Below are 56,206 nucleotides of genomic sequence, written 5' to 3' on the forward strand. Positions count from 1 at the left end.
CGGGGGGTGGGGTCGGTCAGGGGGTGGGGGGTTCGCCGGCGTCCAGGACGGCCTGGGTCCAGCCGCCCTCGATGACACCGGTGCCGTCGAGCAGGGCCCAGTCGACGACGTCGGCCGCCTCCACCACCACCGGGCTGCCGATCCGGACGGTCGGGTCGGTGTTGGCGTCGCTGGCACTGGCGCCGACGATCCGCTCCGGGGACTCCCACGAGGTCACCCCGGCCCAGACGAACTCCGGGCCGTCGCCGCCGGGCAGGCCGTACTTGACCACCAACTGGGTCTCCGGCGGCAGCTGGCCGGTGACGAACCGGGCCCGGATGTCGCCGAGCCCGGCGCGGGCGGTCGCGATCGCCTTGCTCATCGCGTCGCCCGACCGGGCGTAGCGCACGTCCGGCTGGATGCCGGAGAAGAGGGTGGCGCAGGCGGCGGCGAAGTAGCGCCCCGGCGGGCCCGGGTGACCGGCGGGCGGGTGCAGGCTGAGGAACGAGTCGGCGTCCGGGTCGGTGGCCGGGTCCAGCTCCAGCCGGAGCAGCACCGGCGCGGTCGCCCCGTGCTGCTCCGGATTGCCGTACGCCACCGCGATGTCGTGCCCGGTCACCGTGGCCAGCACCGGCAGCTGCACGAACGCGGGCACCTCCTCGCCGGCCAGCCCGTCGGTCCAGTCCCGCAGCAGCCGCCGCGCGGCGCCGGTCATCACCGCGCCCCAGGCCCGGGTGAGGTGGTCGGGCACCCCTTGGGTCTGCAGTTCCAGCAGCCCGAACCGGCGCAGCCCCTTGGTGGTGAACCAGAGCCCCTCCGCGTCCGAGGAGTACGGCACCAGCACCCAGTCGACCAGCCGGATCCGCCCCTGCTCGTCGGGGAGCGAGCGCAGCGCCGTGGCCGGGTCGAGGAACTGGAGCCCGAAGACGTCCACCACGTCGGCGCCGACCGACTCGGCGACCGCGGCGGCCACCGCCCGCGCCGCCCACTCGTGCGCGGGCGGCCACCCCGGCCGGTACTCGGCCTGCACCACCACCAGGTGACTGGCCGCGGCCAGCCGGTCCAGCTGTTCCCGGCCGGCGCCGAAGGCGGTGAGCAGGTCCGGCGGCAGCTGCGGGAACTCGCTCACCGTCCGGGTGTCCACGCTCATCAGCGGGCTGTCCAGCATCTGCCGGGCCAGCCCGTACACCGGCTCGGCCAGCCGGCCGGCCAGCTTTGCCACCGCCGTCTTCGGACCGACCTTCGGCAAGCCGGTCATCGGCACCAGGTAGGTGGCGCTCAGCGACTCCGGCACCGGTACGGGCAGGAAGTCGTCGGTGATGAGCATGTCGTCCCCCGGTTGCCGCGCCCTGCTGTCGTGGGAAGACGCTACCCGGCGCGGCGCGCCGGACTCAGCCGGACAGCACGAGTCCCAGGTAGACCAGCGTGGTGACCAGTTCCACGGCCGCGCCGAGCACGTCGCCGGTGACGCCGCCGAGCCGGCGTACCACGTGCCGCAGCAGCGCCACCGCCACGGCCAGGGCCGCGGCGACGGCGAGCGGCCCCTGCCACGGACGGCCCGGCACCGCGGCGACCGACAGCAGCGCGACGGCGGCCGTCCCGACCACCAGCGCGACCGGCCCGACGGTGCCGGCGACCAGCGCGCCGAGCCCCTCCGGCCGGGCCGCCGGCACGCCCCGCCGGCAGGCCACGGCGACCCCGAGCCGGCCGGCCGCGGTGGCCGCCACCACCGCCGCGAGCGCCGCCGGCCACGACCGTCCGGCCAGCTCCGCCAGGGCCGCCGCCTGCACCAGGAGTACGACCACCAGCGCGACCACCCCGAACGGGCCCACGTCCGGCTTCTTCATGATCTCCAGGGCGGCCGCCCCGCGCCGGTACGACCCCAACGCGTCCACGGTGTCCGCCAGCCCGTCGAGGTGCAGTCCGCGGGTGAGCAGCGCGCCCGCGCCGACCGTCACCCCGGCGGCGATCAGCGGCGGCGCGACCGCGGCCAGGAGCAGCAGCACCCCGGCGAGGATCGCGCCGAGCAGCACGCCCACCGCCGGGGCCAGCGCCATCGCCGTGCCCGCCACCGCCCGGTCGATCCGGCCGGCGCGCACCGGCAGCGTGCTGAAGGTGGTCAGCGCCAGCCGCGCTCCGTCGGCGAGCCGCCGGTCAGCCGGCACGCCGGCCGGACGGGTCCACCGGCTGGCCGTCCGGCTCGGTGGTGGTCGGCCCGGGCCCGGCCGGCTCCGGCTCGACGAACTCGCGCTGCTCTTCCTCCTCCTCGTCCGCCGGCTCCGGCTCCTCGTGGTCGGAGCCGCCGCCGAGCGAGGGGCGGGTGGGCAGGGCGGCGGCCAGCGACAGCACCGAGCGCAGCAGCGGCAGCACGGCCAGCGCGTTCGCCCCCTCGCCGAGGTCGAGCCGCACGTCGAGCAGCGGGGTCAGGCCCAGCACGTCGGCGGCGAGCCGGGCCGCCGGGTCCCCGCCGTGGTCGGCCAGCAGGCACCAGTGCCGCGCCTGCCCGGCCAGGTCCCGGCTCACCATGCCGGCGGCCAGGCCGACCGGCCCGTCGAGCATCACCGGCAGCCGGCGGGCCGTCGCACCGAGCAGCACGCCGGTGGCGATCGCCACGTCCCCGCCGCCCAGTTCGGCCAGCACGTCCTTGGCCCCGCGGGGCGAGCGGCGGGTGCGGTGCAGCGCGTCGCGGACCGCCGCGCACCGCTTCATCCAGGCCGCGTCGTCGATCTCGCCCGCCTCGGTCACCACCCGGCCCAGCACAGCGGGCGGCTCGGCGCCGGCGGTCGCCGCCAGCACCGCCGCCGCGGCGGCCTCGGTGCCGGCGCCGCACGCCGCCAGCACCAGCAGCCGTACGCCGGCGTCGGCGGCCTCCTCGGCGAGCCGCCAGCCCTCGCGCAGGGCCGACTCGACCTGCTCGCCGGTGAGCGCCGGCTCGGTCTCCATCGGCCCCGCCGTCGGTGCCTCCACCACCTGCAGGCTCGCGCCGCACTCGGCCGCCAGCCGGGCCAGCGGGCCCTCGCCGGCGCGGGCCTGCCGGGCCCGGCGGGCCGACTCACCGGCCACCGTGCCGGCGGCCGCGCCGCCGGCGTGGTCGCCGTGCAGCAGCAGCACCCGCACCGAGCCCCAGGCGGCCGGCGTCGGGGTGCCCTGGGTGGCGGCCGCGAAACCGACCACCCGCTCCAGCACGCCCAGCCCGGTGCCGGGCACGTCCAGGGTGGCCAGCCGCTCGATCGCCTGCGGGCCGGCGTACTCGTCGGGCATGGGCAGTTCCATGCCGGGCTGGATGACCAGGCCGGTGGCGACCATCGGCAGCGCCATGGTGGGCGCGGCCCACGGCGTGGCCGGCTCGGCGGGCGGGGCGGCCGGTGGCGTCGGGGTCAGCACGTCCGGCCGGGTGACCGGTTCGGGGGCGACGGCCGCGCCGTTGACCGCCGGGGCCGCCGGCTCGGCCGGTGCGGGACCGGCCTGGGCCGGCACGGTCGCCGCGCGCGCCGGCCCGCCCGGCTTGAGCCAGGCCGGCTGGCCGGCGACCACCAGCACGACCGCGTCGCAGGCGTCGGCGACCGCCCGGTTGGCCGCGCCGAGCGCGTCGGTGAACGCCCGGCCGAGCGGCGTGGTCGGCACCAGGGAGAGCCCGACCTCGGGGCTGACCAGCACCAGTCGCGCCGCGCAGGAGCGCACCGCGGCGGCCAGTTCGGCGATGGTGACGGTGTCGTCGGCCGGCTGGTGGGCCGGGTCCAGCAGCACGGTCACCCAGCCGCCGAGGTCGTCGACGAGCAGCGTCTCGTTCGGCCGGGCGGCGGCGATCACGTCGGCCAGCCGGCGCGGGTCGGCCGCGGTCTCCTCGGTCTGCCAGGTCTCCGGGCGGCGGGCGCGGTGTGCGGCCAGCCGGGCGGCCCACTCGGCGTCGTCCGCGGGCGCGTCGGCGGCGGTGGCCACGTAGCGGACCGTGGGCGCGTCGGCGACCAGGGACTCGGCGAACTCCGACTTGCCGGACCGGATGCCCCCGAGCACCAGGACCGTGTTCCACCCGTCAACGGACATGCCCGTACCTTAAGGCCGCCCGGCGTCCGCCCGCCGGCCGGCCCGCGTGCCCGGCCCCGGCACCCGGTGGCCCGCTCCGCCCGGCCGGCGGAGCGGGCCGCCGACGCTCAGTCGCAGTGCTCGAACCCGCTGCCGTAGCTGGCGCCGCCGGTGGACCCGCCCCACTTCACGCACACCCCCGCGGCCTTGGCCCGCACCGGCCCGGCGTAGTAGTCGAACGAGCCGCTGTCGGTGCTGCGGGCGCCGCCCTGCACCTCCAGGTACGCCGAGACCGCGGTCTTCGTGCCGACGGCGGTCTCCTTCATGGTCACCACGCAGTTGTAGCCGGTGCCGGCGTGGTAGAGCAGGTACACCCGGCCCTTGCGGGTGCCCGAGACGGTCAGCGACGCCGAGTCGATCACCTGGTAGCCGCTGCCGCACGCCTGCGCCGGCGTGTACGGGTTGGGCTTCTCCGGCCGGCTGGTGGTCGGCGTGGGGCTCGGCCGGCCGGTGGCGCCGCCGGTCGGCGTCGGCCCGCCCGGCACGGGGGCGGTCGACCGGCCAGCCGCCCCGGACGGCGGCGCCGCCGCCGTGGCCGACGGGGTACGGCCCGGCGTCGGCTCGGTCCGCAGCCGGCCGTTGCCGTCGGTGGCCGCCGGTTGCGGCGCGCCGGAGACCGGAACGCCCGACCCGCCGGTGAGCGCCGCCGGGGTGTCCCCGGCGCCGGGATCCTCGCCGGCGAACAGCGTCGTCGCCGCCACCACGCCGACCAGGAGCAGCAGCACGGTGGCCGCCGCGCCGACCAGCGCCATCCGGCGCCGGCCCGGCCGCGGCCGGGCCGCGTCCTCCCGGGTGGGTGGCAGCCCCCAGGCGTCGGTGCCGGGCTGACCCGGCGCGGACGCCGGCCGGCCGGCGGTCGCCGGTGCCCGGCCGGGCGCGAAGCCACCGGACGGTGGGCCGCTCGGCGGCGACACCGGGGCGGGGTCGGACCCGGAGGGCGAGACCGGCGCGGCGGCCGGCCCGGGGGGCGGGGCCGGCGCGGCGGCCGGGCCGGGGGGCGGGACCGGCGCGGCGGCCGGGCCGGAGGACGGGAGCGGCGCGGCGGCCGATCCGGGGGGCGGGAGCGGCGCGGCGGCCGGGCCGAACGGCCACACCGGCGTGGTGGCCGGCGGCGGTGGGACCGGTCCGGGTGGCGCAGCCGGCGCGGCGGCGGCTCCCGTGGGCGGGCCCGCCGGGCCGGCGGGCGGCGGCCCTGCCGGAGCCTGGGTGGCCGACGGCTCGCCGATGCCGGACGTATCCCGGAACGAGCCCGAGCCGTCCGCGGCCGGTGGCGGCGTCGGGGTGGCCGCGCCCGCGGCGGCCGGACCGGCGCCGGAGACCGGCTCGGCGGCCGGGGGCGGCGCGGCGGCGGGGGTGGGCCCGGCCACCGCCCACGGCGGGCGGGCCGAGACCGGGATGCTCGCCAGCGTCGCGTCCCGGGTCTCGGCGGCGGCCTCGGCGAGCGCCGCCGCGCTCGGGTACCGGTCGCCCGGGCGCTTCGCCATCGCCCGCTCCACCAGCGCGACCACCGCCGGCGGGGTGCCCGCCGGTAGCGGGGCCGGCTCGTCGTGCTGGTGCCGCAGGGCCACCTGCAACGGGTTCTCACCCTCGAACGGCGGACGCCCGGCGAGGCAGAAGTAGGCCACGGCGCCGAGGGCGTAGACGTCGGTCACCGGCGAGACCGGCTGGCCGGTGGCCTGCTCGGGGGACATGTACGAGGCGGTGCCGAGCATCGTGTGGGCGGCGGTGATCCCGGCCGTGCTGCCCGAGCGGGCGATGCCGAAGTCGACCAGCACCACCCGGCCGTCGGGCTTCACCAACAGGTTGCCCGGCTTGACGTCGCGGTGCACGATGCCGGCCAGGTGGGCGGCGTGCAGCGCCTCGGCGGCCTGCGCCACCACCGACATGGTCGAGGCCGGGTCGAGCCGGCCGGCCCGCCGGATCCAGCTGCCCAGCGGCTCCCCGTCGACGTACTCCATCACCAGGTAGTCGACCTCGCTGCCGTCGGCGAGCGACGACCGGCCGACGTCGTGCACCGCCACCACGCCGGGGTGCCGCAGCGCCGCCAGCATCCGTGCCTCGGCCCGGAACCGGGTGGTGAACTCCGGATCGGCGGTCAGCCCCGGCAGCAGCACCTTCACCGCCACCTCGCGTTCGAGCAGGAGGTCGGTGCACCGCCAGACCGCCCCCATGCCGCCGGTCGCCACCCGTTCGCCCAGCCGGTACCGCTGGCTGAGCACCACCCCTTGAGTCAGCACCGGGCCACGGTACCGGCCGGGTACGTCCGCATCGATCAAGCCCCGGCCCGGTCCAGGAGGCGAGCGCCCGACCGTCGCGCGCCCGGCCGACTACGCTGGCGAGGGTTCGTCCCACGGGACATCAGCGGCGAGGGGAGACGCGGCATGGCGTGGAGCTGGCGGTACGAGGGCACGAACGGCGAGTCGGTCGAGGGGCCGGCGGAGTCGTTCGGCAGTCAGGCGGATGCCGAATCCTGGATCGGCCAGACCTGGCGCGAGCTCGCGGCGTCCGGCGTCACCTCGGTCGCGCTCGTCGAGGACGACCGGGTGGAGTACCGGATGAGCCTGCTGCCCACGGCGGAGTGATGGCCGGCGACCGTCCGGGGCCGCTGGTCCTCGGCATGCCCCGGGCGGCGTTCCGGCCCAGCCCGGTCTTCCTCGCCCTGGTGGCGCTCTTCGTCACCAGCGGGGTGCTGACCTGGCAGGGGTTCGGCAACGTCCGGTTCGACGTCTTCCTCTTCGTCGTCTCCGGCTGGCTGGTCTCGCTCTGTTTGCACGAGTACGCCCACGCGGTGGTCGCGTACCGGGCCGGCGACCGGGGGGTCGCGCACCGCGGCTACCTCACCCTGAACCCGCTGAAGTACAGCCATCCGCTGCTCTCCATCGCACTGCCGGTGCTGGTGGTGCTGCTCGGCGGGATCGGCCTGCCCGGCGGGGCGGTCTGGGTGGACCGGCACCACATCCCCGGACGGCTGCGGCACACCCTGGTCAGCCTGGCCGGGCCCGCCACCAACGTGCTGTTCACCCTGGTGCTGGTGGCGGTGCTGCGGCTGGGCGCCGACGGTGGCGGGCCGGTGGAGTTCTGGGCCGCCGTGGCGCTGCTGGCCTTCCTCCAGCTCACCGCGAGCGTGCTCAACCTGCTCCCGGTGCCCGGCCTGGACGGCGGCAACATGATCCAGCCCTGGCTGAACCCGCAGTGGCGCCGGATGTACGACCTGTTCGCCCCGTACGGCTTCATCCTGCTGTTCGCGCTGCTGTGGAACCCGCGGATCGGCGGCTGGTTCTTCGACCTGGTCTTCGCCGTCGGCGACCTGCTCGGTCTGCCGCCCTGGCTCTACGCCACCGGGCTGGACCTGATCCGCTTCTGGCAGGGCTGACCCGCCCGATCCCGGGCGCCGGCCCGGCCGCCGCCGGCCGGCCCGGTGCTCGCGGGAGCCGGCACCGACTGCCCGGCCCGGCCGGCTGGGGAGCCGGCCGGGCCGGAACGGGTCAGGGCCGCTGCGCGGGGCTCTCGGTCCGGGCCGGGTCGCGCTCGGTGACCGGCTCGACGATCTCGTCGATCGCCTTGAGCAGGTCGGCGTCCAGCTTCACGCCGGCCGCCTTGACGTTGTCGTGCACCTGCTCGGGGCGGGACGCCCCGACGATCGCCGAGGAGACGTTCGGGTTCTGCAGCACCCAGGCGACGGCGAGCTGGGCCATGCTCAGCCCGGCCTGCTCGGCCAGCGGCTTGAGCCGCTGCACCCGGGTGAGCACGTCGTCGGTCAGCCACTTGGCGATGAACCCGGCGCCGGACTTCTCGTCGGTGGCGCGGGAACCGGCCGGCGGCGGCTGGCCGGGCAGGTACTTGCCGGAGAGCACGCCCTGCGCCATCGGCGACCAGACGATCTGCCCGACGCCCAGCTCCTCGCTGGTCGGGACCACCTCGGACTCGATGACCCGCCAGAGCATCGAGTACTGCGGCTGGTTGGAGACCAGTGGGATGCGCAGCTCCCGGGCGAGCTGGTGGGCCTCGCGGATCTGCGACGCCTTCCACTCGGAGACGCCGATGTAGAGCGCCTTGCCGGAGTGCACGACGTCGGCGAAGGCCTCCATCGTCTCCTCCAGCGGGGTGCTGTAGTCGTACCGGTGGGCCTGGTAGAGGTCCACGTAGTCGGTGCGCAGCCGGCGCAGCGAGCCGTTGATCGACTCCATGATGTGCTTGCGGGACAGGCCCCGGTCGTTGCGGCCCGGCCCGGTGGGCCAGTACACCTTGGTGAAGATCTCCAGGCCCTCGCGCCGTTCGTTCTCCAGCGCCCGGCCGAGCACGTCCTCGGCGCGGGTGCCGGCGTAGACGTCGGCCGTGTCGAACGTGGTGATGCCGGCGTCCAGGGCGGCCCGGACGCAGGCGAACGCCGCGTCCTCCTCGACCTGCGAGCCGTGGGTGATCCAGTTGCCGTACGAGATCTCGCTGACCATCAGGCCGGAACGGCCCAGGTGTCGGAATTCCATGTCTCCGACCCTAGTCCCGGCCGACGGTCAGGCCGGCAGCAGGACGTCCCGCATCCGCGTGGCGAGCCACCGCCGGAAGGAGTCCTCGGCCCAGCCGCAGCGCAGCACCAGGGCCGCGTAGTGCGCCGGGTCGTTGTAGAACCACAGCTCGTCGACGGCCCGTTCGAGGTCGGCGCCCTGGCGCAGCGGGCCGAAGGTGCGCGCCCGCTCGACCACCATCCGCGCCCCGGCCCGCCGGTTGCGCAGCAGCGTCTCCCACACCTCGGCCACCTCGGGGGTCTCGTCGGCCGCGCGGCGGACGGTCTCGAAGACCCGGGCGGCGCGCCCGCCGATGAGGGTGCACACCCCGGCGTAGCCGTCGAGCACCTCGCCCTGGCCGCGCGCGTCCCAGACCGGCCGGAACCAGGGTCGCTGCGCCACCGGCACCGGCTCGTCGTCGCCGGCCAGCGCCTGGTCGAGCACCTGGCGCAGCAGGGCAGCCTTGGAGCCGAAGGCGGCGAAGACCGTGGGGCGGGCCACCCCGGCGGCGGCGGCCACGTCGGCCAGGGAGGTCGCCGCGTAACCGCGGGCGACGAAGAGCTCGGTGGCGGCGGCGACCACCGCCTGGCGGGTACGCCGCGCGCTCTCCTCCCGGACCCGGGACCGGTACGGCCGGGTCGGCTTTCCGTCCTTGACGTCATCCATGACGACGCGATACTAACAATGCATTCATTAGACTCCCGGCTATCCAATATTCCGTCGTCTGGTCAAGACGACGCCAACCGGAGGAGGCGGCATGTCCGTCGGCCCGTACCTGCGCCGCCCTGACGAGGGGGAGGCGTACTGGTTCCTCGGCAACCTGGTCACCATCAAGGCCGCGGGTGCGCAGACCCGGGACCGGCTGACCGTGGCCGAATTCGTCAACCCGCCGGGCTTCGCCCCGCCGCTGCACCGGCACCAGGTGGAGGACGAGATGTTCTACGTCCTCTCCGGCACGGCGCGGTTCCACTGCGCCGACCAGACGTTCCTCGCCGGCCCGGGCGACTTCGTGCTGCTGCCGGTCGGCCTGGCGCACACCTTCACGGTCGGGCCGGACGAGCCGCTGCGGGCCCTCCAGCTCACCACCCCCGGCGGGTTCGAGCGGTTCGCCGCGGAGGCGGGCCTGCCCGCGGCCGAGCGGCGGCTGCCGGATCCGCTGCCGATCGACCCGGCGGCCCTCGGGCACGCCGCCGCGCGCAACGGCATCGAGCTGCTGGGCCCCCCGCCGACCGCGTGACGGCGCGGGTGGACAAACGGCTCGCGAGGCACCACCCCGGTGGCGGGCGCCCGCCACCGGGCCGGGGCGGGCCGGCCTGGGCCGGCACGGTCGTCGCGGCCGGTCAGCCCATCGGCTGCGGCACGGCCTCGGGGGCGGTGGGTGGCCCGGCTGGTCCGGTCAGAGCACCGGGTTGGTGTCGGTGAGCAGCCGCTCGATCTCCGCGACCACCTCGCCGCGGTCGCGGTGCACCGGGTCGATCAGCGGCTGGCCGCGCCGGTCCAGCGCGCCCCAGCGTCCGGCGCCGGTGGCCACCAGGAACGCGACCGGGTGGATGACCACCGCCGGGTGGGCCGGCGGCACGATCACCCGCCCGGTCCGGTCGACCACGCCACGGCGGCCCGCCACGTCCACCACGGCCAGCCCCTCGTCGGTGAAGTCGTCCACCTGGCGGCCGTCGGACAGCGCCGTGGCGAACCCGTGGTAGCGGGTCGGCAGGACGATCTGGCCGTTCCGGTCCACCGCGCCCCAGCCGTCCCGGCGCACCGCCGCCACGCCGCGCCGGAACGGGCGTACGTCGGCGAAGCTGGGCGGGATCGCAACGTCGCCGTTGGGACGGATGGCCTGCCAGCCGGCGCTCCCGTCGCGCACCACCCAGGCCAGGCCGTCGGAGAAGGGACGGACCGCGAGATACGACGGTTCGATCACCGTCGTGCCGGTGAGGGCGATCAGTGACCAGCGGTCCGTCTCCGGCCGGCGAACCCAGGCGAGTCCCTCACGGAACGGCTGCGCCTCGGCGTACCGGGCCGGGATCACCAGGTCGCCCTCCTGGTCGGCGTACCCCCAGAGCATGCCGTCGCGGGCCGGCACCGGGGGCCGGACGCGGTCCAGCAGGTCGTCCCGGGTGCGAGGGTGCGGCCCGAAGCCGTGTTCGGCGGCCCGGTCGGCGACCGCGTCGAGCGAGGTCCGGATCCGGGCCAGCAGCTCGGCGTCCGCGGCGCCGCGCAGGTCCAGCGCGAGTTCGAAGTGCTGGCACGCCTCCAGCAACCGGCCCTGGTCGTAGGCGGACCGGCCGGCGTGCTCGTGCAGGGCCGCGCGCAGCCGGTCGGGCAGCTCGGCCGAGTTCGCCTCGGCGAAGAGCCGGTCCGCCTCCGCGTGGTCACCCCGCCAGCGCAGCACGTGCGCCAGCCGGGCCTGCGCCAGCGCGATGCGTCGCAGCTCGCCGGTGGCCTCCGCGTACGTCAGGGCGAGCCGGCCGTCGGCGAGCGCGTCGTCCAGCTCGCCGAGGATCCGCGACACCACCGCGCGCAGGCTGAGCAGCCGCGCCCGGGACCGGTTGTCGACGGTCGTGCCCAGCTTCTCGGTGAGACCCCGCCGGATGGCCCGCAGCTCGTCCGGATCCTCCGCCACCTCACGCAGCGCGGCCGGGTCGAGCCGCCAGCGGTAGCTGGCCAGCACCTGCTCGGGATCACGCTGCGGGCCGGGCGCCTGGTCGGCGACCGGGTCCGGCTCGCCGGACGGCGACCCGGGTGGCGCCGAAACGGGTGCGGCGGGTGCCGCCGAGACCGGTGCCGAGGGCGGGGCCGACACGGGTGCCTCGCGCGCTTCGGGCGCCGAGGGGATGGGCACGGCGGGCGGCGCCGAGACGGGTGCGGCCGGTGGTGTGGAGACGGGTGCGGCCGGCGGTGCGGAGACGGGTGCGGTTGGTGGGCCGGCGGCGGGCGGGGCCGAGACGGGGGCGACGGGTGCCGCAGCGGCGGGTGCCGGCGGCAGTGCGGCGTCCGCTGCGGCCGGGGGTGCGCTGGTGGGCGCGGCCGGTGGGCCGGAGACGGGCCGGGCCGAGATGGGGGCGACGGATGCCGCATCGGCGGGTGAGGGCGGTGCGGAGACCGGCGCGCTCGGTGGGCCGGAGACCGGCGTGGCCGGGGGTGCGGAGACGGATGAACCGGGTGGCGCGGACACGGGTGCGGTCGGCGGCGCGGAGGCGGGTGCGCTGGGCGGCCCGGACACGGGTGCCGCGGGCGGCGCGGACACGGGTGCGGCCGGTGGGCCGGACCCGGATGTGGTGGCCGGTGTGGACACCGGCCCGCCGGGCGGCGCGGATACCGGTGCCGTGGCCGGTCCGGCGGAGGGCGCCGGCACCGGCCTCGACGGCGCCGGGTCTGCGGGCACGGAGGCGGGATAGGCGGCGGCGGTCGTCTCGGCGGGTGGCGCCGACTCCGGGGGCACCGCGGGCTCCGGGTCGCTCGCGCCCTCGACGGCGGGCCGTACCGCCGCCGGGGAGACGGGTGCCGCCGGCGGGGCCGGGACCGGTGCGACCGGTAGGTCGCCGGTCGGCCCTCCGCCGGGTAGCGGTGGTTGCCGGTCGGCCGACGGGCCGGGCGTCACCAGCCCCGGGACCTCGTCCGCTGTCCCAATCGGCGGCATCGCGACCTCGGGCGTCGCCGGGTGGCCGGTCCCGGACGTGGTGGCCGGCTGCCCGGGGGCGGTCGTCGGCGCCGCGACGGCCGGGGGTGCGGACACCGGGTGGCCGGCCGCCGACGCCGACCGGGGCTCGCCCGGTGGAGGCTCGTCGTCGAACTGCGCCGAGGTGGTCGGGGCCGGACGGTCCGGGGAAGCGGGAAGGAGCGTCGCCGGTCCGGCCGAATCCGGCTGCGCCGGTGGCGCGGACACCGGTGGCGTCACTGCCGGAGCCGGGACGGGTGTGGTCGCGTCGGGGTCGACCGGTGGGGCCGAAACCGGTGTGACCGTGTCGTGGCCTGCGGCTGGCGCGGAGACCGGCGCGGCGTGGTCCGTGGGCGGCGGGAGGACCGGCTCGGCCGACGGGCGGCCGGCGGGGGCGACCGCCGCCTCGGCATCGTCGACGACCGGCGCGGGCGCACCGACCGACGGGTCGGCGCTCTCCGTCCCGTCGGTCGGTGCGGTGCCGTCCGCCTCCGCTTGAGCGGGCCCGAACCACGCGTCCGGTCCGCCCCGGGTGTTGCCGCTCGCCGGTGTCGGGGGCCCGGCGGGTGCGGGTGGTTCGCTCGGCGGCGGCGGGACGTAGACCTTCGGCCGGTCCGGGGTGATGGCCAGGGGCGGCGCCGGCTCCGCCGCCCGGGAGGACGGAGTGCCGGCGCCCGGCAGCGGACGGTCGACCGGCGCCGGCCCGGCCGGTTCGGCCGGTGACGCCGGCGGTGCGCTCGCCGGGGCGGTCGCGGCGGTCGACGGCGCGTCCGGGGTCGGCACGAACTCCACCCGCAGCCGGGCGGCGGGCGGCCCGGAGACGGGCGCGTCCGGTGTGGACGAAGGCCCGGTGGCCGGCGGTCGCTGCTCGGCGGCGGGCACCTCGGGCCGACCCGGCGTCGCGGGCACCGGGCCCCACGGCGGCGGGGGCGCGGCCGGCCCTCCCTGAGCACCGGGAGCCGGCCGGCCGAACGCGGGCGGCGCGGAGACCGGACGGTCCCCACGGCCGGTGCGCTCCGGCGCGGCCGGGTGCGGCGGTGGCACCGGGCGGCCGGAGCCCGGGGGCGGGGTGGCCGGACGCCCGGCGGCCGGCGAGACGGGTCGGTCGGCGGCTCCGGCCGGCGGACCGAAGGCGGGCGGCGGGGAGACCGGACGCGGTCCGGCGGCCGGCGCCGCCGGTCGCTGGCCGGGCGGAGCCGGCGAGACCGGCCGGTCGGTGTAGGGCGCGCGGGGATCGGGTCGGTCGCGTGTGGGCAGGTCGCGGTGGGCCGGGGCGGGGGAGACCGGCCGGTCGGTGTAGGGCGCGCGGGGATCGGGTCGGTCGCGTGTGGGCAGGTCGCGGTGGGCCGGGGCGGGGGAGACCGGCCGGTCGGTGTAGGGCGCGCGGGGATCGGGTCGGTCGCGTGTGGGCAGGTCGCGGTGGGCCGGGGCGGGGGAGATCGGCCGGTCGGTGTAGGGCGTGCGGGGGCCCGTTTCGGCGTGTCCGGGTCGGGCCCGGTCCGGCGGTGCCGGCGAGACCGGACGGTCGCCCGGTGGTGCCGGCGAGACCGGACGGTCGCCCGGCGGGGCGGGGGAGACGGGCCGGTCGGTGTAGGGCGTGCGGGTGTCGGGTCGGCCGCGTGCCGGCACGTCGCGGTCGGCCGGGGCGGGGGAGATCGGTCGGCCGGCGACCGGCAGGTCACGGGCCGGCGCGCCGGCGGCGGGCATCCTGCGCCGCTCGTCGACCGGCGGAGCGGCCTCCCGGCGGTCGCCCGAGCGGGGCGGGCCGGCGGGTTCGGCCGGCCGGCGGTGCTCCGGGCGCGGATCCGCGCGGTGCTCGGGGCTCCGGTCGTACCCGGGCCGCACCGGACCGGGCGCCGGCCAGGGCAGGCCGCCCTCGGGCCGCGACGGCGGGTACTCGCGCGGCTCCCGGTGGGACTCCGGCCGGGCCTCCTCCCGGGGGCGCCGGTCCGGGTACGTCTCGGCCCGGGCGGCCGCCTCGCGCGGCTGCCACCGCTCGTCCGGCTCCGGCCGGCGGCGCTCCCCGTCGTCGTACGGCCGCCCGCCGGTCACCCGGTCCGGGCGCTCCCACCGGCCGGCCTGCCCGGCGCGGTCACCGGGACCACGGTCCCGGCGCTCGGCGGGGAACCGGTCCGGGTGCTCGGCGGGGAACCGCTCGCGCTCGTCGGCGGGTCGGCGCTCGCCGGCGTACCGGTCGCGCTGCTCGGCCGGGGGCCGCTCGCGCGGGTCGGCGGCGCGGTCCCACTGGTAGCGGGGCCGGCGGGTGCCCTCGGCGGGTCGCTGGTCGTAGCCGTTGGCCGACCGGTCGTGGGCGGCCGGGCGGCGCGCCGGCGGTTCCTCGTCCGGCTCCGGCAGCCAGCCGGGTTCCGGGTGGCCGGCGGGGGAGACGGGCGCGACGCCGGACCGGCCCCGGCCGGGTGGCTCGTGCCGGGGCGCGCGGTCGTCGTACCGGTCGTGGCCGGGATCGCGGGGTGTGGTCCGGCGGGGGCCCTCGACGTCGTACGGGGCGTGGGCGCGGTCGCCCCGCCGGCCCGGGTCCGGGCGCTGCCGGTCGTCCGGTCGCCCGGGTTCTGCGCGCCCCGGGCGGTACGGCCCGTCGTCGTACCGCCGGCCGTCGTGGCCGTTGTGCCGGTCCCAGCCGTCCGGTTCGTCCTCCCAGGACCGGCCGAGGTACGTCCCGTCCGAACGGGTCGGTGCGAGTGGGGGCACCTCGGCGCGGCCGACCACGGCCGCCCGGCCACGGGGTGCCGGTGGCGGGGTGTGCTGGACGCCGATGTCGCCCGGGTAGCGCTGGCCGGGGAACTGGGGATGCCACTCCGTGGTCGGCTCGACGACCCAGGACGGCTCCGCCGGGTCGTGCCACCGGTCCGCGTAGCCGCGGCTCATCCGGGTGGCCCGTCGCCGGTGCGGGGCCGGGTGCGGGGGGCGGACGGAGCGGGGCGGGCGGCCGGTGGCTGGCCGAGCAGGCGTCCGTCCTCGCCGACGCGCGCGGCCGTGCCGGGGCGACCGCCGGTCGTCCGCTCGCTCACGGCCGCGTCCCGGTGGCCGGCTCGCGTCCGCTCGCTCACGGCGATGTCACCTCGTCGGAAATTGTCGCGCTGGGCACCCAGCCGGCCGGTAGAGTCGCCCGTTCCGGCACGGCGTGGCTGCGGAAGGAGGGTAGCGGCGTGGGCTCGCTCACCGCCACTGTGGCACCGCCCACCGCCTCAAACGTTATCCTATGGTTTCGGACAATTAGGGCAATAGCCGGATCGGGCTTCCGACGATACTCCACCTACCGGCAGGCGGCCGTGGCCGGCGTCGTCACCAACTGCGTCTTCGGTTTCCTACGCTGCTACGTCCTGCTCGCCGCGGTCGGCGTGACCGGCACGGTGGCCGGGTACGACCGGGCCCAGCTCGCCACCTTCGTCTGGGTCGGCCAAGGCCTGCTGGCCGTCATCCTCCTCTGGGGATGGACCGACCTGGCCGACCGGATCCGCACCGGCGAGGTCGCCGCCGACCTGCTCCGCCCGGTGCACCCGGTGACCAGCTACCTCGCCGCCGACCTGGGCCGGGCCGGTTACGCCGCGCTGGCCCGGCTGCTGCCGCCGGTGCTGGTCGGGCCGGTCTTCTTCGCTGTGCACCTGCCGGGCCGGTGGACCACCGGCCCGCTCTTCGTGCTCTCCGTGCTCGTCGCCGTCCTGCTCTGCTTCGGCTGCCGCTACCTGGTCAACGCCACCGCGTACTGGCTGCACGACGTGCGCGGCCCGGTGATCCTCTGGACGCTCGCCTCGGGCGTGCTCTCCGGGCTCTACTTCCCGCTGCGCTTCCTGCCGGAGTGGCTCCAACTGGCGCTCTGGCTCGGCACCCCGTTCCCGAGCCTGCTGCAGACCCCGCTGGACGTGCTGGTCGAGCGGGACCCGACCGGCACCCAGGCCGCGCTGGTCGGTGTGCAGGTGGGCTGGGCGGCGCTGGTGCTCGCGGCCTGCCGGCTGGTGCAGCGCCGGGCCGAACGCCGGTTGGTGGTGCAGGGTGGCTGAGCTGTCCGGCCTCCCGGGCCCGCGCCCGGCCGGCGGGTCGACCGTCCCGCCGCGGGCGGGTGGCGCGCCGGCGGCGTACCGGGCGCTGCTCGGGGCGCAGGCCCGGTCGCAGACCGCCTACCGGACGTCATTCGTGGTGGACCTGGTCGGCAACGTCGGGTCCACCGTCTTCGACGTGGTCACCGTGCTGGTCGTCTTCGGCGTGACCCGGGAGCTGGGCGGCTTCACGCTGCGCGAGACGTTGGTCATCGTCGGTATCTCCGCCGGCGCGTTCGCCCTCGCGGACCTGCTGGTCGGCAACATCGAGCGGCTGCCCCGCTACGTGCGCACCGGCCTCTTCGACACCGTGCTGCTGCGCCCGCTGGGCGCCCTGCCGCAACTGCTGCTGATGGACCTGCCGCTGCGCAAGGTGGCCCGGGCGGCGTTCGGGCTCGCCGTGCTGGTCGTGGCGGTCGGCTCCGCCGGGATCGAGTGGACCCCGGCCCGGGCGCTGCTGGTCGTCCTCGCCCCGCTGGCCGCGGTGGTCTTCTTCGGCTCGGTCTTCGTGGCCACCGCCACCGTCTCGTTCTTCTGGGTCGACTCGGGCGAGCTGGCCAACTCGGTCACCTACGGCGGGCGGGACTTCACCAGCTACCCGATCACCGTCTACGAGGGATGGTTCCGCGCCCTCTTCGCGTACGGCCTCGGGTTCGCCTTCGTCGGTTACCACCCGGCGCTGGCCCTGCTCGGCCGGGCCGACCCGCTCGGCCTGCCGTCCTGGGTCGGCTGGGCCGCGCCGGGCGTCGCGCTGGTCGCCGCCGGAGCGGCCGCCGCGGCCTGGCGCACCGGCGTCCGTCACTACCGGAGTACGGGATCATGAGTGTCATCGAGACCAGCGGCCTGCGCAAGGAGTTCACCGTGCGGGTCAGAGCCGGCCGGCTGCGCCGCGAGAAGCGGCTGGTCACCGCCGTCGACGGGATCGACCTGCGCATCGAGCGCGGCGAGCTGCTCGGCTACATCGGACCGAACGGCGCCGGCAAGTCCACCACGCTCAAGATGCTCACCGGGGTGCTGACGCCCTCGGCCGGCGAGGTACGCGTCTGCGGGCTGCGCCCGGTCGCCCAGCGCACCCGGCTCGCGCTGCGCGTCGGCGTGGTCTTCGGCCAGCGCTCGCAGCTGTGGTGGGACCTGCCGCTGCGCGACTCGTTCGACCTGCTGCGGCACGTCTACCGGGTGCCGCCCGCCGAGCACGCGGACCGGCTGCGCCGCTGCCGGCAGCTGCTCGACCTGGACGCGTTCCTGGACACTCCGGTCCGGCAGCTCTCCCTCGGCCAGCGGATGCGCGGCGAGCTGACCGCCGCCCTGCTGCACGGTCCCGAGGTGCTCTTCCTCGACGAGCCCACCATCGGCCTGGACGTGGTCAGCCGGCAGGCGGTGCGCGGGTTCCTCGCCGAGCTGGGCCGCGCCGGGGACACCACGCTGGTGCTGACCACCCACGACCTGGCCGACATCGAACGGCTCTGCCGCCGGCTGGTGGTGATCGACCACGGGCGGGTGGTGCACGACGGGTCGATCGCCGCGCTGCACGAGCGGTACGGCTCCCGCCGGCTGGTGGTGGCCGACCTCGACGCCCCGGTGCCCCAGCCACCGGTGCTGCCCGGCGCGGCGCTGCACCGGGTGGAGAACGACGGGCACCGGCTGGTGTTCGTGCTGGAGTCGGCGCGGGTGGCCGAGGTGGTGGCCGGGCTCGCCGGGCTGGGCGCGCTGCGGGACGTCTCGGTCGTCGAGCCGGACATCGAGGACGTGGTGGCCCGGCTCTACCGGCGGGAGCGTCAGGGATGCTCCATCACCAGCACGGCGAAGGTGCCGGGGGCCAGCGCCTCGTAGCGGTGCGGGGCGTCCCCGGGGAAGGTGGCGTAGTCGCCGGGACCGAGCTCCACCTGGTCGGACTCCGGGCCGACGCGCATCCGCCCGGCCGCGACCACCACGTGTTCGATGCTGCGGGGGGTGTGCGCCTCGGCGGTGCGGACCGCGCCGGGCTCCAGTTCGATGAGGTAGACGTCGCGCCGGGCGTGGGTCGACCCGGCGGTGAGCAGCGTCCCGGTGAAGTCGGCGTGTTCGGAGCGGACCCGCGGGCCCTCGCCGGCCCGGATCACCCGTACGGCGGGGCTGGGCGGCTCGACCAGCCGGCTGAACGGCACGCCCAGCGCCACGCCCAGCGCCCAGAGGGTCTCCACGCTCGGGTTGCCGACCCCCGACTCCAGTTGGGACAGGGTGGACTTGGCGATCCCGGCCCGGCGGGCCAGCTCGGTCAGCGAGATGCCGACCCGCTCGCGTTCACTGCGCAGGGCGGCGGCGATGGTGGCCAGCGGGGGCGCCGGTTCGGCGGACATGTTCGCTCCGTCGGTCTGTTTGTTCGGTTTGACGACCGGGCTCGGCGTCGTTCATCATGGTGGACCATGCGTACGGTACATCGAACAGCCGACGGCGGGGTACTCCGCGACGTCGCCGCCATCGGGGCGGCGATGATCGCGGTGGGCGCCTCGTTCGGCGCGGTGGCGGTGGCCGCCGGGCTGCCCGGCTGGGCCACCGTCGCGATGTCCGTCGTGGTCTTCGCCGGCGGGGCGCAGTTCATGGCGGTCGGCCTGGTGGCGGCGGGCAGTCCGCTCGCCGCCGTCCTGGCCGGGCTACTGCTCAACGTCCGGCACCTGCCGTTCGGCCTGACCCTCGGCGACAGTTTCGGACCCCGACGGTGGCACCGGCTGCTCGGCAGCCACCTGATGACCGACGAGGCCACCGCGTTCGCGCTGGCCCGACCGGCCGGCCCGGCGCGCCGCCGGGCGTTCTGGCTGGCCGGCGTGCTCTTCTTCGTGACCTGGAACGTCGGCACCGTGCTCGGCGTGCTGGCCGGCAGCGCGGTGGGCGACCCGGCCGCGCTCGGGCTGGACGCCGCCTTTCCCGCCGGCCTGATCGCGCTGCTGCTGCCCACCCTGCGCGACCGGGACACCCGGCGGATGGCGCTGGCCGGTGCGGCGCTGGCCGTGCTCACCACCCCGCTGCTGCCGGCCGGCCTGCCGGTGCTGCTCGCGCTGGCCGGCCCGGCGGTGCTGGCCGTCCGGGCCGTCCGCGCCGGCCGGGCCGGCACCGGCGACGGGGCCGGTACCGGCGACCCGGCCGGTACCGGCGACCCGGCCGGTACCGGCGACCCGGCCGGCGCCGGCGACCGGAGGGCCGGGGTGACGCCCGCCCCGGCCACCCGCCGCCTCGTGTGGGGCGGCCCCGGCACCGGTGGACGGGAGGACGGGGGGACCTCCGCCCCGAACCCCGTCACCGGTGCCGTGACCGGTGTCCGGGAAGTCGGGGCGACGCCCGCCCCGACCCCGGGCGCCGGGCGTGCGGTCGGGACGGGGACGTCCGGACCCGGTGCGGCTCGGCGGACGGGAGGTACGTCGTGCTGATCGCGGTGATCCTCGCGCTGGCCGCCGGGACGTACGGCTTCCGGGTCGCCGGCGTGCTGCTGCGCGACCGGCTGGACCTGCCGGAGTGGTCCCGCCGGCTGCTGCCGGTCGGTGCCGCCGCCCTGCTGGCCGCGCTCGCGGCCACCGCCGCGCTGACCGAGGCCGGCGCGTTCGCCGGCTGGGCCCGGCCGGCGGGGGTGCTGACCGGCGTGCTGCTCGCCTGGCGGCGGGCGCCGTTCGTACTGGTGGTGGTAGGCGCCGCCGGCACCACCGCCCTGCTCCGCCTGCTCGGCGTGCCGTAGGTTCCGCCGCCGGCACCATCGCGCTGCTCCGCCCGCCCGAGGTGCCTGAGCGGGGTCGCGCCGACGAGCGCCGCCCTTCTCCGCCCTGCCCTGGTAGCAAACGCCGCGAGACTGGGTGCATCTGTTGTCGCCCCAGCGACAACAGATGCACCCAAACCATCGGCCGCCCTGCGCGCCGACTGTGCCGTGCCGCGAGCTGTCGCGCCGCGCCACGAGCCGCAGTGCCGTGTCGCGCGCTGGCCGTGCCGGGCGCTGGAGGTGCCGTGCCGCGCGCTGGCCGCGCCGCCGCGCTGGCCGCGCCGCCGCGCTGGCCGCGCCGCCGCGCTGGCCGCGCCGCCGCGCTGGCCGTGCCGAGAGCTGGCCCGCGCCGGAGCCCGTGCCGGGAGCCCGGCAGACCGTGCCGTTCGCCCTGGCCCGGCTGACGGAGGCCGGAACGGAAGCGGCCCCTCACCGCCGCGCGGGAGGGGCCGGATCCCGAGGTCAGACCGGGTCGCCGAGGTTGACCTGGGGCTGCGGGGCACGCATCCGGCGGAACGTGATCGAGCGCATGATCGCGTAAAGGTAGAGCGAGCCCATCCGCTGCCCGGTGTTCGGGAAGCGCTCGCGGACCAGCTTCCTGATCCTGCGGCAGATGAGGATCGAGTCGATCACCACGCCGAGGGCCAGCGCACCCCAGAGGATGTTGGACACCAGCCGGACCACCGGGGGCATGGCCGCGTTCGAGCCGATCAGCACGATCAGCGCGCCGCCGAAGAACCAGGTGCCGACCGTACGCCGGGAGTCGACCACGTTGCGGGCCAGCAGCCGCTCCGGGCCGCGGTCGCGCGGGCCGCCCTCGCGCCGGAACTCCGCCGCCGCCTCGGCCCGCAGCTTGCGCCGGTGCTCCCGCTGCTCTTCCTTGGTCATCGGCTTGGTGGCCCCGGCCGGCCGGCGGCCGGCGCCGGGCCGCTTCGGCGTCTCGCGTCCCTTCGCGGGGGTGTAGCCCCGGGGATGCGTGGCGGCGGCCTCGTCCTCGGCGGTCACCGGGGTGACCGCCTCGTCGACGAGGTCGGTGGACTTGCGGCGAAACAGCGACGGCACGCGGAAAGGGTAGCCAACCCGGGGCGCCCGGTGCACATCGCGGTGCACCGGGCGCGGTCGCGGGTGAGGCAGGTTACGGTCGCTCGACGTGCGCGCCCAGGTCGGCCAGCTTCGCCTCGAAGTCCTCGTAGCCCCGGTTGATCAGGTCGACGCCGTAGACCCGGGAGGTGCCCTCGGCGGCCAGCGCCGCGATCAGGTGGCTGAACCCGGCCCGCAGGTCGGGGATGACCAGGTCGGCGGCGTGCAGCTTGCTCGGCCCCGCGATCACCGCGGAGTGCTTGAAGTTGCGCCGGCCGAAGCGGCACGGGGTGCCGCCCAGGCAGTCCCGGTAGACCTGGATGTTCGCGCCCATCGAGTTCAGCGCCTCGGTGTAGCCGAGCCGCTGCTCGTACACCGTCTCGTGGACGATCGACAGGCCGCGGGCCTGGGTCAGCGCCACCACCAGCGGCTGCTGCCAGTCGGTCATGAAACCGGGGTGCACGTCGGTCTCCAGGGCCACCGACTTCAGCTCCCCGCCCGGGTGCCAGAACCGGATGCCGCCCTCCTGGCCCGGGTCGCCCAGCTTCGGTGGCCGGGCGTCGGTCACCTCGTACTCGCCGCCGACCGACCGGAAGATGTTCAGGAAGGTCATCATGTCGGCCTGCTGCGCGCCGAGCACCTCGACGTGGCCGCGGGTGGCCAGCGCCGCGGCCGCCCAGCTCGCCGCCTCGATCCGGTCCGGGATCGGCCGGTGGGTGTAGCCGTGCAGCTTCGGCACGCCCTGGATCTCGATCACCCGGTCGGTGTGCACCTTGATGATCGCGCCCATCTTCTGCAGCACGCAGATCAGGTCGATGATCTCCGGCTCGACCGCGGCGTTGCGCAGCTCGGTGACGCCCTCGGCCATCACGGCGGTCAGCAGCACCTGCTCGGTGGCGCCGACGCTCGGGTACGGCAGGGCGAACTTCGTGCCGTGCAGTCCGTTCGGCGCCGAGAGGTGCAGCCCCTCCGGGGTCTTGTCGACCGTGGCGCCGAACTCCCGCAGCGCCTGGAGGTGGAAGTCGATCGGCCGGGGCCCGATGTGGCAGCCGCCCAGGTCGGGGATGAAGGCGTGGCCGAGGCGGTGCAGCAGCGGCCCGCAGAACAGGATCGGGATCCGGCTGGAGCCCGCGTGCACGTTGATCTGGTCGGTGCTGGCGCTCTCCACGTTCGCCGGGTCGAAGACCAGCTCGCCGTCCTCGTCGCCGTCGGTGACCTTGACCCCGTGCAGGCCGAGCAGGCCGCGGACGACCTCGACGTCACGGATCTTCGGCACGTCGAACAGGCGGCTCGGACTGTCGCCCAGCAGTGCGGCGACCATGGCCTTGGAAACCAGGTTCTTCGCGCCGCGCACGCGGATCCGCCCTTCCAGCGGCGTGCCTCCGTGTACGACCAGGACGTCGTTGGTCAACGCAACCTCCAGCGCGTCGGTGCTGTTGATGGTGGGGCTCACGATGTCATCGCTACCCGGAACGCGGACCGGTCGAAACGAGCCGCGTGCGTCATCGCCCCGGCAGCATAGCCCTCAGTGATGAAAATGGACCCGGTCACATCGCCCCTCAGGGCACTAATCGGTGATCCGGCCCTTTTGCGTACCAGGGTCGCTACCGACAGTGATTATCGGGTGCCGGGCGGCGGGGTGTCCGCGCCGGGCAGGGCGAGCATCTGGTCCAGCGCCACCCGGGCGTGGTGGGCGGTGTCCGCGTCGACGGTGATCTGGTTGACCACCCGACCGGCCACCAGCTCCTCCAGCGCCCAGACCAGGTGCGGCAGGTCGATCCGGTTCATCGTCGAGCAGTAGCAGACCGCGCGGTCGAGGAACATGATCTGCTTGTCCGGGTGGGCCAGCGCGAGCCGGCGGACCAGGTTCAGCTCGGTGCCGACCGCCCAGGCCGAGCCGGCCGGGGCCGCCTCGATGGTCTTGATGATGTACTCCGTCGAGCCGACGTGGTCGGCCGCGGTGACCACCTCGTGCCGGCACTCCGGGTGGACCAGCACGTTGACCCCCGGCACCCGCTCGCGGACGTCGTTGACGCTGTCGAGGGTGAACCGGCCGTGCACCGAGCAGTGCCCCCGCCAGAGGATCATCTTGGCGTCGCGCAGCTGCTCCGGGGTGAGCCCGCCGTTCGGCTTGTGCGGGTCGTAGAGCACGCAGTCGTCCAGCGAGAAGCCCATCTCCAGCACCGCGGTGTTGCGGCCCAGGTGCTGGTCGGGCAGGAAGAGCACCTTCGAACCCTGCTCGAACGCCCAGTCCAGGGCCCGCCTGGCGTTGGAGGAGGTGCAGACCACGCCGCCGTTGCGGCCGACGAAGCCCTTGATGTCGGCCGAGGAGTTCATGTAGGTCACCGGGACGGTCTGTGCCGCGATGCCCAGTTCGGTGAGCACGTCCCAGGCGGTCTCGACCTGCGACAGCACCGCCATGTCGGCCATCGAGCAGCCGGCGGCGAGGTCGGGCAGGATCACCTGCTGCGCGTCGGAGGTGAGGATGTCGGCGCTCTCGGCCATGAAGTGCACGCCGCAGAAGACGATGTACTCGGCGTCCGGCCGGGCCGCCGCCTCGCGGGCCAGCTTGAACGAGTCGCCGGTCACGTCGGCGAACTGGATCACCTCGTCGCGCTGGTAGTGGTGGCCCAGCACGAACACCTTGCTGCCCAGCTTCGCCTTCGCCGCCGCCGCCCGGGCCACCAGATCCGGGTCGCTGGGCGCCGGCAGGTCGCCCGGACACTCGACGCCACGCTCGGTGGCGGGGTCGCTGCCCCGGCCGAGCAGCAGCAGCGCCGTGGCGGTGTTGGAGGGTTCTACCCAGGTCGAAGTCACGTACCCCATGGTCCCACAGCGTGGCCTCGGCGCAGCCTCCGCCGGTGTGGGCTGCCACACTGCTCGGCATGCGCGTGCTGCTCTGTCCGGACAAGTTCGCCGGCACGCTGCCGGCCCCGGAGGTCGCCGCGGCGGTGGCCGCCGGCTGGCGCGAGGTGGCCGGGGACGACGACCTGCTGATCAGGCCGCTGGCCGACGGCGGCCCGGGCTTCCTCGACGTGCTCGCCGACGCCCTCGACGGCCGGCGGGTGGCGGTGCCGACGGTCGACCCGCTGGGCCGGCCGGCGGCCGGTGAGATCCTGCTCACCGACGGCGGGTCGACCGCCTGGCTGGAGAGCGCCCAGGCGTGCGGGCTGCACCTGCTCGCCGCCGACGAGCGGGACCCGAAGGCCACCACCTCGTACGGGCTGGGGCTGCTGGTCACCGCCGCGGTGGAGGCCGGGGCCCACACGGTGATCATCGGGCTGGGCGGTTCCGGCACCAACGACGCCGGCGCCGGGATGCTCACCGCGCTCGGCGTCACGCCGCTGGACGAGGCCGGCCTGGCCCTGCCGTACGGGGGCGCGGCGCTGGCCGCGGTGGCCACCCTCGACGGCGTACCGCGGCTGCGCGACGCCCGGCTGGTCGCCGCCACCGACGTGGACAACCCGCTGCTCGGGCTGCACGGGGCCAGCAACGTGTTCGGCCCGCAGAAGGGCGCCGACCGGGCCGACGTGCTGCTGCTCGACGCCGCGCTGGAGCGCTTCGCCGCCGTGCTGGAGCGGGACCTGCCCGGGTGCCCGCCGCAGCTGGGCGCGCTGCCCGGCGGCGGGGCGGCCGGCGGCCTGGGCGCGGCGATCCTCGCCCTGGGCGGCCGGTGCGAGTCGGGCATCGGCCTGGTCACCCGGGCCACCGGCCTGGACACCGCGCTGGACGGCGTCGACCTGGTGATCACCGGGGAGGGTTCCTTCGACCATCAGTCGCTGCGCGGCAAGGTGGTCGCCGGGGTGGCCGGCGCCGCCCGGGACCGGGGCCTGCCCTGCGTGGTGCTCGCCGGCCAGGTCAGCACCGGCCGCCGGGAGGCCGCCGCGGCCGGGGTGACCGACGCGTACAGCCTGGTGGAGCACTTCGGGGGCGAGCAGCGCGGCGGTCTGGCTGCCGCGCTGAGCCGGCCCGCGGAGGGGCTGCGCGAGCTCGGCGCCCGGCTGGCCCGGCAGTGGAGCCGGTGACCGGGGTGTGACCGGCACCGCGCCGGGAAGGCCCGAGGTCACGCCGCCCGGTGGCCCGGCCCGGAGCGGCCTACAATCGAAAACTGGACCACAGTGGGAATCGCTGACCGGCGGGTGACGTTGGTCGGGACGACCACACCGAACGCGGCAGGGAGAATTCCACGTGACCACGCCAGCGCAGACCGAGTCGACCGAGGCCAAGGCCCCTACTTCCGTCGTCCTCACCGACGTCGCGGCGCAGAAGGTCAAGGCCCTGATCGAGCAGGAGGGCCGCGACGACCTGCGGCTTCGGGTCGCGGTGCAGCCGGGCGGCTGCTCCGGCCTGCGGTACCAGCTCTTCTTCGACGAGCGGTCCCTCGACGGTGACGTCGTGACCGACTACGACGGGGTCGAGGTCGTCGTCGACCGGATGAGCGCCCCCTACCTGGCCGGCGCCACCATCGACTTCGCCGACCGGATCGACGCCCAGGGCTTCACCATCGACAACCCGAACGCCGGCAGCTCCTGCGCCTGCGGCGACTCGTTCAGCTGAGTCGACTCCGACACCGACAGCGGGGCCGTCCCGAAAGGGGCGGCCCCGCTGCCGTGTTCCGGGGCCGGCCGGCGGCCGCCGTCGGCGGCCCCCGAGCGGCGACGTGCAACCGCGCGTCGCCCCCGACCGGCGGCCCTCAGCAGGCCGGGCGGGGTGTTCAACCGTGCGGTCGCCCGGACTTGCGGCGGCCGGTAGGCTGACCCGCGCCCTGCTCCCGACCCCGAGGGTTGACATGAAGATCGCGGTGACCGGCTCGATCGCCACCGACCACCTGATGAGCTTCCCCGGCCGCTTCGCCGACCAGCTCATCGCCGACCAGCTGCACAAGGTGTCCCTCTCCTTCCTGGTGGACGACCTGGTGCTGCGCCGGGGTGGCGTGGCGGCCAACATCGCCTTCGGCATGGGGCAGCTCGGCCTGCGCCCGGTGCTGCTCGGCGCGGTCGGCGCGGACTTCGCCGACTACCGCTCGTGGCTGGAGCGGCACAACGTCGACTGCGACTCGGTGCACATCAGCGAGGTGGCGCACACCGCCCGCTTCGTCTGCACCACCGACACCGACATGTGCCAGATCGCCTCCTTCTACGCCGGGGCGATGAGCGAGGCGCGCAACATCGAGCTGGCCCCGGTCGCCGACCGCCTCGGCGGGCTCGACCTGGTCCTGGTCGGCGCCAACGACCCGGAGGCGATGCTGCGGCACTCCGCCGAGTGCCGGGAGCGCGGCTTCCCGTTCGCCGCCGACCCGTCGCAGCAGCTGGCCCGGATGCCGGGCGAGGACGTCATCGCGCTGATCGACGGCGCCGACTACCTGATGACCAACGACTACGAGAAGTCGCTGCTGCAGAGCAAGGCCGGCCTGAGCGACGAGCAGCTGCTCGACCGGGTCAAGATCCGGGTCACCACGCTGGGCAAGCACGGCGTGGAGATCGCGGGCCGGGGCATCGACCCGATCCACGTGCCGATCGCCCGGGAGACCCAGGCGGTCGACCCGACCGGCGTCGGCGACGGCTTCCGCGCCGGCTTCTTCACCGCGCTCTCCTGGGGCCTCGGCCTGGAGCGGGCCGCCCAGGTGGGCTCCCTGCTGGCCACCCTCGTGCTGGAGACCGTCGGCACCCAGGAGTACCAGGTCCGGCGCGACCTGTTCGTCAAGCGGCTCGCCGAGTCGTACGGCGACGTCGCCGCCGACGAGGTCCGCCCCCACCTGCTGCCCTGACCTGGTGCGACTGATCGTGCGCCGCCGAGGCCCGGTGACCCCGCGCACGGGTTCCCCGCCGGGGCGGCGGACGATCAGTCGGCGCCGGCGGCGCGAAGGCGCACCGAGCGCGACGGGAGGCGACTGGCGAGGGCGACGACCCGGCCCGGACGGGCCGGTCAGTGCTGGCGGCGGACGTCGTAGCCGGGGCCGTCGGGGCCGGTGACCTTGCCGAGGAACTCCTGGCCGCGCATCCGGCACCAGGCCGGAATGTCCACCGCCGCGGCCGGGTCGTCGGCGAGCACCCGCACCACGGTGCCGACCGGCAGTTCGGGCAGCCGGCGGGCGACCGCGATCACCGGCAGCGGGCAGCGCTGCCCGCGACAGTCCAGGACCTCCCGCGGCGCCGTCACAGCCCCACCACCCCCGCCTCGGCCCGCAGGCCGGCGACGATCCCCGGCAGCTCGGTGAGGAACCGCTCCACGTCCGCCTCGGTCGTCTCCCGGTGCAGCGAGACCCGCACGTTGCCGTGCGAGAGCACGCCCATCGCCTCCAGCACGTGCGAGGGGCGCAGCGTCGACGAGGTGCACGACGAGCCGGACGAGACGGCGAAACCCCGCCGGTCCAGCGCGTGCAGCAGCGCCTCGCCGTCCACGTACAGGCAGGAGAAGGTGACCAGGTGCGGGAGCCGGTGGTCGGGATCACCCACCACCTCCACGTCCGGCACCTCCGCGGCCACCCGGGCCCGGATCCGGTCCACCAGCGGCGCCAGCCGGGCCGCCTCGGCCGCCGCGTCGGCCGCCGCCGCCCGCAGGCTCGCCGCGGCGGCCACCACCGCCGGCAGGTTCAGCGTGCCGGGGGTACGGCCGGACTCCCGCTCGTCCGCCGGCCAGGGGGACTCCCAGCGGGTGCCCTTGCGCACCACGAGCAGCCCCACCCCGGGCGGGCCGCCCCACTTGTGCGCGCTCGCGGTGAGCACCGACCAGCCGGCCGGCACCGGCACCCGGCCCACCGCCTGCGCCGCGTCGACGTAGAGCGGCACCCCGGCGGCCGCGCAGGCGGCGGCCGCCTCGGCGACCGGCTGGCAGGTGCCCACCTCGTGGCTGGCGGCGATCAGCGCGGCCAGCGCCACCCCGGGCGCCCGGACCGCCGCCTCCCAGGCGGTGAGGTCGAGCCGGCCGAGCCGGTCCACCGGCACCCCGAGCGCGGTGCCGCCGCCGGCGGTGTGCCGCTCGGCCGCGTGCAGCACGGCCGAGTGCTCGATCTCGGAGTGCACCAGGATCGGGCCGACCCGGCGCCGCCCGGCCAGGCCGCCGAGCACGGCCGCGTGCGCCGCGGTCGTACCGCTGGCGGTGAAGGAGAGCTCGTCGGGGCGTACGCCCAGGGTCTCGGCGGTCGCGGCCCGCGCCGCGTCGAGGAGCTGGCGGGCCCGGCGGGCCTGCGCGTAGAGCCGGCCCGGGTCGGCCCAGCCGTCGTCGAGCGCGGCCAGCAGCGCCTGCCGGGCGACCGGGTGCAGCGGCGCGGCGGTCGCCGCGTCCAGGTAGACCGGGGATGCGCTCACGGCTGTCCACGCTATCGCGCCGCGATGCGCAAGATCTCCCCGATGGGGGCGGACAGTGACCCCAACACGGTCCAGCCCGTCATGGTCGAGTAATCTGCGACCGTCGGTGACGCCTTTGCCGCCGGTGCTGTCGCTCCGCCCGGCGAGGCGGCGGAAGAGAACAGACACCGCGGCGCGCTAGGGAGGCAGGACCAGGTGGTCGCAAGGAGTTCGGAGGTACGGCCCGCCGCCGTACGGCACAGCGCTTCCCCAGGAGCCGGTGGGCGCCGGCGGCGTGGTGCTGGTCGGCTCGCCGGGCTCGGTCTCGGCGGAGCGGCGCTGCTGGTCCTGCTCACGGGCTGTGACGTCGGCGCGGCGTTCGACGGCTTCGGCTGGCCGCAGGGCGGCATCACGCCCGAGGCGCGCCGGATGTACGACCTGTGGATCGCCTCGTGCATCGCGGCGCTGGCGGTCGGCGTCTTCGTGTGGGGCCTGATCTTCTGGTGCGTCGTGCGCTACCGCAAGCGGGGCAACGAGCTGCCGGTGCAGACCCGCTACAACATGCCGATGGAGTTCCTCTACACCATCGCGCCGATCCTGATCGTCTCCGTGCTCTTCTACTACACGGCGATCGTCCAGACCGACGTGGTGAAGACGACCAAGAACCCGGACGTGGTGGTCGAGGTGGTCGCCTTCAAGTGGAACTGGCAGTTCAACTACCGCGACGGCCAGGGCCCGGAGGCCGAAACGGTCGCCTCGACGCTCGGCACCAGCGAGGTCATCCCGATCCTGGTGCTGCCCAGCAACCGGTCCATCCGGTTCGAGGAGACCAGCCGCGACGTCATCCACTCGTTCTGGGTGCCGGAGATGCTGTTCAAGCGGGACGTCATGCCCGGCAAGATCCGCAACGTGTTCGAGGTCTCCAGCCTGACGAACGAGGGCGCCTACGTGGGTCGCTGCGCCGAGCTCTGCGGCAGCTACCACGCCTTCATGAACTTCGAGCTGCGGGTCGTGTCGCCGGAGAAGTACGACCAGTTCCTCGCGGCCAAGCAGGACGGCAAGTCCACCCAGGAGGCGCTGATGGCCATCGGCGAGGAGCCGTACGCCCAGACCACCCGGCCGTTCGAGACGCGGCGCACGGAAGCCAACTTCAACCCGGAGAACGCTCCGGTTGGCGCGGGAAGCTGAGGGAGCGGGCATGAAGACCGAGTGGCGTATCTTCCTGATCATCGCCGGGTTCCTGCTCTTCGCGACCGTGCTGTACGGCGCCTGGACGGCCGGTGAGGCCGGCCGGGTCGAGTGGGTCGGCACGGTGGCGTTGCTGCTGTCCTTCCTGCTCTGCGCGATGTGCGGCGGCTTCTTCTGGTTCGTGTCCCGCCGCATCGACCTGCGCCCGGAGGACCGGCCGGACGCCGAGATCGCCGACGGGGCGGGCGAGGTCGGCTTCTTCAGCCCGGGCAGCTACTGGCCGTTCGGCATCGCGCTGTCCGCCTCGATCGCCGGCCTCGGCCTGGTGTTCTGGCAGTTCTGGCTGGTCGGCGTCGGCCTGGTGGCGGTCATCTTCGCCGCCTGCGGCCTGATCTTCGAGTACTACACCGGCACCCGGCGCACCGCCGAGCACTGAGCCGGCGCCGCCGGCCGAGCCTGACGAAGCCCGCCACCCTCCGGGGAGGCGGGCTTCGTGCCGTCCTGTCTGTCCGCCTCGGCCGGCGGGTGGGGTGGCGGTCAGGCGGCGCGGCGATCGGCCGGCCGGGGCCGCCGACGGTCGGCCAGGCGGGCGGCGTGGAACGTGAAGGTGGCGATCAGCATGGCGGCGCCGCAACCGGTGCAGATCAGCTCGGGGCAGTCGACGCCGTGGCCGTCGGGGCACGGCGGCGCCTCGAACGGCTGAACGCCCTCGCAGGTGTCGCAGTAGAGCTCGCGATCCGGCACTGCGGACGCCTCCTCTCCCTCCGGGCTCCCGCCGGGCATCGGCGTGCGCGCCGGGAACGGAAAACTACTCGGCTGTAGTTTGGCACGCGGGTCCGACATGTCCCCCGTCGCCCGCCGACCGAGCCTTCTGACCTGGACAGTCGGCCCGTCCAAGGCGCGGCGCGTCCGGACGCCGGACGTGGGATCGCCGCGGCGCCCGCGACCGGGGTCGGGCCGCCATCGGTGGGTCGGCCGGCGTTCGCGGGGTGCGGCATGTCACGGTGCCCCCGGGGCGGGGGCGCCGCGATATGCCGCGACCGGCGCCGGTCACCCAGCCCGCCGGGGGAGGGGTGGTCAGAGGGATCGGGCGGTGGTGATCCAGCGGTCGAGGACGGCGGCGGCCGCGCCGGAGTCGATGGACTCGGCCGCCCGCTCCATCCCGGCCCGCAGCGCCTCGGTCAGGTCGCCGTCGAGCGGCCCCTGGGTGGCCAGCGCCGCCGCCGAGTTGACCAGCACGGCGTCGCGCACCGGACCGGTCTCGCCGGCCAGCAGGCGACGGGCCACCTCGGCGTTGTAGGCGGCGTCGCCGCCTCGCAGGTCGGCGAGGGTGGACCGGGGCACCCCGAGGTCGAGCGCGTCGAGCAGCGCCTCGCGTACGGTGCCCTGCTGGGCGACCCAGACCCGGGTCGGCGCGGCGGTGGTGAACTCGTCCAGGCCGTCCTCGCCCCGCATCACCAGCACCGAGTCGCCGCGGGCGGCGAAGACGCCGGCCATCACCGGGGCCATCCGCGCGTCGAAGCAGCCCACGGCGCCGGCCCGGGGCCGGGCCGGGTTGGTCAGCGGCCCGAGGAAGTTGAACGCGGTGGGTACGCCCAACTCGCGGCGGACCGGGCCGGCGTGCCGCATGCCGGGGTGGAACCGGGCGGCGAAGCAGAAGCCGATGCCGGCCTCGGTGACGCACCGGGCCACGCCCTCGGGGCCGAGGTCGAGCGGGATGCCGAGGAACTCCAGCAGGTCGGCGGTGCCGCAGGACGAGGAGGCGGCCCGGTTGCCGTGCTTGACCACCCGGACGCCCGCGCCGGCCACCACCAGGGCCGTCATCGTCGAGATGTTGACCGTGTGGGCGAGGTCACCGCCGGTGCCGACCACGTCCAGCGCGGCGGCCCGCAGCTCGTCGGGGAGCTCGACCTGGACCGCCCGGCCGAGCATCGCCTCGACCAGCCCGGCCAGCTCCGCCGAGGTCTCGCCCTTCGCCCGCAGCCCGACCGCGAAGCCCGCGATCTGCGCCGCGGACGCGGCGCCGGACATGATCTCGCCCATCGCCCACGCCGTGTCGGCGGTGGACAGCTCCTCGCCGCGCAGCAGCGCGTTGAGCAGGTGCGGCCAGGTCCGATCGCCCATGGTGGGCCTCCCGAGCAAGCGAGCGGGTGCGGGTGGACGGAACCGGCGCCGGTCGGCCCGACGCCGTGGCGGGGCCGGGGCGGGGGACGTCAGGCGGGGGCGTGCGTCCGCAGCAGCTCGGCCACCGTGGTGCCGGTGGTCACCGGGTCGAGCGGGTGCACCAGGGTGGCGTCGACCTCGGCGTAGGCCGCGAGCCATCGGTCGGCGGCGCGGGCGATCACCACGCAGGTCGGCGGAGCGTCCTCGCGGTCGTCCTTGATCTGCCGGGCGATGCCGAGGCCGCCGCCCGGGCTGGCCTCGCCGTCGAGCAGCATCAGGTCGATCTCGTAGTCGTCGACCAGCCGGACGCACTCGGCGTAGTTGCTCGCCTCGACGAACTCGACCTGCAGGCCGGGCGCGGGCCGGGTGCCCACGGCGAGCCGCATCCGGTCGCGGACCTCCGGGTCGTCGCTGTAGAGCAGGACGGTACAAAGACGATCGCTCATGGCTCGACTGGCTCCCACCTCGTAGCTGCCCGCTGATCGTACCGGTCGGTGTGAGGTGCGCGACGTCCCGCCCGACGGTGCCCGCGCAGCGTACCGTCGGCGCAGCTCACGCGGCCGATTCCGCGGCGCGCTGGCGGGCCTCCTGGCGGTCCAGCTCGCGGTCGATCCGGCGGGATTCCCGCTCCGCCTGCCGCATCCACTGCACGACCAGCACGGCGAGCATGGTCACACTGACGAACTCGCCGCCGGCCCAGAGGATGCCGCCGGCGAGGACCTGGTCGTCCCACGGGTCGGCCCAGCTGAGCCCGAGCGACGGGTACCAGTCGCCGCCGAAGAGCGTGCTGCTCTGCATGATGGTGAGCCCGAGCACGGTGTGGAACGGCACGGAGAGCAGCATCAGCAGGGCCCGGGCCGGGTACGGCCAGCGGCCGGGGAGCGGGTCGAGGCCGAGCAGCGGCCAGAAGAACACGCAGCCGGTCAGGATGAAGTGGGCGTGCACCAGCTCGTGCGCCCAGGCGTGCTCGAGGGTGAACCGGTAGAGGTCGCTGAAGTAGAGCGCGAAGGGGTTCACCACGAAGATGGCGAACGCCACCAGCGGGAAGCTGTAGATCCGCGCGAGCCGGCTGTGCACGATCGCGAGCAGCCGCTTGCGGGGCCGCTGCGGCAGGGTGCGCAGGGCGAGCGTCATCGGGGCGCCCAGCGCGAGGAAGATCGGCGCGATCATCGACAGCACCATGTGCTGCACCATGTGCACCGACAGCAGCGCGGTGTCGTACGCGTGCAGGCCGCTGACCGTGACCAACGCGATACCGCCCAGGCCGGGGCCGAGGAAGAAGACCGTGCGGGAGACCGGCCAGCGGTCGCCGCGCAGCCGCAGCCGGTGCACGCCGTAGAGGTAGATGCCGGCGGCGAGCACCAGGCCGACGGCGAGCCAGCTGTCCAGCCGGGTCTCGGTGAACACCGAGGTGACGGTGAACGGCGGCGGCGTCGGCTCACCCCCCGGCGCGGCGGCGACCGAGGTGGCGGCGAAGATCCAATCGACGTGCAGCACGCTTTTCAGCCTAGGTCAGGCGAAGCGGACGACCCCTATCGGGCCACGGATGCCACCGGTTCGGCACCCCGCTGATCGCCGGCCCCGGTCAAGGGCAATAATGACGGCGTGACTGCGGCCCCAGCCATTGACAAGAGCCGGATCCACTCCCTGACCCGACCCAACATGGTCAGCGTCGGGACGATCGTCTGGCTCTCCAGCGAACTCATGTTCTTCGCGGCGCTGTTCGCGATGTACTTCTCCATCCGCGCGGCGGCGCCGGAGCAGTGGGCGGAGCACACCGAGCACCTCAACATCCCCTACGCGACCACCTTCACGGTGATCCTGGTGTTGTCCTCGGTGACCTGCCAGCTCGGCGTGTTCGCCGCGGAGAAGGGTGACGTCCACGCCCTGCGGCGCTGGTTCACGATCACCTTCGTGATGGGCCTGATCTTCGTGCTCGGTCAGGTGAACGAGTACCGCGAGCTGGTGCACGAGGGCATCAAGATCAACGAAGACGGTTACGGGTCGATGTTCTACCTGACCACCGGCTTCCACGGTCTGCACGTGACCGGCGGTCTGGTCGCCTTCATCATCTTCATGATCCGCACCACCATGGGCCGGTTCACCCCGGCGCAGGCCACGTCCGCGATCGTCGTGTCGTACTACTGGCACTTCGTCGACGTGGTGTGGATCGGGCTCTACGCCATGATCTACTGGCTTCAGTGATCTTGGCGCGTCACGAACCGCGCCGCTGCTTCGTCCCCTGAGACAAGGTCCAACCGGTTAAGGACACAGGTCATGATTTCTGACAACGACCGCCGACGCGGTCTGCTCGCGCGGCTGCGCGGGCGGCCCGTAGCGCGCAGCAGGGGCCGCCGCCGGCTGGGTGCCGCGGTCCGGCTGTTCGCCGCGCTGATGCTGGCCGGCGGCGCCTACACCGTCTTCGCCCCCGGCGTGCAGGCGCAGGACAATCCGCCGCTGACCGGCGCCGCCGCGGAGGGCAAGGCGCTGTTCGACGTGAGCTGTGTGACCTGTCACGGTCGCAACGCGCAGGGTGTCGAGGGGCGCGGGCCGAGCCTGATCGGCGTCGGCGCGGCCTCGGTGGAGTTCCAGGTCGGCACCGGTCGCATGCCGATGGCCCGGCAGGAGGCCCAGGCGCAGCGCAAGCCGGAGCTCTTCACCGACGAGCAGACCCGCCAGCTGGCCCAGTACATCCAGGAGCTCGGCGGCGGGCCGATCGTGCCCGAGGGTGCCAACCTCCACGAGGACGCCAACATCGCCGCCGGCGGCGAGCTGTTCCGGATCAACTGCTCGCAGTGCCACGCCTTCGGCGGTGGTGGCGGCGCCCTCTCCTCCGGCAAGTTCGCGCCGAGCCTGCGTCCGGCCACCGACCGGCAGATCTACGCCGCCATGCTGAGCGGCCCGCAGAACATGCCGGTGTTCGGGGACAACCAGATCACTCCGGAGCAGAAGGCGGACATCATCGCCTACATCCAGGAGACCCTCAAGCACGACCAGGACCCGGGTGGTTTCAACCTGGGCCGGTACGGCCCCTCCACCGAGGGCCTGGCGATCTTCCTGGTGGGCATCGTCGCGCTGGTCTTCACCAGCCTGTGGATTGCGGGCAAGTCGTGACCGGGTGGACCATTCGATTCAGTGCGGTGGTGCCGCGGTTCGGCACCGCAGGTAGCGAGGTGACGGCATGAGCACGCAGACCCAGCACGAGGGGATCCCGCGCAGCCGGCAGCCGCTGGACGTGCAGGACCCGGGGCTCACCCGGTTCGACATCGTCCGGGAGGGCGCCCGCCGGGACGACATCGAGATCGTCCACTACGAGCCGCAGGTGGTCCCGGGCAGCAAGGCCGAGCGCCGGCTGACCCGTACGGTCGCCGCGATGTTCCTGCTGACCGGTCTGGCCGCGACCGCGTTCCTGGTCATCTACATCTGGTGGCCGTGGGAGTACGCGCCGGGCCGCGGCGGCGACAAGTGGTACACCCCGCTGCTCGGCGTCACCCTGGGCGTGGCCCTGCTCGGCATCGGCTTCGGCATTCTGACCTGGGGCAAGAAGCTGCTGCCCAAGGAGGTCTCGATCCAGGACCGGCACGAGGGCGCGGTCTCCGCGGACGACCGCACCATCACCGGCCAGACCATGCTCTACATGGCCGACGAGCTGGGCGTGAAGCGCCGGCCGCTGCTCGGCATCTCGCTGCTGGCCGGCCTCGCGCCGGTCGGCGCGGTCGCCGCGGCGCCGCTGGTCGGCGGTCTGATCTCCGACCCGCACAAGAACAACCAGATGTTCACCACCGGGTTCGCCCCGGCCGAGGGGGGCGGGAAGATCCGGCTGGTCCGCGAGGACGGCCGGCCGGTCCGCCCGGCGGACATCAGCGCCGGTGGTCAGCTCACCGTGTTCCCCGGCATCGAGCACGGCGTGAGCAACCGGCACGCCGACTCGCCGACCCTGCTGATCCACCTGCGCGACTCGGACGCGCAGGAGTCGCGCCGGGCCAACGAGCGGATCGGCCACGGCGACTACATGTGGGGCAACTACGCGGCGTTCTCCAAGATCTGCACGCACGCCGGCTGCCCCGCGAGCCTGTTCGAGCAGCAGACCAACCGGCTGCTCTGCCCGTGCCACCAGTCGCAGTTCCTGATTACCAGGAACGCGGAGCCCGTCTTCGGGCCGGCGAGCCGGCGGCTGCCGCAGTTGCCGATCGAGGTGGACGCCGAGGGCTACTTCGTGGCGAAGTCCGACTACACCGAGACCGTCGGGCCCGACTTCTGGGAGCGGCCGTGAAACGGCGAAAGTTTGACATGGCGGCGGTGCCGGGCAAGACCGCCACGGCACTGGACGACCGGTTCCAGGCGGCCACCCCGCTGCGCCGGCTGCTGAACAAGGTCTTCCCGGACCACTGGTCCTTCCTGCTCGGCGAGATCGCGCTCTTCTCGTTCATCGTCCTGCTGCTCACCGGGGTCTTCCTGACCTTCTTCTTCGAGCCGGCGATGACCGAGGTGGTCTACAACGGCAGCTACGCCCCGCTGCGGGGTACGCCCATGTCCGCGGCGTACGCCTCCAGCCTGGACATCTCGTTCGACGTCCGGGGCGGCCTGATCATGCGGCAGATGCACCACTGGGCGGCGCTGCTGTTCATGGCCGCGATCGTGGTGCACATGCTCCGGGTCTTCTTCACCGGCGCGTTCCGCAAGCCGCGGGAGACGAACTGGATCATCGGTTCGCTGCTGTTCTGGGTCGGCTTCCTGGCCGGCTTCACCGGCTACTCGCTGCCGGACGACGGCCTCTCCGGCACCGGCCTGCGGATCGCCTCGGCGATCATGCTCTCCATCCCGGTGATCGGCTCCTGGGTCACCTCGTCGATCTTCGGCGGGGAGTTCCCCGGCACGATCATCATCAGCCGGTTCTTCATCGCCCACGTGCTGCTCATCCCGGCTCTGCTGGTCGCGCTGATCAGCGTCCACCTCGGGCTGGTCTTCAAGCAGAAGCACACCCAGTGGCCCGGCCCCGGCCGGACCAACGGCAACGTGGTCGGCGAGCGGATGTTCCCGCGCTACGCGCTCAAGCAGGGCGGCTTCTTCATGGTCGTCTTCGGCGTGATCGCGCTGATGGGCGGCCTGTTCCAGATCAACCCGATCTGGCTGTTCGGCCCGTACGAGGCGTGGGTGGTCTCGGCCGCCAGCCAGCCCGACTGGTACGTGATGTTCCTCGACGGCTCGACCCGGTTGATGCCGGCCTGGGAGATCCCCATCCCGATCGGTGACGGGTACGTGATCCCGCCGCTGTTCTGGCCGACGGTCGTGCTGCCGGGCATCCTGGTGGGCCTCTCCACGCTCTACCCGTTCCTGGAGGCGCGGCACCTCAAGGACTACCGCAGCCACAACCTGCTCCAGCGGCCCCGGGACGTTCCGGCCCGGACCGCGGTGGGCGCCATGGCGGTGGCCTTCTACGTGGTCCTGACGCTCTCCGGCGCCAACGACGTGATCGCGGACAAGTTCCAGATCAGCCTGAACGCGATGACCTGGGCGGGCCGGATCGGCCTGCTGGTGGCGCCGCCGCTGGCCTACTACGTCACCTACCGGCTCTGCCTCGGTCTGCAGCAGCACGACCGCGAGGTGCTCGCCCACGGTGTCGAGACCGGCATCATCCGGCGCCTGCCGGACGGCCGGTTCGTCGAGGTGCACCAGCCGCTCACCGCGGCGGACCACGACGGGCACGGCGAGCTGGAGTACGCCGGCTGGGTGGTGCCGAAGAAGATGAACCGGCTCGGCGCCCTCGGCCCGGCCATCCGGGGCTTCTTCTACCCGATCGAGAAGCCGGCCGAGGCGCCGGTCTCGCCGGGTCACCCGCCGGTCGAGCCCCGACCGGAGCGGGAGGAGATCAGCAGCGGCGAGAGCCGGCGCTGATCCCCTGAGACACCCCGACGTGGCGCCCCCGGAGTCCTCCGGCGGGCGCCACGTCCGTTTCCGCCCCGCCTGATCGGGGAGCGGTCCGACCGTGACTCCCTGGGTGGGTACGACGGCGCCGGTCCCGGCGGGCGGATCGCAGGAATAACCCCGGCCAGTCGGGTATCCGTGCGGTCCAACGTCTCAAGGGGGGGAAGCATGTTGGGTATCAAACGCCTCGGCCTGCTGGCCGTGCTGGTGCTGGTGGGGCTGGCACCGGCTGCGGCGGCACAGGCGGCGGCGCAGCCGTCGGAGCAGGACCGTCAGTATCTGCAGGCGATCCACCGGGTCAACCTGTTCGAGATCACCGCGGGTGACCTGGCCCAGCAGAAGGCGCAGAACCAGGCGGTCAAGGACCTGGGCGCGATGTTCAAGACGGACCACACCCAGCTGGACCAGACCGTGCAGCAGACCGCGTCCCAGCTGAACGTGGAACTGCCGGACAACGTCGGCGAGGAGCAGGAAGCCGTCATCGAACAGCTGAACAACGCCAGCGGCGAGGAGTTCGACCGGCTCTGGGTGACCAAGCAGCTGGCCGGCCACGTCCAGGCCATCCAGGCCACCCAGACGGAGATCTCGCAGGGTTCCGAGCAGGCGGTTGTCCAGCTGGCGCAGAACGCGCTGCCGACGCTGCAGGCGCACTACGACGCGCTGGTGCAGCTGGCTCAGCAGCTTGGTGTCCCGGTTCCGCAGGCGACCGTGACCGGTACGCCGGGCCCGGGCGCCCCGCCGGCGCCGGGTGGCACCGAGACCCCGGCTCCGGGCGGCACGCCCGAGTCGCCGGGCACGGAGACGCCGAGTCCGGAACAGAGCTGACCGCTCACGACAGCGGCCGGTCCACCCTCGGGGTGGGCCGGCCGTCGTGCGTAGGTGCCCGGCCGGTGGTGCGGCCCGCGGCCGTCGTGGTCAGTCGGCGTTGGCCAGCCCGATCGCGAACGCCTCCTCCAGGTCGTGCTGCGAGTACGCCCGGAAGGCGATGTGCGACTCGGTGTTCAGCACGCCCGGCACCTTGGAGATGCGGCCGGCGATGACCTGCTCGATCTGGTCGAACTCGCGGACCCGGACCATGGCGATCAGGTCGACGTGACCCGCCACCGAGTAGACCTCGCTGACGCCGGGCAGGTCGGCCAGGGCCTCGGCCACCTCGGGGATCGAGTCGGTGGCGCAGTCGATCAGCACGATCGCGGTGATCACGGGACATTTCTCCGTTCGTCGGCGTCGTCGCCCATGCTAGATGTTCGTCCGCCGCCGCAGGCGGTGGCCGCTGATCGGATGACGGTCGGCAGGCGGCGCAGGGCCGATCCGGCCTGCTCACCGTCAGCCGATCACGAATCGTGGCGCGGCGGAGGGGGACAGGCCGGCACGGTGAGGCCGGCGCCGGCCCGGATGGCCTCGCGCAGCCGCTCGCCGGGCCGCACCCGGGCGCCCGGCCAGACCACGACCCGCTCGACGTCGCCGCGCACGCTCGCCCCGGCGCCGACCACCGACCGGCGGCACGAGCCGGTCACCGCGGCCGTCGGGTCGACCAGGCTGCCGTCGCCGGCGGCGTGCAGGTTGGCCGCCAGGTAGTCCGCCGGGGTGCCGGTGTCGTAGAAGGTGCCGGCGTACGCCACCACGCTGAGCGCCCCGGCCGCCTCCGCCGGCCGCCACACCGCCCGGACCAGGTCGCTGAACTCCACCGGCAGCTCACGCACCAGCCGCCAGGGCAGCAGCGAGAACCCGGTGAAGGCGTGGCCGTCGAAGGTCCCGGGCGCCGCCGGATCGGCGGCGGGCTGGCCGAGCAGGCGCACGCTCTCGCCGTCCCAGCCGTGCAGCAGCGCGGCGATGTCCGGCCCCGGCGCGGCGGCCGGGTCGTGCAGGTAGGCGTCGGCGTTGCCGACCAGCACCGCGCGCCCGGCGATCCAGTCCCGCAGGTTGGCCACGCCGCCGGCGGTGCCCAGCGGGTCGCCCGGCTCGACCGAGAGGTGGGCCCGCTTCCCCACGTGGTCGACCACCTGCCCGCCCAGGTAGCAGGCGTTGACCGCGACCCGGTCCGGCCCGGCCAGGCCGAGCCCGGCCAGCCGGGCCAGCGCCCGGTCGAGCAGCGGCACGTTGCCCACCGGGCAGAGCGCCTTGGGCAGCCGTTCGGTCAGCGGCCGCAGCCGGGTGCCCTCGCCGGCGGCGAGCACCACCGCGCAGACGTCGGGCCCGGCCAGGTCGCTCACGCCGGCGCTCCGCTCCGCTGCGCGCCGCCGCGAGGCACCAGCGGGCTGAGCCCGATGGTTCGCTCGCCGCGCTCGCTCACCGAATCGTGTCCGGCACCGGTGGCGGGAACTGCCCGGCCAGCGGCCCGATGTCGTAGTAGGCGAGCAGGCGCGCCGTCGGCCAGGTCAGCCGGGGCAGGTCGTCCAGCGGGTGCCAGGCCGCCTCGAAGACCTCCGCGCCGTCCACCGTCAGTTGCGTGGTCGACGCCGGCACCTCGGCGGTGAACACCACGTCGACCCAGCCCTTGGCGTGCACCACGGCGTTCGGCACGGCCGGTTGGAGCTGCCGGGGCGAGAGCCGGATGCCGGACTCCTCGAACAGTTCCCGGGCCGCGCCGACCACCGGCGCCTCGCCGCGCTCGAGCAGCCCGGCCGGGAGCGTCCAGCCCTTGCCGGGCGGCTGGCGCAACAGCAGCAGCCGGCCCGCCCCCTCCGCCTCGGCGTCGCGGACCAGGGTGACCGCGCCGACGATGTACTTCGGCACGGCCAGCCGGACCAGGCGTCGCCGCAGCGGCAGCGGCAACCGGTAGAAGACCTGGTAGGCGAAGGCTCGTCCGGTGGCGCGCGAGCGGGGGATCATGAGTCCAGGCTAGTGGCCGTGAGGATGACTCGTGCTCCCCGGGCCCCGCCCGCTCACTGCCGGTGGTCCACCAGGTCGATGAGCTGGCGCACCACGGCGTCCGGCTCGATCACCCGGTCGAAGACCGCGACCAGCATGGTCTCCAGGTCGGGGTAGCCGAGTTCCTCGGAGAGCCGCAGCAGCGGCAGGTCGCTGGCCAGCCCCCGGTTGTGCTGGCGCAGCGCGAGGCCGATGGTGGCCCGGCCGAGGCGGACCTTGTCGCTGATCGTGATGCCCGGCTCGGTGTGCTCGGCGAACCACCGGCTGATCTGCATCTGGGCGTGCGGCGACTTCACGAAGCCCAGCCACTCCCGGCGCGGCCCGCGCGGCGCGGCGTCGGTGCCGAGACCGCCCTCCGCGTCGAGTTCGGTGAAGATCTCCACCACGTCGCCCTCGGCCAACTGGGAGGAGAGCGGGGCCAGCCGGCCGTTGATCCGCGCCGCCAGGCAGTGGTCGCCCCGCTCGGTGCCCAGCTCGTACGCGAGGTCGACCGGGGTGGCGCCGGCCGGCAGCACGATCTGCCGCCCCTCGGCGACCACCTGGATCTGCGTCTCGGCCAGATCGCAGCGCAGCGACTGGAGGAACTGCGCGGGGTCGGGGGCGTCCTGCTCCCAGTCGAGCACCCGGCGCAGCCAGTCGAGCTGCTCGGCCCGGGCCGCCGCCGCGCCCTCGGCCCGGGGGAAGCGGAAGCCGGCGGCGATGCCGTACTCGGCCTTGCGGTGCATCTCCTCGGTGCGGATCAGCACCTCCACCGTGCGGTCCTCGGGGCCGCAGACGCTGGTGTGCAGCGAGCGGTAGAGGTTGTTCTTCGGCGAGGCGATGAAGTCCTTGAACCGGCCCGGGACGGGCCGCCAGACGCCGTGGACGGCGCCCAGCGCCGCGTAGCAGTCGGTGGCCGGACCGTCCACCACCACCACGATCCGGGGCAGGTCGTACGGCGTGCTGTGGCCGCCGGCCACGGTGTCCTTCCAGATCGAGTAGAGGTGCCGGGGGCGCGGCGTCACCTCCGCGTCGACCCGGTTGCGGCGCAGCGCCACCCGGGCCCGGGCGACCACCTGCTCGAGGTAGGTGTCCCAGCCGGGGCGGTCCTGCACGTGCCGGGAGATCCGGGCGTGCTCCTCCGGCTTCAGGTGCAGCAGCACCACGTCGTCCAGCTCGCGTTTCAACGTCTGGATGCCCAGCCGGTCGCAGAGCGGGACGAGCACCTCCTGGGTGGCCCGGGCGATCCGCTCGCGGGAGGCCGCCGAGCGTACGCCGAGGGTGCGCATGTTGTGCAGCCGGTCGGCCAGCTTGATGATCAGTACGCGGACGTCCTTGCCGGCGGCGACGATCATCTTGCGGATCGTCTCGGCCTCGGCGGCCTTGCCGTAGAACGCCTTGTCGAACTTGGTCACCCCGTCGACGAGGTGGGCCACCTCCCGCCCGAAGTCCTCGGCGAGCGCCTGGAGCGTGTAGCGGGTGTCCTCCACCGTGTCGTGCAGCAGGGCCGCGACCAGCGTGATGGTGTCCATGCCGAGGTCGGCGCAGATCTGGGCGACCGCGAGCGGGTGGGTGATGTAGGGCTCGCCGCTCTTGCGGAACTGCCCCCGGTGCATGTTCTCGGCGATGGTGTAGGCCCGGCGCAGCACCGCCGGATCGGCGCCGGCGTGGATGCTCCGGTGGGCGCGGACCAGCCGACCGACCGGATCGGACTCGGTGGTGGGCCAGGTCAGCAGCGACCGCAGTCGCCTGGCCAGGGGCAGCTCACCCGGCTGGGTCGGAAGCGCGCCCCCCAGGGCGGCGCCGTGTCCGGCGTCGACGTCCACGAGGGACACCTCCTCACCCCGGCCCCACGGCCGCCGTGGTTCCGGCAACCGGGAGCAGGCCCACGAAACGGGCAGGACTGCACTTCTCTAACAGCCTAAGTGAGTTGACGTAGTCCGATCGGTCACTTGCTCATGAGCGTTCGGTCGAGAGTTGGTGGGATGCGGCGCTCTCGGCCTTGGTCAGCAGGTCGCGGAAACGGGCCGCGCCGGCCACCGGGGACGCCCACCCGGAGGACATCTCGACCAGCCGGGTCTCCGGTCGCTCCAACCAGGACAGGATCCGCTCGGTCTCCTCGGCCGAGGCGTTCGGGATCGGGCCGTGGCCGGGCGGCACCGTCTCGGCGGTGGCCCGGATCGCGGCCAGCGTCGGTCGGGGGTGGACACCGGGCGGGGACACCCCGGCGCCGGCCAGCCGCCCGTGCCGGACCAGGGCCAGCTCCCAGCCGCCGCGCGCGGCCGGCCGGGCGGCGGCCAGCTCGGCGATCCGGCTCAGCGCGACCAGCCGCTGCATCCGTACCGTCGCCCGCAGGACCGCGGCGAGGCGGGAGCGCACCACCGCGGCCTCCTCGTAGCGCTGGTCGCGGGCGAGCACCTCGATGCGGGCCAGCAGCGCGTCGACCACGGGCTGCGGGTCGCTGGCGGTCGCGGTGCGGAACGGCGCCGCCGCGCGGGCGTCGTACTCCTCGGGGGTGATCCGGTGCTCGCAGGGCGCCGGGCAGCGGCCCAGCTCGGCCAGCGCGCAGGCCGGTGTGACCGTGCGCAGCGACAGCCGGTGGGTGCACTGGCGCAGCGGCACGGCGTCGTGGAAGCCCGCGGCGGCCAGCTCGGCGGACCGGCGGGAGCTGAACGGGCCGAGGTAGGCGTCGTCGGTGGGGGAGATGCCGCGCACCACCGACAGCCGGGGGTAGGGCCCGTCGGTCAGCTTGAGCCAGACCGCCCGCTCGGGGAACTTCGACCGGCGGTTGTACGGCGGGGCGTGCGCGCCGATCAGCCGCAGCTCGCGGACCTCCGCCTCCAGCGAGTGGGCGCACTCCACCGCCTCCACCCGCTCGGCGGCGGCGAGCATCTCGGAGATCCGGGCCCGCTTCTCGGCGGCGGTGAAGTAGCTGCGCACCCGGGTGGCGATGTCGCCGGAGGTGCCGACGTAGAGCGGCCGGTCGTCGGCGGCCCGGAAGATGTAGACGCCGGGCGCCTTGGGCAGCCCCTCGGCCAGGTGCCGCTTGCGGCGCTGGGTCGGGGTGACCGCCCGGGCGAACTCGATGGCGTCGCCGACGGTCTCGACCCGGTGCCCGCCGAGCCGGGCGATCAGCCCGTGCAGCACGTCGACGGTGGCCTTGGCGTCGTCGAGCGCCCGGTGGGTCGGTTGGGTGGCGGTGCGGAAGTAGGCCGCCAGGGTGCCGAGCTTGCGGTTGGGCACCTCGTCGCGGGTCAGCACCCGGCGGGCCAGGGCCGCGGTGTCCAGCACCCGGGGGTTGGGCCAGCGGTAGCCGTGCCTGGCGCAGGCGGCCTTGAGGAAGCCGACGTCGTAGGGGGCGTTGTGGGCGACCAGCACGGCGTCGGAGATGAACTCCAGGAAGCTCGGCAGCACCTGCTCGATCGGCGGCGCGGGCAGCAGCATCGCCTGGGTGATGCCGGTCAGCACGGTGATGAACGGCGGGATCGGCTCACCCGGGTTGACCAGGGTGGCGAGCACGCCCAGCGGCTCGCCGCCGCGCACCTTCACCGCGCCGATCTCGGTGATGCCGCCGCCGTCCGGCGAGCCGCCGGTGGTCTCCAGGTCGACCACCACGAACGTGGTCGCGTAGAGCGGCAACGCCGGGTCGACCGTGCCGGCGGCCGGGTCGAGCCCGGCCAGCGCCTCCTGGACGTATTCCTGCTGTGCCATCGGCGGCACGCTAGCGTCCCGGTCCGACACTTCAGTCCCGGCGGCCCCACGGGTCACCGGGGGTTTAGGATGAGAGATCGGCTCACTCACCGGGCGGTGGGCCCGGTCGCGGTGGGAGACTTGCCACATGCCCCTCACCGAGCCGTACGACGACAACCTCCCCCAGGAGGAAGCGGTCGTCGCCGCGCGGGCCAGCGGTGAGGATGTCCCCGGGGAGCCGGGCGATCCGTCGGCTGACGGGGCGGAGCCCGGCGCGCCGTCGCCCGAGCCGGAGCCGTCCCTGCCCGAGCCGGTCCGCCAGCGGATCGTCGCGCTCACCGCCGCCGTGCTGCCCGGCCTGCCCGCCGACGAGGTCCCGGTGCCGCTGCGCCGGGTGGCCAAGTTCGCGCCCAACCGGCGCGCCCGGCTGGGCGCACCGGCGATCGCCGCCCAGCTCGCCGCCGATCCGCTGTTCCGGCAGCGGGTCACCGCCCGGGTGCTCGCCGACGCGGGCGACCTGGGCGCGGCGGTGGTCGAGGGGACCGCCCCGGCGGGCGCCGACCCGGTCGAGGTGGCCGCGCTGGCCTACCTGGCCCGGCCCCGCGGCTGGCGGGAGCTGATCGAGGCCAGCGGCGCGGCGGTCCGCGCCGAGGCGGACAGCGCGGTCGTCGCCGAGCTGGTCCGCGAGGCCGAGCAGCGGGCCACCCGGGCCGAGCACGACCGGGCGGTGGCCCGGGTCGAGGCGGAGAAGCTCCGTGACGAGCTGGCCCGGGTCCGCGAGGAGCTCGGCCAGCTCCGCGAGGAGAACCGGCAGCTGAACCGGTCGCTGCGGGAGACCCAGGCCCGCGAGCGCAAGGCCACCGAGCTGCTGGCCACCGAGCGTGGCCGGGCGGCCCGGGCGGCCGCCGACGCCGACGCCGAGCTGCGCCGGGCCCGGGCCCGGCTGGCCGAGGCGGAGGCCGCGGCGGGAGTGGCCCGGGCCAGCGCCAAGGAGGCCCGCTCGGTCGACGACGCCCGGCTCTGGCTGCTGCTGGAGACGATCGGCCAGGCGGCCGTCGGGCTGCGCCGGGAGCTGGCCCTCGACCCCGTCGACAAGCTCCCCGCCGACTTCGTCGCCGAGGCCGCCGCCGACCAGCCGGCCGGGCCGGCGGCCGGCACCGCCGCCCGGGCCCGGGACACCGACGACCCGGCCCGGCTGGACCAGCTGCTCGCCCTGCCCCGGGCGCACCTGGTGGTGGACGGCTACAACGTGACCAAACGCGGCTTCGGCGAGATGTCGCTGGAGCAGCAGCGCAAGCGGCTGATCACCGGGTTGGGCGGGATCGCCGCGCAGACCGGCGACGAGGTCACCGTGGTCTTCGACGGGGCGGAACGGATGCACGGGCTGCCACCGGCGCCGCGCGGCGTGCGGGTGCTCTTCTCCCGCAAGGGGGAGACCGCCGACGAGCTGATCCGCCGCCTGGTCCGCGCCGAGCCGCCGGGCCGCCCGGTGGTGGTGGTCTCCTCCGACCGGGAGGTGGCCGACGGGGTACGCCGGCACGGCGCGTACCCGCTCGGTGCCGACTCGCTGCTGCGCCGGCTCGCCCGGTCCTGATCGGGGCGCTTGATCGCTTTCGGGGCGTCCGCGACCTCGTTGTCCCATTTCTGTCGTACCCCGGGCCTAGCGTCGTGGTGACCGACGGTGCTCGGGTGGCGACGGTGACGCCGCGCCCGGTCGCCGCAGCGCACCAGGAGGCGAGATGCTCATCGACTGCGCGGGGTGCGGGATCCGGGGGAGCGGCTGCTCCGACTGCCTGGTGACCGCCCTGCTCGACGATTCGTCCCCGGCCGCCGGGCTGGGCGGCGCCGAGGCCCGGGCGATCGAGGTGTTCGCCCGGGCCGGGTTCGAGGTGGAGGTGCTGGCGACGCCCCGCTCGGCCCGCCGGCCGGCCCGGCGTCGCCGGGTGGCGTGACCGGGGCCGGGAGTTCGGCGCTGGCCTGCCGCAGCCCCGGCTGCGTGCGCCACGGTGTGGCCCGTGCCCACCACCGCGACGGCGGGTGCCCGGGCACCCGCCGTCGGAGTGGTCAGCCGCCGCCCACGCTTGACCTGCGCTCTTTCATCCGGCCACGCCAGGTGGTGCCACGCGCGATCCTCGCGTGAGCCAACCTGGCTTGTTTGTGTGCCATCGGTGTGCCATTATGGCACCATGGATTTGACCTCGTATGTGAGCAACCTCGGACGTGAGTTCGGCACGCTTGCCGAAGCCGGCGGTGAGGAGGCGCGTGCGCTGGTCGAGCGCCTCACCGGGTCGCTCGAGTCGGCGATCCGGATGACGCTGCTGGAGGCGCTGTCGGCCGCCGCCGACGAGATCACCCGGGACCTCGCGCCGGGCTCGGTCGAGCTGCGCCTGCGCGGACGCGAGCCGAGCTTCGTGGTGACCCTGCCGCCCGCCGAGCCGCTCCAACCCGCGGCCCGGGACGGCGCGGCGACGGCCGAGGGCGCGCCGGACAGCGACCTGCTGATCGCCGAGGACGGCCCCGCCGCGCGGATCAACGTACGCATGCCCGAGCAGCTCAAGGCCGCGATCGAGGAGGCCGCGGCCAACGAGGGGCGCTCGGTCAACGCCTGGCTGGTCCGGGCGGCCGCCGCCGGCTTGCAGCGGTCCGATCGCGACAGGCGTCCCGAGCCGCGCGACAGCGGGAAACGGGCCAGGCAGGGCTTCACCGGCTGGGTGCGCTAGCCGCACCGCACGCACCGCTTTCCGCACACCACGTCCCCGACCTGCGGGGACGGCTCACCCACCCATGACGAGGGGACGACCATGCCCAATTTCGAGACGCCCGAATCGATTTCCGTCACGCTCGAACTCGGCGTCGGCTACGTGCGGATCGCCGCGAGCGACCGGACCGACACGATCGTCGAGGTACGCCCGAGCGACGAATCCGACGAGTCCGACGTGAAGGCCGCACAGCAGGTCCGGGTCGACTACACCAACGGGGTGCTCCGGGTCACCGGCCCGAGGGCGCGCGCTTTCGACTTCTCCCGCAAGACCAGGTCGGTCGACGTGTCCATCGACCTGCCCAGCGGTTCGCGGGTCTCCGCCGACCTCCAGATGGGCGACCTCCGCTGCGCCGGCCGGCTCGGGGAGTGCCGGCTGAAGACCTCCGCCGGGAACGTCTCGGTCGAACGAACCGGCCCGCTGCGCCTGCACACGTCGGCCGGTCACGTCACCGCCGAGGGCGTCACGGGCGACGCCGACATCTCCACCGGCTCCGGCAAGGTCCAGATCGGCGAGGTCGAGGGCACGGCCGTGGTCAAGAACTCCAACGGCGACACCACGATCGACGCGGTCACCGGCGAGGTGCGGGTACGCGCGGCCAACGGCGACATCTCCGTCCAGCGGGCCGGCGCCGGCGTCGACGCGAAGACCTCCAACGGCACCATCCGCCTCGGCGAGGTGGCCCGCGGTTCGGTCGTCCTCGGGACCGCCATGGGCGACCTGGACATCGGCATCGCCGAGGGCACCGCCGCCTGGCTGGAGGTGAACACCGCATTCGGGCACGTACGCAACCTGCTGGAGAACGCCACCCGGCCCGGCGAGGCCGACGAGACGGTCGAGGTACGTGGCCGCACCTCGTACGGCGACATCACCATCCACCGCTCCTGATCCACTTCTGGCCCCCGGGAAGGGAACCCATGACCACCCAGCAGTCCCGACCGGCGATCACCGCGACCGGGCTACGGAAGTCGTTCGGCGACCAGGTCGTGCTCGACGGTCTCGATCTGAACGTGCCACGGGGAACGGTCTTCTCGCTGCTCGGCGCGAACGGCGCCGGAAAGACCACCACCGTCAAGATTCTGTCCACTCTGCTCCGTGCCGACGCCGGTGACGCCCGGGTCGCCGGGCACGACCTCGCCCGCGAGCCGGACGCGGTGCGCGCCGCGATCGGTGTCACCGGTCAGTTCTCCGCGGTGGACAACCTGCTCACCGGCGAGGAGAACCTGCTGCTGATGGCGGATCTGCACCACCTCGCCCGGGGCGAAGGCCGGCGGCGCGGCGCCCAGCTGCTGGAGCAGTTCGACCTGACCGAGGCGGGCGGGAGGCCGGCGTCGACCTACTCCGGGGGCATGCGGCGCCGGCTCGACCTGGCGATGACCCTGGTCGGCCGCCCGCAAGTGATCTTCCTCGACGAGCCGACCACCGGACTGGACCCGCGCAGTCGCCGGGACATGTGGCAGATCGTCCGGGATCTGGTGGCCGGCGGCGTCACGATCTTCCTGACCACGCAGTACCTGGAGGAGGCCGACGAGCTGGCCGACCGGATCGCGGTCCTCGACGGCGGCCGGGTGGTCGCCGAGGGAACCGCGGAGGAGCTGAAGCGCCGCATCCCCGGCGGACACGTCCGCCTGCGGTTCGCCGACCCGCAGGGCCTCGACGCGGCCATGCGCGTGCTGGGTCAGGCCACGCGCGACAACGACGCGCTCGCCCTGCGGGTGCCCAGCGACGGCAGCCTGCGCTCGCTGAGGGCCCTGATCGGCCGGCTCGACGACCGGGCCATCGAGGTCGACGAGCTGTCCGTGCACACCCCCGATCTCGACGACGTCTTCCTCGCCCTCACCGGCAACTCCACCACCGAGAAGGTGACCACCCGATGAGCACCCCCACCCTCACCGGCCCGGCCCCGGCGAGCCTCCGTTTCCATCCGATCCGCGACTCGGCGACGATGCTGCGCCGCAACCTCAAGCGCATGCTGCGGTACCCGTCGATGACCGTGACGCTCGTCGCGATGCCCGTCGTCTTCCTGCTGCTCTTCGTCTACGTGCTCGGCGGCACGCTGGGCGCCGGGCTCGGCGGGGCGGCACCCACCGGCGCGGGCGGCGGGCGCGCCGCGTACGCCAACTACGTGGCCCCCGCGATCATCCTGATGACCGTGACGGCCACGGTCCAGGGGACCGCGATCTCGATCGCCATGGACCTGACCGAAGGCATCGTCACCCGGTTCCGCACCATGCACATCGCCCGGGTCTCGGTGCTGACCGGCCACGTCCTGGGCAGCATGATCCAGGCGGTGTTCAGCCTGGCGATCGTGATCGGCGTGGCACTGCTGGTCGGCTTCCGGCCCACCGCCGGGCTGGGCGGGTGGCTGGCCACGGCCGGTTTCCTGCTGGTGGTGACCTTCGCACTCGTCTGGTTGTGCGTGGCGCTCGGCCAGGTGAGCAGGAGCGTCGAGACCGCGAGCAACCTGCCCATGCCGCTTGTGCTGCTGCCCTTCCTCGGCAGCGGGTTCGTCCCCACCGACTCCATGCCGGCCGGTCTGCGCTGGTTCGCCGAGTACCAGCCGTTCACGCCGATCATCGAAACGCTGCGCGGCCTGCTGATGGACGAGCCGCTCGGGAACAACGCGTGGATCGGGCTCGCCTGGTGCGCCGTCATCGGGCTGGGCGGATACCTCTGGTCGAAACGACTGTTCAACCGCGAGTCCGCGAACTGAAAGGAGTCGGTGATGTCGCACGATCCGGCGACCGCCCCCGTGACCGAGCTGCCCGCGGCGCGTCCGGCGGACCGCCCGTACCACCCGCACGACAAGCTGCGCGTCCGCGCGAACTTAGGGAGAGACGATGTTTGACCGGTTGGGACGCTTCGTCGTCCACAACCCCTGGAAGGTGATCCTCGGCTGGTTGGTGGCCACCGTGGCGATCGTGGCGATCGCTCCCGGGCTCGGCGACGTGACCAGCCAGGATCAGGCCGACTTCCTGCCGCGTGACTACGAGTCGGTCAAGGCCATGGAGGTGGCGCAGCGGTCCTTTCCCACCTCCGACGACGCCACCGCGACGATCGTCGTCAAGCGCGTCGACGGGCAACCGCTGACCGACGCCGACCTCGCCACGGTGGGGACGTTGGCCCAGGCGGTCGGCACTGTCGACGCGGAGCACGTCACCGGCGCCGCCGGGCCGCCCACCCCCTCGCCGAACCGGCAGGTCGCCCTGGTGACCGTCGGCCTGAAGGGCACCCCCGACGATCCGGAGCTGCTCAACGCCATTCCCAAGATCCGCGACGCGGCGAAAGCCACGCTGAACGGGACCGGTCTGGGCCACGCGGTCACCGGTGATGTCGCCATGTACGCCGACAACGCCGATGCCTTCGACACCGCACTGGTCGTGGTGGGCCTGGCCACCATCATCCTGATCATCGTGCTGCTGCTGGTCATCTACCGCAGCCCGCTGGCGGCGCTGCTGCCGATCGTGACGGTCGGCATCGTCAGCGCGGTCGCCCCCGGCCTGATCTCGTGGGTGGCCCGGGCGGCCGACCTGCGGGTCGACCAGTCCCTCGAGATCATCCTCACCATCGTCCTGTACGGCGTGGGCACCGACTACATCCTGTTCCTGCTGTTCCGGTACCGGGAACGGCTGCGCGCCGGCGAGGACGCCAAGCAGGCGCTGGTGGCGGCGGTGGCCCGGGTGGGCGAGGTGATCGCCTCCGCCGCGGCGGCGATCGTCATCGCGTTCAGCGCCCTGCTGCTGGCGGTGTTCGGCGCGTTCACCAGCCTCGGCCCGGCGCTGGCCATCGCCGTCGTGATCATGGCGCTCGCCGCGCTGACCCTGGTCCCGGCCGTGGTGTCCCTGCTCGGCACGAAGATCTTCTGGCCGTCGAAGTCGTGGCAGCGCACCCCGCGCGGCACCGCGTTCCAGCGACTGGGCCGGTTCACCGGGCGGCGACCGGCCGTGGTGGCGCTGGTGTCCGGCGGGCTGATGCTGGCGCTGGCGGCCGGCGTGCTCGGGATGAAGTGGGACTACGACCAGACCGGCCAGCTGCCGTCCGACACCGAGTCGGCGCGCGGCTTCGAGGATCTCAAGTCCGGGTTCCCGGCGGGCGCGCTCAACCCGACGACCGTCTACGTACGCTCCGACAACGGCCAGCGGCTCGACCCGGCCGCGCTCAACGCGTACGCCGCGTCGCTGAAGGACGCGCCGGGCATCGGCGGCATCATGCCGGCGGGCCAGGACGGCAGCCTGGCCGGGCTCAGCCAGGACGGCGCCGTCGCGCGGATCGACCTGCTGATGGACGGCAGCCCGTACGCGCCGCGGTCGCTGGACCTGGCCGGCGGCGAGCTGCGTGACGTGGTGCACGCGCGGGCCCCGGACGGCACCACCGCCTACGTCGGCGGGATCAGTTCCCTGTTCGCCGACGTCCGCGACGCCAACACCCGGGACCTGAAGGTGATCTTCCCGGTCGCCGGCGTGCTCATCGCGATCATCCTGGCCCTGCTGCTGCGCAGCCTGGTCGCCCCGATCTACCTGATGGCGGCCGTGTTCCTCGGCTTTCTCAGCACGCTGGGCGCCACGGTCTTCGCGTTCCAGGGGGTCGGGGACCGGCCGGGCCTGTCGTTCATGCTGCCGACGATTTTGTACCTGTTCGTGGTGGCGATCGGGACCGACTACAACATCCTCATGATCGCCAGGCTCCGCGAAGAGGCACGGTTGGGCAACGACCCGCGCACGGCCGCGGACCTGGCGGTCGAGCACGGCGGCCCGTCCGTCGGTGCGGCCGGTCTGATCCTCGCCGGCACCTTCGCCTCGATGATGCTGGCCGGGGTGGCGTTCCTGACCGAAATGGGCTTCGCCGTGGCGATCGGCATCTCGATCTCCGCCTTCGTCATGGCGATGCTGCTCGTACCGGCGATCACCGCGCTGCTGGGCCACCGCGCCTGGTGGCCCGGGCACGGCGACGCCGCCCGCAACGGCACCGCACCGCCACCCGCCGAACGCGACCCCGTCTCGGCGGCGACCCGGTAGGCCACCCGACCGGGCCCCGGTCCGCCCGCCACGGGCGGACCGGGGCCCGGTCCAGGGTGTGCCGGGCGGCCGACGCGCGGCGGATGCCGACGCGGGCAATAGGATGGGCGCTCACGGCGGGAGGGAGCGGCATGACGCGGGTACGGCGCGGTGGCGGCAGCCCCGTCGCGATCGGCAGCGGCGCGGGCCCCCGACGGTCGACCGCGGCGCACCCGGCCGGCGGCGCGTCGCCGGGAGGGCCGCGGTGACCCCGCGCGGCTGGGCGGTGCTGACCCTGGTCGGCCTGACCGTGGCCCTGGTGGTGACCGCCGCCGTGCTGATCCCGTGGCAGCGCCCGCCCGCGCCGCGGGCCGACCAGGTGGCCGCGCTGCGCGACCTCCCCGCCGACCAGGTGGCCCGGGGGCGGGAGTTCCGCTCGGCGCTGCGCCCCGGCGGCTGGGCGGCGCTGGCCGTCGGCCTGCTGGTGGCGCTGGCGCTCGGGCTGACCCCGCTGGGCAGCCGGCTGGTCGAGCTGGCCGGGCGTCCCTTCGGCGGGCACTGGGCCGCTCAGGCCGTCCTCGGCGGGCTGGCCGTGGTGCTCGTCGCCGACCTGGTCACCCTGCCGTTCGCCGCCTGGCGGCACGCCGTGCTCACCCGCTACGGGCTCGCCACCAACGGCTGGAGCGGCTGGGCGGTCGACCTGCTCAAGTCGTACGCGGTCAGCGCGGTCATCGGCGCGGTGGCGCTGCTCGGCTTCTACACCGTCATCCGGCTCGCCCCGCGCTGGTGGTGGGCGTTCGGCGCGGCCGGCGCGGCCACCCTGGTGGCGCTGCTCAGCTTCGTGCTGCCGGTGCTGGTCGAGCCGGTGTTCAACAGGTTCACCCCGATGGAGCAGGGCCCGCTGCGCACCGAGCTGATGGCGATGGCGGCCCGCGACGGCGTGCCGGTGCGCGACGTGCTGGTGGCCGACGCGTCCCGGCGTACCCGGGCGGTCAACGCGTACGTCTCCGGGCTGGGCCCGACCCGGCGGGTGGTGGTCTACGACACGCTGCTGCGGGAGGCCACCCCCGCCGAGGTGACCGCCGTGGTGGCGCACGAGCTGGGGCACGCCAAGGACCGGGACGTGGCCGTCGGCACGCTGACCGGGGCGCTCGGCGCCGCCGCCGCGGTGGTCGCGCTCTACCTGATCGGGTCGTGGGGGCCGCTGCTGCGGTTGGCCGGGGTGGACTCGGTGGCCCAGCCGCGCGCGTTTCCGCTGCTGGTCGCCCTGGTCACGGTGGCCGGGCTGGTCTCCGCGCCGGTGCAGGCGCTGATGTCGCGGCGGGTCGAGGCGCGCGCCGACGCGCACGCGCTGGCGCTGACCGGCGACCCGGCCGCGTTCGAGGCCATGCAGCGCCGGCTCGCCGGGATCAACCTCGCCGACCCCGATCCGCCCCGCCTGGAATACCTCTACTCCGCCACCCACCCGTCCACCGTGGAGCGGATGGCCGCCGCCCGCGCCCACGCCAGGGAGGCCGGCCGATGAGCCGGACGTTGCTGATCACGAACGACTTCCCGCCGCGTCCCGGCGGGATCCAGTCCTTCGTGCACAACCTGGCGGTGCGCCAGCCCGCCGGCTCGGTGGTGGTGTACGCGTCGAGCTGGCGCGACGCCGCGAAGTTCGACGCCGACCAGCCCTTCGAGGTGATCCGGGAACGCACCCGGGTGCTACTGCCCACCCCGCTGGTGGCGCGCCGGGCCGCCCGGCTGGCCCGCGCGTACGACTGCGACACGGTGTGGTTCGGCGCGGCGGCCCCGCTCGGGCTGCTCGCCGCGGGCCTGCGCCGCCGGGCGGGCGTCCGCCGGGTGGTCGCCCAGACCCACGGCCACGAGGTCGGCTGGGCGGCGCTGCCCGCCGCCCGGGCCGCGCTGCGCCGCATCGGCCGGGGCGTCGACGTGACCACCTACCTCGGGGAGTACACCCGGGTCCGGTTGGCGCGGGCGCTGCACGGGGTGACCGAGCTGCACCGCCTCGCGCCGGGGGTGGACGTCGACGCCTACCACCCGTCCGTCGACGGGGAACCGGTCCGGCTCCGGCTCGGGCTGGCCGACCGGCCGGTGGTGGTCTGCGTGTCCCGGCTGGTGCCGCGCAAGGGCCAGGACATGCTGATCCGGGCGATGCCGGAGATCCGCCGGCGGGTGCCCGACGCGGCGCTGCTGGTGGTGGGCGGCGGGCCGTACCGGGCCACGCTGCAGAAGCTGGCCCGGCAGACCGGGGTGGAGCGGGACGTGGTCTTCACCGGGTCGGTGCCGGCGGCCGAGCTGCCGGCGCACTACGCGGCCGGCGACGTCTACGCCATGCCCTGCCGCACCCGCAACCGTGGCCTGGACGTCGAGGGCCTCGGCATCGTCTACCTGGAGGCGTCCGCGACCGGGCTGCCGGTGGTCGCCGGCGACTCCGGCGGCGCGCCCGACGCGGTCCGCGAGGGGGAGACCGGCTACGTGGTACGCGGGCGCGACGTCGCCCAGCTCGCCGACCGGGTCGCCCGGCTGCTCGCCGACCGTGACCTCGCCCGGCAGTTCGGCGCGGCCGGCCGGGCCTGGGTGGAGCGGGAGTGGCGCTGGGAGACCCAGGCGCAGCGGATGGCCGGCCTGCTCGCCGGCTGACCACGACCCGGTTGGTGGCCGGGTCGGGTTGGCGCGCGGGGGTGGGTCTTCCGTTCGTCGGCAGGTCTGCCGGGGTGCTGTCGAGCTGCCCCATTTGTGGGACCGGGCGGGGTGGCGTGCGGGGTGGGTCTTCCGTTGGTCGGCAGGTCTGCCGGGGTGCTGTCGAGCTGCCCCATCAGTGGGGCCGGCCGGATGGCGCGCGGCGGCGCGTCCCGGGGCTGGCGCGTCCCTGCCCTGTCGCGCTGTTGCCCCCATCGGTGGGGCAGCTCGACAGGGGACGGGCTGGTGTCTGGCGGTCGGCTACCGCCTGGGGAGCCGGTCATCCGGGTGACGCGGCTGCCCTGGGGGCAGCTCGGGAACGCCGCCGCCTCGCCGCAGACGGATGGACGGCGACGGGCGGGTGCCGGCCGAGGCCCGGCGGTCAGCGGATCCGTTCGAGGATCCGCTCGGCCGGCGCGGGACGGCCGAAGTGCCAGCCCTGGCCGGCGTCGCAGCCGATCGCGCGCAGCCGCTCGGCCTGCCCGGCCGTCTCCACCCCCTCGGCGGTGACGGTCAGGTCCAGGGCGTGCGCCAGCGAGACCAGCGAGGCGAGGATCCGCTCGTCGGTGCGGCCGGCCTGCTCGACCGCGGGTGCGCGCAGCCCGGCCACGAACTCGCCGGCCACCTTCAGCTCGGTCACCGGCAGGTCGCGCAGGTACGCCAGGTTGCAGTACCCGGTGCCGAAGTCGTCGATGGCGATCCGCACGCCGAGGTCGGCCAGCACCCGCAGCGCCCGCACCGGCTCCGCGGCGGTGCTCATCATGGTGCTCTCGGTGAGCTCCAGCTGGAGCCGCTCCGGGGGCAGGCCGGTGGTGCGCAGCAGCCCGCGTACCTCCTGCACCAGGCCGGGCCGGTGCACCTGCCGCACCGCCAGGTTGACGCTGACGTACGGCGCCGGGCCGGAGCCCGCCGACCAGCTCTCCGCCTCCCGGCACGCCTCGGCCAGCACCCATCCGCCGAGCGGGACGATCAGCCCGGTCTCCTCGGCCAGCCCGATGAAGCTGTCCGGCCGCAGCACCCCCAGCTCGGGGTGGCGCCACCGCACCAGCGCCTCCACGCCGAGCAGGCGGCCGTCGCGCAACGAGGTCAGCGGCTGGTAGTCGAGGTAGAACTCGCCCCGTTCCAGGGCGGCCGGGATCGCCGCGGAGAGCGCCTGCCGAGCCAGTTCGCGGCGGTCGCGGTCGGCGTCGTAGAGCGTCCAACGCGCCCCGCCGGACGCCTTCGCCCAGTGCAGCGTGCTGTCGGCGGCGCGCATCAGGTCGCCGGGGGTGGCGCCGGCGACCTGGCGTTCCACGATGCCGATGCTCGCCGAGACGGTCAGCTCGTGCCCGTCCACCACGGCCGGCCGGCGCACCGCGGCCAGCGCCGCCTCGGCGACCGCGACCACGTCGTCGGTGCCGCCGCAGCGTTCGACCAGCACCACGAACTCGTCCCCGCCGAGGCGGGCCAGCAGGTGGCCGTCGACCGCCCGGCGCAGCCGGTCGGCCACCGTGACCAGCAGGGCGTCACCGACCTGGTGCCCGTGCGAGTCGTTGACCACCTTGAACCGGTCGAGGTCGAGGAAGCACAGGCCGATCCGCTCCGC

50 protein-coding genes (1 of these 50 cut by a window edge) are annotated in these 56,206 nt (G+C 74.9%); 27 read left to right on the forward strand and 23 right to left on the reverse strand.

Features of this window, described 5'->3' with window-relative positions:
* Nucleotides 1-16: 16 nt before the first annotated feature.
* The 4 genes from AC1WTP_RS27925 to AC1WTP_RS27940 form a co-directional block, all read right to left on the reverse strand.
* On the reverse strand, nt 17-1,306 hold the full coding sequence (locus tag AC1WTP_RS27925; RefSeq protein WP_481652228.1) for a DUF2314 domain-containing protein: 1,290 nt from the start codon (nt 1,304-1,306) through the stop codon (nt 17-19).
* Nucleotides 1,307-1,370: 64 nt separating this feature from the next.
* On the reverse strand, nt 1,371-2,144 hold the full coding sequence (gene cobS / locus AC1WTP_RS27930) for an adenosylcobinamide-GDP ribazoletransferase (RefSeq protein WP_481652229.1): 774 nt from the start codon (nt 2,142-2,144) through the stop codon (nt 1,371-1,373).
* Nucleotides 2,134-4,023, reverse strand: coding sequence for a bifunctional adenosylcobinamide kinase/adenosylcobinamide-phosphate guanylyltransferase (locus AC1WTP_RS27935; protein WP_481652230.1), 1,890 nt, complete (start codon nt 4,021-4,023; stop codon nt 2,134-2,136). The genes cobS and AC1WTP_RS27935 overlap by 11 nt, the downstream gene beginning before the upstream one ends.
* A 107-nt stretch (nt 4,024-4,130) precedes the next feature.
* Entirely contained in the window at nt 4,131-6,299 is a 2,169-nt protein-coding gene (locus tag AC1WTP_RS27940) for a serine/threonine-protein kinase (protein ID WP_481652231.1), read from the reverse strand.
* 144 nt (nt 6,300-6,443) lie between these two features.
* Between AC1WTP_RS27940 and AC1WTP_RS27945 the strand changes: the two genes are divergently transcribed.
* Both AC1WTP_RS27945 and AC1WTP_RS27950 read left to right on the forward strand, forming a co-directional pair.
* Complete coding sequence (locus AC1WTP_RS27945) at nt 6,444-6,644, forward strand: hypothetical protein (protein ID WP_447139235.1); 201 nt, start codon at nt 6,444-6,446, stop codon at nt 6,642-6,644.
* Nucleotides 6,644-7,435, forward strand: a complete 792-nt coding sequence (locus AC1WTP_RS27950) for a site-2 protease family protein (protein WP_481652232.1) — start codon at nt 6,644-6,646, stop codon at nt 7,433-7,435. Before AC1WTP_RS27945 ends, AC1WTP_RS27950 begins: the two co-directional genes overlap by 1 nt.
* Before the next feature lie 112 nt (nt 7,436-7,547).
* Here the strand turns inward: AC1WTP_RS27950 and AC1WTP_RS27955 are convergent, their stop codons facing one another.
* Both AC1WTP_RS27955 and AC1WTP_RS27960 read right to left on the reverse strand, forming a co-directional pair.
* Nucleotides 7,548-8,546, reverse strand: a complete 999-nt coding sequence (locus tag AC1WTP_RS27955; RefSeq protein ID WP_481652233.1) for an aldo/keto reductase family protein — start codon at nt 8,544-8,546, stop codon at nt 7,548-7,550.
* A gap of 27 nt (nt 8,547-8,573) precedes the next feature.
* Entirely contained in the window at nt 8,574-9,230 is a 657-nt protein-coding gene (locus AC1WTP_RS27960; protein WP_481652234.1) for a TetR/AcrR family transcriptional regulator, read from the reverse strand.
* Between the two features lie 91 nt (nt 9,231-9,321).
* Between AC1WTP_RS27960 and AC1WTP_RS27965 the strand changes: the two genes are divergently transcribed.
* Complete coding sequence (locus tag AC1WTP_RS27965) at nt 9,322-9,801, forward strand: quercetin 2,3-dioxygenase (protein ID WP_447139239.1); 480 nt, start codon at nt 9,322-9,324, stop codon at nt 9,799-9,801.
* A gap of 159 nt (nt 9,802-9,960) precedes the next feature.
* On the opposite strand, the gene AC1WTP_RS27970 is transcribed toward AC1WTP_RS27965, so the two are convergent.
* Nucleotides 9,961-15,111: a WG repeat-containing protein gene (locus tag AC1WTP_RS27970; protein ID WP_481652235.1), complete on the reverse strand. Its 5,151-nt coding sequence runs from the start codon at nt 15,109-15,111 to the stop codon at nt 9,961-9,963.
* Between the two features lie 281 nt (nt 15,112-15,392).
* On the opposite strand from AC1WTP_RS27970, the gene AC1WTP_RS27975 reads away from it, so the two are divergent.
* The 3 genes from AC1WTP_RS27975 to AC1WTP_RS27985 are packed head-to-tail and all read left to right on the forward strand — an operon-like array spanning nt 15,393 to nt 18,110.
* Nucleotides 15,393-16,244 carry an ABC transporter permease gene (locus AC1WTP_RS27975; protein ID WP_481652236.1) on the forward strand — a complete coding sequence of 284 codons (852 nt, stop codon included), beginning with the start codon at nt 15,393-15,395 and terminating at the stop codon, nt 16,242-16,244.
* Nucleotide 16,245: 1 nt separating this feature from the next.
* Complete coding sequence (locus tag AC1WTP_RS27980; RefSeq protein WP_481652275.1) at nt 16,246-17,103, forward strand: ABC transporter permease; 858 nt, start codon at nt 16,246-16,248, stop codon at nt 17,101-17,103.
* Nucleotides 17,100-18,110 (forward strand): ABC transporter ATP-binding protein, encoded by a 1,011-nt coding sequence (locus tag AC1WTP_RS27985; RefSeq protein WP_481652237.1) that lies wholly within the window; start codon nt 17,100-17,102, stop codon nt 18,108-18,110. The genes AC1WTP_RS27980 and AC1WTP_RS27985 overlap by 4 nt, the downstream gene beginning before the upstream one ends.
* Here AC1WTP_RS27985 and AC1WTP_RS27990 read toward each other — a convergent pair.
* Nucleotides 18,056-18,616: a helix-turn-helix domain-containing protein gene (locus tag AC1WTP_RS27990; protein ID WP_481652238.1), complete on the reverse strand. Its 561-nt coding sequence runs from the start codon at nt 18,614-18,616 to the stop codon at nt 18,056-18,058. The genes AC1WTP_RS27985 and AC1WTP_RS27990 overlap by 55 nt on opposite strands.
* A 66-nt stretch (nt 18,617-18,682) precedes the next feature.
* Here AC1WTP_RS27990 and AC1WTP_RS27995 point away from each other — a divergent pair, with 66 nt between their 5' ends.
* Both AC1WTP_RS27995 and AC1WTP_RS28000 read left to right on the forward strand, forming a co-directional pair.
* Nucleotides 18,683-19,681 carry an AzlC family ABC transporter permease gene (locus tag AC1WTP_RS27995; protein ID WP_481652239.1) on the forward strand — a complete coding sequence of 333 codons (999 nt, stop codon included), beginning with the start codon at nt 18,683-18,685 and terminating at the stop codon, nt 19,679-19,681.
* Nucleotides 19,675-19,983 (forward strand): AzlD domain-containing protein, encoded by a 309-nt coding sequence (locus tag AC1WTP_RS28000; RefSeq protein ID WP_481652240.1) that lies wholly within the window; start codon nt 19,675-19,677, stop codon nt 19,981-19,983. Before AC1WTP_RS27995 ends, AC1WTP_RS28000 begins: the two co-directional genes overlap by 7 nt.
* Before the next feature lie 480 nt (nt 19,984-20,463).
* Here AC1WTP_RS28000 and AC1WTP_RS28005 read toward each other — a convergent pair whose 3' ends face one another.
* The 3 genes from AC1WTP_RS28005 to nadA form a co-directional block, all read right to left on the reverse strand.
* Nucleotides 20,464-21,063, reverse strand: coding sequence for a DUF3043 domain-containing protein (locus AC1WTP_RS28005; RefSeq protein ID WP_481652241.1), 600 nt, complete (start codon nt 21,061-21,063; stop codon nt 20,464-20,466).
* Between the two features lie 73 nt (nt 21,064-21,136).
* Nucleotides 21,137-22,492 (reverse strand): UDP-N-acetylglucosamine 1-carboxyvinyltransferase, encoded by a 1,356-nt coding sequence (gene murA, locus AC1WTP_RS28010; protein ID WP_447139265.1) that lies wholly within the window; start codon nt 22,490-22,492, stop codon nt 21,137-21,139.
* Between the two features lie 206 nt (nt 22,493-22,698).
* Nucleotides 22,699-23,898, reverse strand: coding sequence for a quinolinate synthase NadA (nadA, locus tag AC1WTP_RS28015; protein WP_481652242.1), 1,200 nt, complete (start codon nt 23,896-23,898; stop codon nt 22,699-22,701).
* A 68-nt stretch (nt 23,899-23,966) separates the two neighbouring features.
* On the opposite strand from nadA, the gene AC1WTP_RS28020 reads away from it, so the two are divergent.
* The 3 genes from AC1WTP_RS28020 to AC1WTP_RS28030 all read left to right on the forward strand — a co-directional run bounded on the left by AC1WTP_RS28020 (nt 23,967) and on the right by AC1WTP_RS28030 (nt 26,848).
* On the forward strand, nt 23,967-25,106 hold the full coding sequence (locus AC1WTP_RS28020; RefSeq protein ID WP_481652276.1) for a glycerate kinase family protein: 1,140 nt from the start codon (nt 23,967-23,969) through the stop codon (nt 25,104-25,106).
* Between the two features lie 163 nt (nt 25,107-25,269).
* On the forward strand, nt 25,270-25,638 hold the full coding sequence (erpA, locus tag AC1WTP_RS28025) for an iron-sulfur cluster insertion protein ErpA (protein WP_111134233.1): 369 nt from the start codon (nt 25,270-25,272) through the stop codon (nt 25,636-25,638).
* Nucleotides 25,639-25,870: 232 nt separating this feature from the next.
* Nucleotides 25,871-26,848 carry a carbohydrate kinase family protein gene (locus tag AC1WTP_RS28030; RefSeq protein WP_088992671.1) on the forward strand — a complete coding sequence of 326 codons (978 nt, stop codon included), beginning with the start codon at nt 25,871-25,873 and terminating at the stop codon, nt 26,846-26,848.
* Between the two features lie 158 nt (nt 26,849-27,006).
* Here AC1WTP_RS28030 and AC1WTP_RS28035 read toward each other — a convergent pair whose 3' ends face one another.
* Nucleotides 27,007-27,240 (reverse strand): sulfurtransferase TusA family protein, encoded by a 234-nt coding sequence (locus AC1WTP_RS28035; RefSeq protein WP_447139250.1) that lies wholly within the window; start codon nt 27,238-27,240, stop codon nt 27,007-27,009.
* Complete coding sequence (locus tag AC1WTP_RS28040; RefSeq protein ID WP_481652243.1) at nt 27,237-28,388, reverse strand: cysteine desulfurase family protein; 1,152 nt, start codon at nt 28,386-28,388, stop codon at nt 27,237-27,239. Before AC1WTP_RS28040 ends, AC1WTP_RS28035 begins: the two co-directional genes overlap by 4 nt.
* A gap of 195 nt (nt 28,389-28,583) precedes the next feature.
* Between AC1WTP_RS28040 and ctaC the strand changes: the two genes are divergently transcribed.
* Nucleotides 28,584-29,555 (forward strand): aa3-type cytochrome oxidase subunit II, encoded by a 972-nt coding sequence (ctaC, locus tag AC1WTP_RS28045; RefSeq protein ID WP_481652244.1) that lies wholly within the window; start codon nt 28,584-28,586, stop codon nt 29,553-29,555.
* Nucleotides 29,556-29,565: 10 nt separating this feature from the next.
* Nucleotides 29,566-29,991, forward strand: coding sequence for a cytochrome c oxidase subunit 4 (locus tag AC1WTP_RS28050; RefSeq protein WP_481652245.1), 426 nt, complete (start codon nt 29,566-29,568; stop codon nt 29,989-29,991).
* 101 nt (nt 29,992-30,092) lie between these two features.
* Here the strand turns inward: AC1WTP_RS28050 and AC1WTP_RS28055 are convergent, their stop codons facing one another.
* The 4 genes from AC1WTP_RS28055 to AC1WTP_RS28070 all read right to left on the reverse strand — a co-directional run bounded on the left by AC1WTP_RS28055 (nt 30,093) and on the right by AC1WTP_RS28070 (nt 33,215).
* Nucleotides 30,093-30,299, reverse strand: coding sequence for a hypothetical protein (locus AC1WTP_RS28055; protein ID WP_481652246.1), 207 nt, complete (start codon nt 30,297-30,299; stop codon nt 30,093-30,095).
* Between the two features lie 333 nt (nt 30,300-30,632).
* Nucleotides 30,633-31,679 (reverse strand): anthranilate phosphoribosyltransferase, encoded by a 1,047-nt coding sequence (gene trpD / locus AC1WTP_RS28060; protein WP_481652247.1) that lies wholly within the window; start codon nt 31,677-31,679, stop codon nt 30,633-30,635.
* Between the two features lie 89 nt (nt 31,680-31,768).
* A complete protein-coding gene (locus AC1WTP_RS28065; protein ID WP_447139256.1) occupies nt 31,769-32,164 on the reverse strand; it encodes a response regulator in 396 nt (131 codons plus the stop codon).
* 106 nt (nt 32,165-32,270) lie between these two features.
* A complete protein-coding gene (locus AC1WTP_RS28070; RefSeq protein WP_481652248.1) occupies nt 32,271-33,215 on the reverse strand; it encodes a cytochrome c oxidase assembly protein in 945 nt (314 codons plus the stop codon).
* Nucleotides 33,216-33,323: 108 nt separating this feature from the next.
* Here AC1WTP_RS28070 and ctaE point away from each other — a divergent pair, with 108 nt between their 5' ends.
* The 5 genes from ctaE (at nt 33,324) to AC1WTP_RS28095 (ending at nt 38,468) form a co-directional block, all read left to right on the forward strand.
* On the forward strand, nt 33,324-33,923 hold the full coding sequence (gene ctaE, locus AC1WTP_RS28075) for an aa3-type cytochrome oxidase subunit III (protein ID WP_481652249.1): 600 nt from the start codon (nt 33,324-33,326) through the stop codon (nt 33,921-33,923).
* Between the two features lie 72 nt (nt 33,924-33,995).
* The gene (gene qcrC, locus AC1WTP_RS28080; protein WP_481652250.1) at nt 33,996-34,832 is read left to right on the forward strand and encodes a cytochrome bc1 complex diheme cytochrome c subunit; all 837 of its coding nucleotides are present in this window, start codon (nt 33,996-33,998) and stop codon (nt 34,830-34,832) included.
* Between the two features lie 67 nt (nt 34,833-34,899).
* Nucleotides 34,900-35,991: a cytochrome bc1 complex Rieske iron-sulfur subunit gene (gene qcrA, locus AC1WTP_RS28085; RefSeq protein WP_481652251.1), complete on the forward strand. Its 1,092-nt coding sequence runs from the start codon at nt 34,900-34,902 to the stop codon at nt 35,989-35,991.
* On the forward strand, nt 35,988-37,613 hold the full coding sequence (gene qcrB, locus AC1WTP_RS28090) for a cytochrome bc1 complex cytochrome b subunit (RefSeq protein WP_481652252.1): 1,626 nt from the start codon (nt 35,988-35,990) through the stop codon (nt 37,611-37,613). Before qcrA ends, qcrB begins: the two co-directional genes overlap by 4 nt.
* A 198-nt stretch (nt 37,614-37,811) precedes the next feature.
* A complete protein-coding gene (locus tag AC1WTP_RS28095) occupies nt 37,812-38,468 on the forward strand; it encodes a DUF4142 domain-containing protein (protein ID WP_481652253.1) in 657 nt (218 codons plus the stop codon).
* 90 nt (nt 38,469-38,558) lie between these two features.
* Here AC1WTP_RS28095 and AC1WTP_RS28100 read toward each other — a convergent pair whose 3' ends face one another.
* From AC1WTP_RS28100 to AC1WTP_RS28120, 5 genes are all read right to left on the reverse strand, one after another.
* Nucleotides 38,559-38,846 carry an Lrp/AsnC family transcriptional regulator gene (locus AC1WTP_RS28100; protein WP_088992685.1) on the reverse strand — a complete coding sequence of 96 codons (288 nt, stop codon included), beginning with the start codon at nt 38,844-38,846 and terminating at the stop codon, nt 38,559-38,561.
* 131 nt (nt 38,847-38,977) lie between these two features.
* A complete protein-coding gene (locus tag AC1WTP_RS28105) occupies nt 38,978-39,847 on the reverse strand; it encodes a nucleotidyltransferase family protein (RefSeq protein WP_481652277.1) in 870 nt (289 codons plus the stop codon).
* 85 nt (nt 39,848-39,932) lie between these two features.
* Nucleotides 39,933-40,475 carry an NUDIX hydrolase gene (locus tag AC1WTP_RS28110; RefSeq protein WP_481652254.1) on the reverse strand — a complete coding sequence of 181 codons (543 nt, stop codon included), beginning with the start codon at nt 40,473-40,475 and terminating at the stop codon, nt 39,933-39,935.
* A 53-nt stretch (nt 40,476-40,528) separates the two neighbouring features.
* Nucleotides 40,529-42,319, reverse strand: a complete 1,791-nt coding sequence (locus tag AC1WTP_RS28115) for a RelA/SpoT family protein (protein WP_481652278.1) — start codon at nt 42,317-42,319, stop codon at nt 40,529-40,531.
* Between the two features lie 130 nt (nt 42,320-42,449).
* Complete coding sequence (locus AC1WTP_RS28120) at nt 42,450-44,204, reverse strand: DEDD exonuclease domain-containing protein (protein WP_481652255.1); 1,755 nt, start codon at nt 44,202-44,204, stop codon at nt 42,450-42,452.
* 127 nt (nt 44,205-44,331) lie between these two features.
* Here AC1WTP_RS28120 and AC1WTP_RS28125 point away from each other — a divergent pair, with 127 nt between their 5' ends.
* From AC1WTP_RS28125 to AC1WTP_RS28165, 9 genes are all read left to right on the forward strand, one after another.
* Nucleotides 44,332-45,777 carry an NYN domain-containing protein gene (locus tag AC1WTP_RS28125; protein WP_481652256.1) on the forward strand — a complete coding sequence of 482 codons (1,446 nt, stop codon included), beginning with the start codon at nt 44,332-44,334 and terminating at the stop codon, nt 45,775-45,777.
* A 145-nt stretch (nt 45,778-45,922) separates the two neighbouring features.
* Complete coding sequence (locus AC1WTP_RS28130; RefSeq protein WP_481652257.1) at nt 45,923-46,135, forward strand: hypothetical protein; 213 nt, start codon at nt 45,923-45,925, stop codon at nt 46,133-46,135.
* Between the two features lie 234 nt (nt 46,136-46,369).
* A complete protein-coding gene (locus tag AC1WTP_RS28135) occupies nt 46,370-46,903 on the forward strand; it encodes a toxin-antitoxin system HicB family antitoxin (RefSeq protein ID WP_481652258.1) in 534 nt (177 codons plus the stop codon).
* Between the two features lie 81 nt (nt 46,904-46,984).
* Nucleotides 46,985-47,830 (forward strand): DUF4097 family beta strand repeat-containing protein, encoded by an 846-nt coding sequence (locus tag AC1WTP_RS28140; protein ID WP_481652259.1) that lies wholly within the window; start codon nt 46,985-46,987, stop codon nt 47,828-47,830.
* A gap of 29 nt (nt 47,831-47,859) precedes the next feature.
* Complete coding sequence (locus AC1WTP_RS28145; protein ID WP_481652260.1) at nt 47,860-48,819, forward strand: ATP-binding cassette domain-containing protein; 960 nt, start codon at nt 47,860-47,862, stop codon at nt 48,817-48,819.
* Nucleotides 48,816-49,655, forward strand: a complete 840-nt coding sequence (locus AC1WTP_RS28150) for an ABC transporter permease (RefSeq protein WP_481652261.1) — start codon at nt 48,816-48,818, stop codon at nt 49,653-49,655. Before AC1WTP_RS28145 ends, AC1WTP_RS28150 begins: the two co-directional genes overlap by 4 nt.
* A 127-nt stretch (nt 49,656-49,782) precedes the next feature.
* Nucleotides 49,783-51,957: an MMPL family transporter gene (locus tag AC1WTP_RS28155; RefSeq protein WP_481652262.1), complete on the forward strand. Its 2,175-nt coding sequence runs from the start codon at nt 49,783-49,785 to the stop codon at nt 51,955-51,957.
* Nucleotides 51,958-52,201: 244 nt separating this feature from the next.
* Nucleotides 52,202-53,461, forward strand: a complete 1,260-nt coding sequence (locus AC1WTP_RS28160) for a M48 family metallopeptidase (RefSeq protein ID WP_481652263.1) — start codon at nt 52,202-52,204, stop codon at nt 53,459-53,461.
* Complete coding sequence (locus AC1WTP_RS28165) at nt 53,458-54,582, forward strand: glycosyltransferase family 4 protein (RefSeq protein WP_481652264.1); 1,125 nt, start codon at nt 53,458-53,460, stop codon at nt 54,580-54,582. The genes AC1WTP_RS28160 and AC1WTP_RS28165 overlap by 4 nt, the downstream gene beginning before the upstream one ends.
* Nucleotides 54,583-55,003: 421 nt before the next feature.
* On the opposite strand, the gene AC1WTP_RS28170 is transcribed toward AC1WTP_RS28165, so the two are convergent.
* Nucleotides 55,004-56,206: the 3' portion of a putative bifunctional diguanylate cyclase/phosphodiesterase gene (locus tag AC1WTP_RS28170; protein WP_481652265.1), read on the reverse strand. The gene runs 549 nt beyond the window's last position; 1,203 of the gene's 1,752 nt are visible here — the last part of the coding sequence; its start codon lies off the right edge, out of view; its stop codon occupies nt 55,004-55,006.

This window comes from Micromonospora sp. R311 (assembly GCF_056780015.1).

What these genes read in the sequence shown, in the direction of transcription:
- AC1WTP_RS27925 (WP_481652228.1), bottom strand. Translation starts at nt 1,306, where the DNA reads ATGCTCATCACCGACGACTTCCTGCCCGTACCGGTGCCGGAGTCGCTG.
- AC1WTP_RS27935 (WP_481652230.1), bottom strand. Translation starts at nt 4,023, where the DNA reads ATGTCCGTTGACGGGTGGAACACGGTCCTGGTGCTCGGGGGCATCCGG.
- AC1WTP_RS27945 (WP_447139235.1), top strand. Translation starts at nt 6,444, where the DNA reads ATGGCGTGGAGCTGGCGGTACGAGGGCACGAACGGCGAGTCGGTCGAG.
- AC1WTP_RS27950 (WP_481652232.1), top strand. Translation starts at nt 6,644, where the DNA reads ATGGCCGGCGACCGTCCGGGGCCGCTGGTCCTCGGCATGCCCCGGGCG.
- AC1WTP_RS27955 (WP_481652233.1), bottom strand. Translation starts at nt 8,546, where the DNA reads ATGGAATTCCGACACCTGGGCCGTTCCGGCCTGATGGTCAGCGAGATC.
- AC1WTP_RS27960 (WP_481652234.1), bottom strand. Translation starts at nt 9,230, where the DNA reads ATGGATGACGTCAAGGACGGAAAGCCGACCCGGCCGTACCGGTCCCGG.
- AC1WTP_RS27965 (WP_447139239.1), top strand. Translation starts at nt 9,322, where the DNA reads ATGTCCGTCGGCCCGTACCTGCGCCGCCCTGACGAGGGGGAGGCGTAC.
- AC1WTP_RS27970 (WP_481652235.1), bottom strand. Translation starts at nt 15,111, where the DNA reads ATGAGCCGCGGCTACGCGGACCGGTGGCACGACCCGGCGGAGCCGTCC.
- AC1WTP_RS27985 (WP_481652237.1), top strand. Translation starts at nt 17,100, where the DNA reads ATGAGTGTCATCGAGACCAGCGGCCTGCGCAAGGAGTTCACCGTGCGG.
- AC1WTP_RS27990 (WP_481652238.1), bottom strand. Translation starts at nt 18,616, where the DNA reads ATGTCCGCCGAACCGGCGCCCCCGCTGGCCACCATCGCCGCCGCCCTG.
- AC1WTP_RS27995 (WP_481652239.1), top strand. Translation starts at nt 18,683, where the DNA reads ATGCGTACGGTACATCGAACAGCCGACGGCGGGGTACTCCGCGACGTC.
- AC1WTP_RS28020 (WP_481652276.1), top strand. Translation starts at nt 23,967, where the DNA reads ATGCGCGTGCTGCTCTGTCCGGACAAGTTCGCCGGCACGCTGCCGGCC.
- AC1WTP_RS28030 (WP_088992671.1), top strand. Translation starts at nt 25,871, where the DNA reads ATGAAGATCGCGGTGACCGGCTCGATCGCCACCGACCACCTGATGAGC.
- AC1WTP_RS28050 (WP_481652245.1), top strand. Translation starts at nt 29,566, where the DNA reads ATGAAGACCGAGTGGCGTATCTTCCTGATCATCGCCGGGTTCCTGCTC.
- trpD (WP_481652247.1), bottom strand. Translation starts at nt 31,679, where the DNA reads ATGGGCGATCGGACCTGGCCGCACCTGCTCAACGCGCTGCTGCGCGGC.
- AC1WTP_RS28065 (WP_447139256.1), bottom strand. Translation starts at nt 32,164, where the DNA reads ATGAGCGATCGTCTTTGTACCGTCCTGCTCTACAGCGACGACCCGGAG.
- qcrC (WP_481652250.1), top strand. Translation starts at nt 33,996, where the DNA reads ATGATTTCTGACAACGACCGCCGACGCGGTCTGCTCGCGCGGCTGCGC.
- qcrA (WP_481652251.1), top strand. Translation starts at nt 34,900, where the DNA reads ATGAGCACGCAGACCCAGCACGAGGGGATCCCGCGCAGCCGGCAGCCG.
- AC1WTP_RS28095 (WP_481652253.1), top strand. Translation starts at nt 37,812, where the DNA reads ATGTTGGGTATCAAACGCCTCGGCCTGCTGGCCGTGCTGGTGCTGGTG.
- AC1WTP_RS28110 (WP_481652254.1), bottom strand. Translation starts at nt 40,475, where the DNA reads ATGATCCCCCGCTCGCGCGCCACCGGACGAGCCTTCGCCTACCAGGTC.
- AC1WTP_RS28120 (WP_481652255.1), bottom strand. Translation starts at nt 44,204, where the DNA reads ATGGCACAGCAGGAATACGTCCAGGAGGCGCTGGCCGGGCTCGACCCG.
- AC1WTP_RS28125 (WP_481652256.1), top strand. Translation starts at nt 44,332, where the DNA reads ATGCCCCTCACCGAGCCGTACGACGACAACCTCCCCCAGGAGGAAGCG.
- AC1WTP_RS28130 (WP_481652257.1), top strand. Translation starts at nt 45,923, where the DNA reads ATGCTCATCGACTGCGCGGGGTGCGGGATCCGGGGGAGCGGCTGCTCC.
- AC1WTP_RS28135 (WP_481652258.1), top strand. Translation starts at nt 46,370, where the DNA reads ATGGATTTGACCTCGTATGTGAGCAACCTCGGACGTGAGTTCGGCACG.
- AC1WTP_RS28140 (WP_481652259.1), top strand. Translation starts at nt 46,985, where the DNA reads ATGCCCAATTTCGAGACGCCCGAATCGATTTCCGTCACGCTCGAACTC.
- AC1WTP_RS28145 (WP_481652260.1), top strand. Translation starts at nt 47,860, where the DNA reads ATGACCACCCAGCAGTCCCGACCGGCGATCACCGCGACCGGGCTACGG.
- AC1WTP_RS28150 (WP_481652261.1), top strand. Translation starts at nt 48,816, where the DNA reads ATGAGCACCCCCACCCTCACCGGCCCGGCCCCGGCGAGCCTCCGTTTC.
- AC1WTP_RS28155 (WP_481652262.1), top strand. Translation starts at nt 49,783, where the DNA reads ATGTTTGACCGGTTGGGACGCTTCGTCGTCCACAACCCCTGGAAGGTG.
- AC1WTP_RS28165 (WP_481652264.1), top strand. Translation starts at nt 53,458, where the DNA reads ATGAGCCGGACGTTGCTGATCACGAACGACTTCCCGCCGCGTCCCGGC.